Below are 56405 nucleotides of genomic sequence, written 5' to 3' on the forward strand. Positions count from 1 at the left end.
ATTGCCGCCCTGGTGGGGGTGAACGGTTCCGGCAAGTCCACGCTGTTTAAGGCGGTGATGGGGTTTGTGCGGGCGGCGAGCGGCACTATCTCCATTCTGGGGCTGCCGCCTCACCGGGCGCTGCGTCAGAACCTGGTCGCCTACGTGCCGCAGTCGGAAGAGGTCGACTGGTCGTTTCCGGTGCTCGTCGAGGACGTGGTGATGATGGGCCGCTACGGGCATATGGGGTTTCTGCGTCGTCCCAAAGAATGCGATAAGCAGATCGTCACCGACGCCCTGAAGCGTGTAGATATGCTCGAGCTGCGCCATCGGCAGATTGGCGAGCTGTCCGGCGGGCAGAAGAAGCGCGTGTTTCTGGCCCGTGCGATTGCCCAGCAGGGCGAGGTGATCCTGCTCGACGAGCCGTTTACCGGCGTGGACGTCAAAACCGAAGCCAGGATCATCAGCCTGCTGCGGGAGCTGCGCGACGAGGGCAAAACGATGCTGGTCTCGACCCATAACCTGGGCTCGGTCACGGAATTCTGCGATTACACGGTGATGGTCAAAGGCACCGTGCTGGCGAGCGGCCCGACGGAAACCACCTTTACCGCCGAGAATCTCGAGCGCGCCTTTAGCGGCGTGCTGCGCCACGTGGTGCTCAGCGGCTCGGAAGATCGCATTATTACCGACGACGAACGCCCCTTCGTCACGCACCGTCAGGAGGCCAAATGAACGTGCTTCTCGAACCCTTCGGCTACGAGTACATGCTCAACGCGATGTGGGTCTCGGCGATGGTGGGCGGGCTATGCGCGTTTCTCTCCTGCTATCTGATGCTCAAAGGCTGGTCGCTGATCGGCGATGCACTGTCGCACTCCATCGTGCCGGGCGTAGCGGGGGCCTACATGCTCGGGCTGCCGTTCTCGCTGGGGGCGTTCCTGTCGGGCGGGCTGGCGGCGGGCAGCATGCTGTTTCTCAACCAGCGCAGCCGCCTGAAGGAGGACGCCATTATCGGGCTGATCTTCTCCTCGTTTTTCGGGCTGGGGCTGTTTATGGTCTCGCTCAACCCGACCTCGGTGAACATTCAGACCATCGTCCTCGGCAATATTCTGGCTATCGCCCCGGAAGATATCGTCCAGCTGGCGATTATCGGCGTGGTGTCGATAGTTATCCTGCTGTTCAAATGGAAAGATCTGATGGTGACCTTTTTTGATGAGAACCACGCCCGCGCCATCGGCCTGCGTCCTGAACGCCTGAAAATTCTCTTCTTCACGCTGCTGGCGGTCTCTACCGTGGCGGCGCTGCAAACCGTCGGCGCATTTCTGGTGATCTGTCTGGTGGTCACGCCCGGCGCGACCGCGTGGCTGCTGACCGACCGCTTCCCGCGCCTGCTGATGATTGCCGTCGCCATTGGCAGCATCACCAGCTTCCTCGGCGCGTGGGCCAGCTATTACCTGGACGGCGCCACCGGCGGCATTATCGTCGTGGCCCAGACACTGCTGTTCCTGCTGGCGTTCGTCTTTGCGCCGAAGCACGGACTGCTTGCCAGCCGACGTCGGGCGCGGGAGGCACACCCATGTTGACGCTGCTTCTCGAACCGTTCCAGTTTGCGTTTATGAACAACGCGCTGCTGATTTCACTCCTGGTGGCCGTGCCCTGCGCGCTGCTGTCGGTTTTTCTGGTGCTGAAAGGCTGGGCGCTAATGGGCGACGCCATGAGCCACGCGGTGTTTCCCGGCGTCGTGCTGGCCTGGATGATGGGCCTGCCGCTGGCGCTGGGCGCGTTCGTGGCCGGTCTTTTCTGCGCGGTCGCCACCGGATATCTGAAGGATAACAGTCGCATCAAACAGGATACGGTCATGGGGATCGTCTTTTCCGGCATGTTCGGCGCCGGGCTGATCCTCTATATCGCCGTCAAACCTGAGGTGCATCTCGACCACATTCTGTTCGGCGATATGTTGGGTATTAACGGGATGGACATTCTGCAAAGCGGTCTCGTCGCGGGGCTGATTGCGCTGGTGATTGGCCTGAAGTGGCGCGATTTTCTGCTGTTCTGCTTTGACTATCAGCAGGCGCAGGCGAGTGGCCTGCGCACCCGCTGGCTGCACTACGGCTTACTGTGCATGGTTTCGCTGACCATCGTTGCGACGCTGAAAGCGGTGGGGATCATTCTGTCGATTTCCCTGCTGATTGCGCCCGGCGCCGTGGCGGTGTTGATTACCCGACGCTTTCACATGGCGCTGCTGGTGGCGGTCGCCGTTTCAGCGCTGGTGTCGGTAAGCGGCGTTTATGCCTCGTTTTATCTCGACAGCGCGCCTGCGCCGACCATTGTGGTCCTGTTCGCGATGGTGTTTATCGTGACGTTTGTGGTGACCAGCGTGAAGGCTCGTCGCCAGGAGCGTGTGACAGCAGGGTGATGACCTGTTCACCGTGCTGCTGCCAGTGCAGGCGGAAGGCGGTGCCTTCTTCAAAGCCTGCCAGTTGACGGGTCAACGCCAGCGTGAGCGTCTTATCGTCGAGAATGGTAACGCGGGCGCTGTCAAAACCCATCCAGGCTTGTACCTGCGGAAAGAGGGCCTTAAACAGGCTCTCTTTGGCGCTGAAGACCAGCGTCAGGGCGAGGGCGAACGGGTATCCCTGGCGGGAAAGCACAGGTTCTTCCTGCGTATCAATAATGCCGTCTTTGATTTCCCTGGCTTCGTTTTCGAAGAGGATCGTTTCACAATCGATGCCGATAAGCGCCGGGTATTGCGTGACGACGGCTATCGCCTGCGTGCCGCTGTGGGTGATGCTGCCGGAAATACCTTGCGGCCAGAGCGGTTCCCCGCTGGGGCCGATGGCGGGCATGGTGTGGTCAGGTAAGGCGTGCGCGGCGGCGATGCGGCCTGCCAGGTGGTCGGCCTTGCGTTTGCGTCCGGCGTCAGCAAGCTGCGCGTGATGGGGGAGCCAGAGGAGATCGGCGTCGGTAAAGGTGGCGGGGTCGAAAGTGATGCGGTGGAGGGTGTGGCCGGCGAGAGAAAATGTGCTGTGGGTGGTGTGCATGGTTTTCCCTTCAGTATTGTGCGGCCTGATGCCCTCACCCCGGCCCTCTCCCATGGGGAGAGGGGGAAGTCACTGCCTTTATCAGAACCTCGTATTCACGCTCATATACCAGGTACGGCCCGGTTCATTATACGTATACGCGCCCGCACCGTACATATACGCGCCGGTGGTGGTATTACCCGTGGTCTGGGCGTTACCCGCACGCCACTGGCGCTTGTCGAAGACGTTGTCCACGCCGCCGGTCAGGCTGACGTTTTTGGTCACGTCCCAGGTCGCGCTCAGGCCAACGATGCTGTACGGGCTGACTTCGTCTTTCTCAGACCCGGTCACCGGCTGACCTTTGTAGTTGTACTTCTTCGGCTGCTGCTTGCCATACCAGGTGAAGGTCGACTGCAATGAGACATCCTGACGTACCTGCCAGCTCAGGGTAGAGTTCAGCGTATACTCCGGGATGATCGACAGACGATCGCCGGTCTCCTTGTTCTTGCTTTGCAGCATGTAGGTGATGTTGTTGGTCCAGTTGATGGTATCGCTGACCGGCACGTTCAGGGAGCCTTCCAGACCTTCTACTACCGCCTTCGGCACGTTTTCCCACTGGTAGATATCGGTGGTGACTTTGCCGGTGGACGTCTGGCCAATCGGCGCGTAGCCCGCTTCAATCTTGTTGCGGTAGTCGTTGCGGAACCAGGTCACGCCCGCCAGCCAGCCGTCGCGTTTCCACTCCAGGCCAATCTCTTTGTTGATGCTGGTTTCCGCTTTCAGATCGTCGTTACCCATCATGTAGCAGCCCACGCCGTCGGAACTGGCGTAGCAGCCCTGGCCTTTACTGTACAGCAGGTAGTTCGGGTTGGTCTGATACAGGCTTGGCGCTTTATAGGCGCGCGCGATGCCCATCTTCAGGGTGAAGTCATCCCCCAGACCCTGCGACAGGTTCAGGGACGGGCTCCAGTTGTTACCCACAATGGTGTGGTGGTCGAAGCGCAGGGCAGGGGTCAGCATGGTGCTGTCGGTCAGCTCCATGTTGTTTTCGGCGAACAGGGAGAAGATCTCCGCTGAGGTGTACGGGCTACGGTCTTCGCTCATGCCCGGGATAGTGCCCCCCTGTTGGGTTTGCGTGAAGGAGGTCGAGTCCTTCATGCGCTGCTGGTTCCATTCGGTGCCGAGCGTCAGGTTCTGGTTCACAATGAAATCAATCGGCAGGTTGATTTCGCTGTGCAGCATCACGTCGGCCAGGTCGGTATCGGTGAATTTATTGCTGTTGAACAGGCCTTCCAGACCGCCCGCCAGGCCTTCGCCCAGACGCGAGTTGCGGGTGTGCTCGTACTGCGCCCAGTTGCTGGTGGTAATGCCGTTATCCCAGCCGCCGTTCCAGGTCACCGCGAAGTTCTGACGATAGATACGGTTAGTCTCTTTACCGTAGTTCTTCTTCACCAGCCCGCTTGAGCTGTTGTCGTTGTTGGTATTCTGGGTATCGCCCGCGTAAAGGTTGTTCTGGCGGCTGTATCCCGCCTCAAACTCCAGGGACTGCATAGGCGCAAAGTCCCAGCGCACCACGCCGTTGATGTCTTTATTCTCGACCCCTTCACGGCCTGCCGGCAGCGTGTCGGCATATGCGCCGGTACGGTCAGACTGATGGCCCTGGTTAATGTCCCAGGCGTCGGCCTGGGTTTTATCCAGGTTACCGTACATGCGGAAGCTGAAATCCCCGCCCAGCGGGCCGCTCAGGCTGAAGTTAGTGCGTTTGGTGGAACCTTCGTCTTTATGCTCTGGCGCATTCAGGTAGGTGTTCCAGGAGCCGTGCCACTGGTCGTCAAATTTTTTGGTGATGATGTTCACCACGCCGCCCGCCGCACCGTTACCGTAGCGGGCAGCAGCCGGGCCACGGATCACTTCGATGCGCTCGATCATCTCCGGCGGGACCCAGCCGGTATCGCCGCGGGTATCACGCTCGCCGCGCCAGCCCAGACGGATGGAGTTGCGGCTGGTGACCGGCTTGCCGTCGATCAGGATCAGGGTGTTTTCCGGGCCCATGCCGCGAATGTCAATCTGACGGTTATTCCCGCGCTGGCCGCTGGTGGAGTTGCCGGTCAGGTTAACGCCCGGCATGGTGCGGATGATTTCCGCCACGTCGCGCGCGGGCGGGTTTTTGCGGATCTCGTCGGCGGTGATGGTCGACACGCCCGGCGCCTGCAAATTCTGCTCGGCGGCGGTGATCACCATGGTGTCTTCATGCTGCGCGGAGGCGGTGTTGTCGTCTGCCATGACGGGCAGCGCGACACCATAAATCCCTAAATTGACCAGCAAGGCCAGAGAGTGAATCTTCTTATTCATTGTACGTCCCGCTTTTATGGTTATTTAATGAGCGCGCTTCCCACAGCGCGGGCATTACGCTATTGCAAATGCAAATAGTTATCAATAATATTATCAATAAAATTTGCTCTGAAACAAAAAAGACTGTTAAACATGGGGTTATAAGGGTGACGGCGTTAACAACCGGAAGTGAAGCGTGGTGGCAGGCGAAAAACGGGCCGGAACGGGAACGTCATCAGGAAAACTATCGCGTGACATTCTGGTGGCGGGACCCGGCGGGAACGCAGAAAACGTCGACGGTTAAACGCGTCTGGCTCTACGTCACCGGTGTGACCGATCACCATCAAAATGCCCGTCCGCAGTCCCTTGAACGTATCCCGGATACCGACGTCTGGCAGTGGCAGGGCGAGTTCAGCCCGGAATGGCGCGGCAGCTACTGTTTTATCCCCTCCGACAATGAAAACGATTTTGCCAGCGCAGTGTTTGAAGGCGATCAGCCGGACCGCATGGCGCTGCGCGAAGGCTGGCGCAAACTATTGCCGCACGCGGTGTCCGACCCGCTGAATGCCCAGAGCTGGCGCGGCGGGCGCGGGCACGCCGTCTCGGCGCTGGAGATGCCGGAGGCGCCCGTACAGCCCGGCTGGAACCATCCCGATACCCCTTACAAAAAGCCTGTCTGCATTGAGTGGCACAGCGCGCGTCTGAAGAACCGTCGCCGCGTGTGGATTTTTACCACCGGGGATGAAAGCCCCGAGCGCCCGCTGGCGGTGCTGCTCGACGGGCAGTTCTGGGCCGAAAGCATGCCCGTCTGGCCTGCGCTGGCGTCGCTCACCCATGAAGGCAAACTGCCGCCTGCGGTCTATGTCTTAATCGACGTGATTGACACCGCACACCGCAGCCGCGAGCTGCCGTGTAACCCTGATTTCTGGCTGGCGGTGCAGGACGAACTTCTCCCGCAGGTGAAAAGCATGGCCCCGTTCAGCGACCGCGCCGACCATACCGTGGTGGCGGGTCAGAGCTTCGGCGGGCTCTCTTCCCTCTATGCGGGCCTCAACTGGCCGCAGCGTTTTGGCTGCATCCTCAGCCAGTCCGGATCCTACTGGTGGCCGCACCGCGGCGCGCAGCAGGACGGGCTGCTCATCGAACAACTCAAAGCGGGTGACAAAACCGCTCGCGGGCTGCGCATCGTCCTTGAGGCCGGGCGCAACGAGCCGCTTATTTTGCGCGCAAACCAGGCGATCCTCGCCGAACTATACACTCAGCAACCGGTTTTCTGGCGTCAGGTTGACGGCGGACACGATGCGCTTTGCTGGCGCGGTGGGCTGACGCAGGGGCTGATGACCCTCTGGCAGCCGCTTATTCAATAACGGAGTCTGTATGGAATTCAGCAATCCTTTCGATAATCCGCAGGGACAGTTCGCCATTTTGCAAAATGACCAGGGGCAGTACAGCCTGTGGCCGCAGCAGTGCGAGTTGCCCGCGGGCTGGCGCGTGGTCTGCGAACCGCAATCTCAGGAGGCGTGCCAGCAGTGGCTGGCGGAACAGTGGCAGACGCTTGAGCCGTCATGTTTTGCGGGGGAGCGCGCATGAACCGTCTCCCTCTTGTCGCCGCCCAGCCGGGGATCTGGATGGCAGAGCAGCTTTCCTCCCTGCCAAACGCCTGGAGCGTCGCGCACTACACCGAGCTGAAAGGCGCTATCGATGCGCCATTGCTGGCAAAAGCCATCGCTGAAGGCATGATGCAGGCCGACACCCTGCGGATGCGTTTTGCCGAAGATAACGGTGAGGTGTGGCAGTGGATCGATGAGGCCATGCTCCTGCCGGAGCCGTCCATCGTGCGCGTTGACTCCCACGACGCCGCCGTGGCGCTGATGGAGGCCGATCTCAACCAGAACCTGCGCGTCGACAGCGGTCAGCCGCTGGCGTTTCACCAGCTGATCCAGGTGGGAGAAAGCCACTGGTACTGGTATCAGCGGTATCATCATCTGGTGGTAGATGGCTTCAGCTTCCCGGCTATTACCCGTCAGATCGCCGCCACTTACGCTGCGTGGCAGAAAGGTGAATCCACGCCGGCCTCGCCGTTCACCCCGTTCGCCGAGGTGGTGGAGGAGTATCAGCGCTATCGCGACAGCGAGGCGTATCAGCGCGACGGTGCTTTCTGGGCCGAACAACGCAAACAGCTTCCTTCTCCGGTCTCGCTCTCTTCCGCGCCGCTGCCGGGACGCGCCGCCACCACCGATATCCTGCGCCTGAAAATTGCGATGGACGGCCGTGCGTTCAGCCAGCTTGCACAGATGGCAGGCCAGGCGCAGCGTACCGATCTGGCCCTTGCGCTGGTGGCGCTGTGGCTGGGCCGCCTGACCGGACGGCTGGACTACGCCGCCGGGTTTATCTTTATGCGCCGTATGGGCTCCGCCGCGCTGACCGCGACCGGACCGGTGCTCAACGTCCTGCCGCTGGCGGTGAATATTCGCCCGCAGGAGAGCCTGCCGGAACTGGCGCTGCGCCTGGCGAATCAGCTGAAAAAGATGCGCCGCCATCAGCGTTACGACGCCGAGCAGATCGTGCGCGACAGCGGACGTGCCGCAGGCGATGAAGCCCTGTTTGGTCCGGTGCTGAACGTCAAGGTGTTCGATTATCAGCTGAATATCGACGGCGTGGAGGCCATTACCCACACGCTGGCAACCGGCCCGGTGAACGATCTGGAGCTGGCGCTGTTCCCGGACGAGCAGGGCGGACTGAGCATTGAGATCCTCGCCAACGGGCAGCGTTACGACGAGGCGACGCTGAAGGGGCACGCGGCGCGCCTGAACGCAATGCTGACGCAGTTTGCCGCCAATCCGGACCTGCGCTGTGGCGACGTGGAAACCGTATCAGAGCAGGAATACGCCCGGCTGGCGCGCATCAACGATACCGGGCTGGCGCTGCCGTCCACCACGCTGGCGGATCTTGTGGCGGAGCAGGCGAGCAAAACGCCGGACGCCCCCGCGCTGGCGGATGCCCATACTGAACTGAACTACCGCCAGATGCGCGAGCAGGTGGTCGCGCTGGCAAACCTGCTGCGCGCGCGCGGCGTGAAGCCGGGCGACAGCGTGGCGGTGGCGCTCCCGCGCTCGGTGTTCCTGACCCTGGCGCTGCACGGGATTGTTGAAGCTGGCGCCGCCTGGCTGCCGCTGGATACCGGTTACCCGGATGACCGTCTGCGGATGATGCTGGAGGACGCGAAGCCGTCGCTGCTTATTACCACCGACGAGCAGCTTCCGCGCTTTAACGATCTGCCGATCGCCACCTTTAGTTACAACACACTATTACCGGCCACCGATGCTGAACCTCTGCGCCTGGCGAAGCCGGGGCAGACCGCGTACATCATCTTTACCTCCGGTTCGACGGGGCGTCCAAAAGGGGTGATGGTCGGCCATACCGCCATCGTTAACCGCCTGAAGTGGATGCAGGATCATTATCCACTGGCGGCGCATGACGTGGTGGCGCAGAAAACGCCGTGCAGCTTTGACGTGTCGGTGTGGGAGTTCTGGTGGCCGTTTATCGCCGGGGCGAAGCTGGTGATGGCCGAGCCGGACGCGCACCGCGATCCGCAGGCAATGCAGAGTTTCTTCGCAGAATATGGCGTAACCACCACCCACTTCGTGCCGTCGATGCTGGCGGCGTTCGTCGCCTCGCTGACGCCGGAAAACGTCGACTGTTGCAGGACGCTGAAGCAGGTGTTCTGTAGCGGCGAGGCGTTGCCGACTGCGCTGTGTCGCGAGTGGGAACAGCTCAGCCATGCGCCGCTGCACAACCTCTATGGCCCGACCGAAGCGGCGGTGGATGTCAGCTGGTATCCGGCGTACGGCCCCGAGCTGGCGGCGGTGGAAGGCAACAGCGTGCCGATCGGCTTCCCGGTGTGGAATACGGGGCTGCGCATTCTGGACGCGATGATGCGCCCGGTGCCGTTCGGCGTGGCGGGGGATCTCTATCTCACCGGCATCCAGCTGGCGCAGGGGTATTTGGGACGCCCCGACCTTACCGCCAGCCGCTTTATCGCCGATCCGTTTGCCCCCGGCGAGCGAATGTACCGCACCGGGGACGTTGCCCGCTGGCTGGACAACGGTGCGGTGGAATATCTAGGCCGCAGCGACGATCAGCTGAAAATCCGCGGCCAGCGCATTGAGCTGGGCGAAATCGACCGGGCGATGCTCGCGCTGCCGGATGTGGCCCAGGCGGTGGCGCACGCCTGCGTGTTCAACCAGGCGGCTGCCACGGGCGGCGATGCCCGCCAGCTGGTGGGATACGTTGTCTCTGAATCCGGCTTAACGCTGGATCGCGACGCGCTGCTTACATCACTCAAAGCCCAGCTGCCGCCGCATATGGTGCCGGTGGTGCTGCTGCAAATCAGCGCGCTGCCGTTAAGCGCCAACGGCAAGCTGGATCGCAAGGCGCTGCCGCTGCCGGAGCTGACCAGCAAAACTTCCGGTCGCGCGCCCGAGACGCAAACTGAAGTCACCGTGGCGCAGGCGTTTTCTGCCCTGCTGGGCTGCGCGGTGAACGATATCGAGGCCGATTTCTTTGCCCTCGGCGGCCACTCGCTGCTGGCGATGCGCCTTGCGGCTCAGCTCAGCCGTGCGTTCAGCCGCAAGGTCACGCCGGGGCAGATTATGGTCGCCTCGACGGTGAGCAAGCTTAGCGCCCTGCTGGACTCGCAGATGAGCGACGAGCAGGCGCAGCGTCTGGGGTATGAAACCGTTCTCCCGCTGCGTGAAAGCAACGGCCCCACGCTGTTCTGCTTCCATCCGGCGTCCGGCTTTGCCTGGCAGTTTAGCGTCCTGGCGCGCTACCTCAGCCCGCGCTGGTCAATCGTCGGCATTCAGTCTCCCCGGCCTGACGGGCCGATGCAGCAGTGTACGGATCTCGATGCGGTGATCGAGCATCATCTGAACACGTTGCGTAAGCAACAGCCGCAGGGGCCGTATTATCTGTTCGGCTATTCCCTCGGCGGCACGCTGGCGCAGGGCATTGCGGCGCGTCTGCGCGAGCAGGGTGAAAACGTAGCGTTCCTCGGCCTGCTGGATACCTGGCCGCCGGAAACCCAGAACTGGGCGGAGAAAGAGGCCAACGGCCTCGATCCGGAGGTGCTGGCGGAAATTGAGCGCGAACGTCAGGCGTTTATTGCCGCCCAGCAGGGGCAGGGCTCCAGCGAGTTGTTTAACGCCATTGAAGGCAACTATGCGGACGCGGTGCGGCTGCTCACCACGGCACATAGCGCGCGGTTTGACGGTAAAGCGACGCTGTTTGTCGCCGAGCGAACGCGAACCCTGGATCCGCAGGCCGCGTGGGCGCCGTGGGTGGATGAGCTGGAGGTGTACAGCCAGGACTGCGCCCACGTGGATATTATTTCACCGCAGGCGTTTGAAAAGATTGGGCCGGTACTGAAGGAAATTTTTGGATAGTGCAAATGCCCGGTGGCGCTGCGCTTACCGGGCCTACGGGAGCTGAATGTAGGCCGGGTAAGGCGTAGCCGCCACCCGGCAATTACCGCCGACCCAACGGCACCACCAACGGCGTACCCGCCACCGGATCGTCAATAATCATGCAGCGCATTCCGTAGATCCGCGCGATCAGATCCGGCGTCACAATCTCTTTCGGCGCGCCCTGCGCCACAATCTCGCCGTCGCGCAGCGCAATCAAATGCGTCGCGTAGCGGCACGCCTGGTTTAAGTCGTGCAGCACTGCCGCCAGGGTGTACCCCTGCGTACGATTCAGTTCGCTCAGCAGCTCCAGCAGGTCAATCTGATGGCTGATATCCAGCCAGGTCGTCGGCTCGTCCAGCAGCATGATGGAGGTCTCCTGCGCCAGCACCATCGCGATCCACGCGCGCTGGCGCTGTCCGCCGGAGAGGGTATCGACGCTTTGCTGGGCCAGATCGGTGATGCCCGTCGCCTGCATCGCTCGGTTCACCGCCTCGTCGTCCTCCTTGCGCCAGCGGGTAAACAGCGGCTGGTGCGGGTAGCGCCCGCGGGAGACCAGCTCCTGCACGGTAATATCCCCCGGCGTGGTGGCGTTTTGCGCCAGCAGCCCAATACGGCGTGCCACCTCTTTGCTGGCGAAGCGCTGGATCTGCTCCCCGTCGAGGAACACGCTGCCCTCAACCGGCGACATCAGGCGGCTCAGCGTGCGCAGCAATGTCGATTTGCCGCAGCCGTTTGGCCCGATAATGGCGGTGAAGTGGCCGTCCGGAATGGCAACGGATAAGTCCCGGGCAATGATTTTTTTACCGTAGCCGAGGGTCAAGTTTTCGCCGCGCAAGCGGGGTGTTGAATCTGTCATTTCTTGCGTGACTCCTGAACGAGCAAGACGATGAGGTAAATCCCGCCGAGGCTGACGGTCACCACGCCCACCGGCAGTTGATAAGGCGTAAACAGCCGCTGAGCGCAGAGATCGGCGGCCAGCAGTAATACTGCGCCGCACAGCGCTGCCTGGGTTAATCCCCAGCGCGCGGTGCCGCTAAGTCGCCGCGCGATATGCGGCGCGACAAGGGCAATAAACGAGATCGGCCCGGCGATGGCGGTAGACGCTGCGGTCAGCAAGACCGCCACCAGCATCAGCATCAGGCGCGAGCGCTCTACGCTCACGCCCAGCGCGCAGGCGCTGTCGTCGCCCATCTCCAGCAGGCGCATGCGCCTGACCAGCAGCAACGCGCCAATAAACATCAGGATAATCAGCGGCGCGGCGGGCCAGGTTTTTCCCCACGTCAGACCGTTGAGGGAACCGGCGTACCACAGCCCGGCGGAGAGTGCGGTTTCCAGCGACGCCTGTAGCAGAAGCCAGGTGTTAAACGCCATCAGCATCGCGCGGATGCCGATCCCGATGATGATCAGGCGGAAGGTGTCGATGCCGTTGCGCCAGGCCAGGGCCCAGATAAGCAGGGAGGTGAGAATGCCGCCCGCCATCGCCGTAAAGGTAATGGCCGTGAGATGCTGCCCGAACAGCACCATCGCCACCAGCACGCCGCTCCACGCGCCGGTATTCAGGCCCATCACGTCCGGGCTGCCGAGGGGGTTACGCATCAGCGACTGGAATATCGCGCCGCTGACGCCAAGCGCCGCGCCAACCAGGATCGCCATCGCCACGCGCGGCAGTCGCCATTCGGTGACCACCATGGTGATGTTACGCGGCGCGCTGCCGGTGAGAGCATGAAAGACCTGCGCGAAATCAAGCGTTACGGCACCGCTTTGCAGGCTCCAGACCGCCAGCAGCAGACTGGCGACGACCAGCAGGGCGACGCTGGTGAGTAATCGACGGGACGGGGCCATCATGCGCCACCCCCGCGTCTGCGTCGTACCAGGAAGATCAGCACCGGCGCGCCGATAAAGGCGCTGACCACCGAGACGCGCAATTCACCCGGCACCAGCAGGCGGCCCAGTACGTCGGCAAACAGCAGCAGGGCAGGGGTCGCCAGCAGCGTGACCGGCAGTGACCAGCGGTGATCCGCCCCCACCAGCCAGCGCGCCATGTGCGGCATCATCAGGCCGATGAAGGCAATCGGCCCGACGACGGCGGTCGCGCTGCCGCACAGCACGGTGATGACAAGCAGGCCCGTCAGCTGCGTGCGCGCCACGCGGTTGCCGAGGGCGGTCGCGGTGTCGCTGCCGAGGCTCAGGCTGTTGAGCGCCCGGCTTAAACACAGCGCCACGACGGCAGCGATAAACACCGGGAATGCCACCACTTTCAGGGTATCAAGGGTACGGATATCCAGCGAACCGGCCTGCCAGAAGCGCAGCTGGTCATACACGTCCGGGTTGAGCAGGGCGATGCCGTTGGACAAGCCTTCCAGCACCGCCGCGAGCGCCACGCCCGCCAGTGTCAGACGTACCGGGCTGAGCTGTCCGCCGCCCTGGCTGCCGGTAAAGGCCACCACCAGCGAGGCGGCCAGCGCGCCGCAGAAGGCCATCACCAGCTGTTCAGACGGAGAGGTGAAACCAAACAGCGCCGCGCCGAGCACAATGGCGAAACTGGCACCAGAGTTCACGCCGAGAATGCCAGGGTCCGCCAGCGGGTTGCGGGTGAGGGTTTGCATCAGGGCACCGGCAAGCCCGAGTGCGCCACCGGCCAGCAGGCCGGCAAGGGTGCGGGGCAGCCGGGCGTCGAGCACGATAATGCAGTCGGCGCTCTGGCAGGTACCGGAGAGTGCATCGACAATAACGGACGCGGGCAGCGGCTTCGCGCCAACCAGCAAACTGAGTGCAATCGCAAGGATCAACAGCAGCAATAAAACGGGCACGGCTACGGCGCGCACCGCGGAAGAGGAAAACGACATAGCAACGTCCATGATGTGATAATGATAGTAATTATCGTTATCTATCTTATTTGGCTATGTTAGCATGTGCGCCCATGGAAATGGTAGACCGATACCTCAAGGCCTTGTCATGAATCAAAAATCCTGGCTGCTCAACCTCAGCCTGCTGAAAACGCACCCGGCGTTTCGAGCGGTTTTTATCGCCCGCTTTATCTCCATTTTATCCCTCGGCCTGCTCGGGGTCGCCGTGCCGGTACAGATCCAGACCATGACCCACTCCAGCTGGCTGGTGGGGTTATCCGTCACCTTAACCAGCGGGGCGATGTTTATCGGCCTGATGGTGGGCGGCGTGCTGGCGGACCGCTACGAGCGTAAAAAACTGATCCTGCTGGCGCGCGGCACCTGCGGGGTGGGCTTTGTCGGGCTGTGTCTGAACGCAATGCTGCCGGAGCCGTCGCTGATGGCGATTTATGCCCTGGGCCTGTGGGACGGCTTTTTTGCCTCGTTAGGCGTGACGGCGCTGCTGGCGGCCACGCCCGCGCTGGTCGGGCGCGAAAACCTGATGCAGGCGGGGGCGATCACCATGCTCACCGTGCGCCTCGGTTCGGTGATTTCGCCGATGGTCGGCGGCCTGCTGCTGGCGACCGGCAACGTGGCGTGGAACTACGGCCTTGCCGCGGCGGGAACCTTTATCACCACCCTGACGCTGCTGCGTCTGCCGCTCCTGCCACCGCCGCCGCAGCCGCGCGAGCATCCGCTGAAGTCCCTGATGGCCGCGATTCGTTTTCTGTTCAGCAACCCGCTGATTGGCGGCATTGCGCTGCTCGGCGGCCTGCTGACGATGGCGAGCGCCGTGCGCGTGCTGTACCCGGCGCTGGCGGGCGAGTGGCAGATGAGCGCCTCAGAGATTGGCGTGCTGTACGCCGCCATTCCGCTCGGCGCCGCGTGCGGGGCGCTGACCAGCGGAAACCTGGCGCAGAGCGCGAGACCGGGGTTAATCATGCTGGTGGCGACGCTGGCCTCGTTTATCGCGATTGGTTTCTTCAGCCTGATGCCGGTGTGGGCGCTGGGGGTGATGTGTCTGGTGATTTTTGGCTGGCTGAGCGCGGTCAGCTCTCTTTTACAGTACACCCTGATCCAGACCCAGACGCCGGAAGGGATGCTCGGGCGCATTAACGGCCTGTGGACGGCGCAGAACGTCACGGGCGATGCGATTGGCGCAGCGATCCTCGGCGGGCTGGGGGCGATAATGACCCCGGTGGCGTCGGCGAGCAGCAGCGGGTTTGTGTTAGCCGTGGTTGGCGTAATTTTATTGGCGGTTTTGGTGGAGTTGCGTCGGTTCAGGCAGAACCTGTAGGTCGGGTAAGGCGTAGCCGCCACCCGACAAAAAGCCCGGTGGCGCTGCGCTTACCGGGCCTACGGGAAACGTGCCTCTTATTTAAAAATTGAATTCAAACGCTGCAACACCAACATCGCGCTGTAATAATCCAGGCGGAACGTCTCCGTTCCCAGCGCCCAGACACGCTTGTTCTTGACCGACGGCAGATGCGCCAGCAGCGGATTGGCGTAAATCGCGTCCACGTCTTTCTGGTCGCCGGCAAACACGAACAGCCCTTCGCCGTTCAGCCCCGTCGCCAGGTTTTCCCCGCCCAGCTGAATAATGTCGTGACGCTTGCCCTGGCTTTTCGAGGTGTGCAATCCATCAGGTAACGCCGCCAGCGTGAAGCCCAGCTGGTGCAGCAGCTTGCCCTGAGCCGAGTCTGTCGTCCACAGGTTCGCCGTGTGCGCCGCGGCGGTGTAGACGATGGCGTTCACCGGCTGCGGCGGCAGTTTCATCTGCTGCTTCACCTGGGCGAGCTGTTTATCGAAGGCAGCGATGCGATCTGCGGCCTGTGTTTCCTGCCCGGTGATCGTCCCCAGCTGGGTCAGCAGTTCCTGCCAGCTTTTGTCGTCGTAGTTAATGATAAGCGTCGGGGCGATGGCGGAAAGCTGATCGTAGAGTGCCAGCGCGGAATCCCCGCCGGTGGCGCTGATCAAAATCAGGTCCGGCATCTGGGCCGCGACGGCTTCGGCGCTCGGCTCGCCGATGTACAGCCGGGCAACCTTACGCTGTTTCGCGATATCGCCCCACTGACGTAAAAAGCCCTGTGCATCCGCCACGCGGTTGTTTGGCGTGGTGGCTCCGCTGGCAATAACCGGGGCGTCAATGGCCAGCAGGGAGCCGGTTAGGGTCACGCTGGTGGAGACAATGCGCGTCGGTTTGCTCTCAAGCGTATGTACGCCGCGGCTGTCTGTGACCTGACGCGGCCAGTCGGCGGCCGTCGCTGAGGTTAGTCCTAAAACAAAAAGTCCTGTTAAAAGAAAGGCATTACGGCAAACGGCAGGGAGTTTCACAGAGCGGCATCCTGTTTTTGTTGAAGTTAATGCTTCTCATTTTCATGATTGCGGGGAAGGGATGCAAGCGTTAGTCGCACAAGTTGTTTGCTCTGCGGTTGACACCAGGGCGATGTGGGATTAGGTTAGCCGACGAAAATATAAATGATAATCATTATTACTGCTTTTATCATTTTAGGAGGATGATATGGATACGTCATTGGCTGAGGACCTTCAGCACACCGCGACCACGCTGCAATCAGACAGCTTTTTCTTTATGTCGCCCTATCGCAGTTTTACCACGTCAGGCTGTTTTGCCCGTTTTTCTGAACCCGCCGTCGGCGGTGACGATCCGGCGGGCCCCTTTCAGCAGAAATTAGCTCAGGCTTTCCAGAATGCGAAAAACAGCGGCATTGCCCATCCGGTGATGGTAGGGGCGATCCCCTTCGATACCCGCAAACCGTCATCGCTGTTTATTCCGCAACGCTGGCAAACCTTCTCCCGCCCGGCGCGTCAGCAGTCCGCACGCTACGCCTCCGGCGCGCAGACGCTGAACGTGCAACAACGCACCGAGATCCCGCCGCAGCCGGTTTTCGAGGAGATGGTCGCTCGCGCCGCGTCGCTCACCGCCACGCCGCAGGTGAATAAGGTGGTACTGTCGCGCCTGATTGATATCGCCACCGACAAACAGATTGATAGCAGCGCGCTGATGGAGCGTCTTATCGCCCAGAACCCGGCGAGCTTTAACTTCCACGTACCGCTGGAAGACGGCGGCGTGCTGCTGGGCGCCAGCCCGGAACTGCTGCTGCGTAAAGAGGGCGCGCACTTTAGCTCGCTGCCGCTGGCGGGCTCTGCGCGCCGTCAGCCGGACGATGTGCTGGATCGCGAAGCGGGCACTAAGCTGCTGGCCTCCGAAAAAGACCGTCACGAGCACGACCTGGTAACGCAGGCGATGAAAACCATTCTGGAACCGCGCAGCCATCATCTGACCATGCCGGCTTCCCCGCAGCTCATCACCACCCCGACGCTGTGGCATCTGGCGACGCCGGTAGAAGGTGACGCGCGTGAAAACGAGAACGCCCTGACGCTGGCCTGCCTGCTGCACCCGACGCCAGCGCTGAGCGGCTTCCCGCATCAGGCGGCAAAAGAGCTGATTGCCGAGCTGGAGCCGTTCGATCGTGAGCTGTTCGGCGGCATCGTCGGCTGGTGCGACAGCGAAGGTAACGGCGAGTGGGTGGTAACTATCCGCTGCGCGCGGCTGCATCAAAATACCGTTCGCCTGTTTGCCGGCGCGGGCATTGTGCCTGCTTCCTCCCCGGTGGGCGAGTGGCGCGAGACGGGCGTGAAGCTCTCCACCATGCTCAACGTGTTTGGTTTGCACTAAGGAATACTCATGACCATCCCTTTTACCCGCTGGCCTGAGGATTTTGCCCGCCGCTACCGTGAAAAAGGCTACTGGCAGGATCTGCCGCTGACCCACATCCTGACGGACCATGCGGACAACGATGCGGTCGCGATAATTGACGGCGATCGCCGCATCACCTACCGCGCGTTTAATCAGGCGGTGACGAATCTGGCGTCTGTCCTTCAGGCGCAGGGGCTGCATCGCGGCGAGACAGCGCTGGTGCAGCTCGGCAACGTGGCCGAGTTCTACATCACCTTCTTCGCGCTGCTGCAAATCGGCGTCGCACCGGTCAACGCGCTCTTTAGCCATCAGCGCAGCGAACTCAACGCCTACGCGGAGCAGATCAAACCCGCCGTGCTGATTGCCGACCGCGACCACACGCTGTTCGCGGGTGATGATTTTCTCAATACCTTTGTGGATGCGCATCGCTCGGTACGCGTTGTGCTGCTACGCGGCGATAAGGGCGAACACGCGCTGGAGGCGGCGATTGCACGCCCGGCGGACAATTTCATCCCGAACCCGACGCCCGCCGACGAAGTGGCGTTCTTCCAGCTCTCCGGCGGCAGCACCGGCACGCCGAAGCTGATCCCGCGTACGCACAACGACTACGACTACAGCATCCGTCGCAGCAACGAAATCTGCGGTATCACTGCGCGCACCCGCTATCTGAACGCGCTTCCTGCGGCGCATAACTACGCCATGAGCTCGCCGGGATCGTTAGGCGTTTTCACGGCGGGCGGCTGCGTGGTGCTGGCTAACGATCCGAGCGCCACGCTCTGCTTCCCGCTGATTGAGCAGCATCAGATAAACGTCACCTCACTGGTGCCGCCCGCGGTCAGCCTGTGGTTGCAGGCGATTGCCGACGGCGCGGGGAACGCCCAGCTGAAATCCCTCGAACTGCTCCAGGTAGGCGGCGCACGTCTCTCCGCCACGCTTGCGGCACGTATTCCGGCGGAAATTGGCTGCCAGCTTCAGCAGGTGTTTGGCATGGCGGAAGGGCTGGTGAACTACACCGCCCTCGACGATGCGCCGGAGCGCATCATCAATACCCAGGGCCGCCCGATGTGCCCGGACGATGAAGTGTGGGTGGCGGACGAGGACGGCAACCCGCTGCCGCGCGGGGAAGTCGGGCGTCTGATGACGCGCGGCCCTTACACCTTCCGCGGCTATTTCAATAGCCCGGAACACAACGCCAGCGCCTTTGATGCCAACGGTTTCTACTGCTCGGGCGATCTGATCGCCATCGATGAGCAGGGTTACATCACCGTGCAGGGGCGCGAGAAAGATCAGATCAACCGCGGTGGCGAGAAGATCGCCGCCGAAGAGATCGAAAACCTGCTGCTGCGCCACGACGCGGTGATCCACGCCGCGCTGGTGAGCATGGAGGACAGCCTGCTGGGCGAAAAAAGCTGCGCGTACCTGGTGGTGAAACAGCCCCTGCGCGCGGTGGAGGTGCGCCGCTTCCTGCGCGAGCAGGGCGTCGCCGAATTTAAGCTGCCGGACCGCGTGGAGAGCGTGGATGCGCTTCCGCTCACGCCGGTCGGCAAAGTTGATAAGAAACAGTTGCGCCTGTGGCTTGCTGAACGCGCCCGGGGCTGAGGAACAGATAATGGCCATTCCAAAATTAACCGCATACGCGCTGCCAACCGCCGCCGAACTGCCGACCAGTAAAGTGAACTGGGCGTTTGAACCGGAGCGCGCCGCGCTGCTGATCCACGATATGCAGGAGTATTTCCTGAACTTCTGGGGCGAAAATAGCGACATGATGCAGCAGGTAGTGGCGAACATCGCTAAACTGCGCGCGTACTGCAAAGAGCACAATATTCCGGTGTACTACACCGCGCAGCCGAAAGATCAGAGCGATGAAGACCGCGCCCTGCTGAACGATATGTGGGGGCCGGGCCTGACTCGCTCGCCGGAGCAGCAGCGCATCGTCGCTGAGCTGACCCCGGACGAAGCGGACACCGTGCTGGTGAAGTGGCGCTACAGCGCGTTTCACCGCTCGCCGCTGGAGCAGATGCTTAAAGAGACCGGGCGCAACCAGCTTTTGATCACCGGCGTGTACGCCCACATCGGCTGCATGACCACCGCCACCGACGCCTTTATGCGCGACATCAAACCGTTCTTTATCGCCGACGCGCTGGCGGATTTCACCCGCGACGAGCACCTGATGTCGCTGAAATACGTGGCAGGACGTTCGGGCCGCGTGGTGATGACCGACGAACTGCTGCCGTCCGTTCCGACAACGAAAGCCGCGCTGCGTGAGCTGATCCTGCCGCTGCTGGACGAGTCCGACGAGCCGATGGATGACGAAAACCTGATCGACTACGGTCTGGATTCAGTGCGCATGATGGCGCTGGCCGCCCGCTGGCGCAAAGTGCACGGCGACATTGATTTCGTGATGCTGGCAAAAAATCCGACCCTCGATGCCTGGTGGGCGCTGCTCTCCCGCGAGGTGAAGTGATGGTTTTTGATTTCACCGGTAAAACGGTCTGGGTGACGGGCGCGGGTAAGGGCATTGGTTATGCGACCGCGCTGGCATTTGTGGAGGCCGGGGCGCAGGTGACCGGGTTCGATCTGGCTTTCCCTCACGGCGAATATCCGTTTGCCACCGAAACGCTGGACGTGGCGGATGCGGCGCAGGCGAGTGACGTCTGCGGGCGTTTGCTCAGCAGCCTTGAGCGGCTCGATGTGCTGGTTAACGCGGCGGGCATTCTGCGTATGGGCGCGACGGATCAGCTCTCGCAGGAGGACTGGCAGCAGACCTTTGCGGTCAACGTCGGCGGCGCGTTCAACCTGTTCCAGCAGACGATGGGCCAGTTCCGTCATCAGCAGGGGGGGGCGATTGTGACGGTGGCCTCTGACGCGGCGCACACGCCGCGCATCGGCATGAGCGCCTACGGCGCGTCGAAAGCGGCGCTGAAAAGCCTGGCGCTGACCGTCGGGCTGGAGCTGGCGGGCAGCGGCGTACGCTGTAACCTGGTGTCGCCGGGTTCAACGGATACCGACATGCAGCGCACCCTGTGGACCAGCGATGATGCGGAACAGCGGCGCATTCGCGGTTTTGGCGAGCAGTTCAAGCTCGGCATTCCGCTCGGTAAAATTGCCCGTCCACAGGAGATTGCTGCGACCGTGCTGTTCCTGGCATCCGATGCCGCCAGCCATATCACCTTGCAGGATATCGTGGTGGACGGCGGCTCCACGCTGGGGGCGTAATGATCTGGAAACGTCATTTAACGCTCGAGGAGCTGAACGCCACCAGCCTGAATACGATGGTGGGGCACCTTGGCATCGTCTATACCCGCCTCGGGGACGATACGCTGGAAGCGGAGATGCCGGTGGATGCCCGCACCCACCAGCCGTTTGGCCTGCTGCATGGCGGCGCCTCGGCGGCGCTGGCGGAAACGCTGGGCTCAATGGCCGGTTTTCTGATGACCCGTGACGGGCAGAACGTGGTGGGCACGGAACTGAATGCCACGCACCACCGCGCGGTCTCTCACGGTAAGGTACGCGGCGTGTGTCAGCCGCTGCATCTGGGCCGTTCCAGCCAGAGCTGGGAGATCGTGGTGTTCGACGAGCAGGGGCGGCGGTGCTGTACCTGTCGGTTGAGTACGATGGTGTTGGGGTAAGTCATTCAGCTGAAAGTGATCGGCTTAACACTGTGGTGTAAATCTCTGGTTTGACCACGCATTATTGCGTTTCAAAGTTGTTAAATTTTATCCGTTGTTCTAGAAACAAAATGTAACATCTCACTGTTTCACAACAACGGACAACAACTATGAACAACTCAGGGAAATACCTTACGTGGGCGGTGCTCTCCGTGGTGGGAGCCTTTGCCCTGGGCTATATCGCCCTCAACCGGGGGGAGCAGATCAACGCGCTGTGGATCGTCGTCGCCTCCGTCTGCATTTATCTGATCGCATACCGTTTTTATGGCCGCTATATCGCGAAGACGGTACTGGGCGTAGACGGCACGCGCATGACGCCGGCCGTGCGTCATAACGACGGGCTGGACTACGTGCCGACCGATAAAAAAGTGCTGTTCGGTCACCATTTCGCGGCGATTGCCGGGGCAGGCCCGCTGGTGGGGCCGGTACTGGCCGCGCAGATGGGCTACCTGCCAGGGATGATCTGGATCCTCGCGGGGGTGGTGCTGGCGGGCGCGGTGCAGGACTTCATGGTGCTGTTCGTCTCCACCCGCCGCGACGGTCGTTCACTGGGTGAGCTGGTGAAAGAGGAGATGGGCGCAACCGCCGGGGTGATTGCGCTGGTGGCGACCTTTATGATCATGGTGATCATCCTCGCGGTGCTGGCGATGATCGTGGTGAAAGCCTTGACCCACAGCCCGTGGGGAACCTATACCGTCGCCTTCACCATTCCGCTGGCGCTGTTTATGGGGATCTATATCCGCTATCTGCGTCCGGGGCGCATTGGTGAAGTTTCAGTTATTGGCCTGGTGTTCCTGGTGTTTGCCATTATCTCCGGCGGCTGGGTAGCGGAAAGCCCGACCTGGGCGCCGTTCTTCGACTTCACCGGCGTGCAACTGACCTGGATGCTGGTGGGCTACGGCTTCGTGGCGGCGGTGCTGCCGGTATGGCTGCTTCTGGCCCCGCGTGACTACCTCTCTACCTTCCTGAAAATCGGCACCATCGTCGGGCTGGCGATCGGCATTCTGATTATGCGTCCGACCCTGACCATGCCTGCGCTGACCAAATTTATTGACGGCACCGGCCCGGTCTGGACCGGCAACCTGTTCCCGTTCCTGTTTATCACCATCGCCTGCGGCGCGGTGTCGGGCTTCCACGCGCTGATCGCCTCCGGAACCACGCCGAAGATGCTGGCGAATGAAAATCAGGCCTGCCTGATTGGCTACGGCGGCATGCTGATGGAATCCTTCGTGGCGATTATGGCGCTGGTTTCGGCCTGTATTATTGACCCGGGCGTTTACTTTGCGATGAACAGCCCAATGGCGGTACTGGCCCCGGCCGGCACCGTTGACGTGGTTGCCTCTGCCGCGCAGGTGGTCAGCGGCTGGGGCTTTGCGATTACCCCTGAAACGTTGACGCATATCGCTAATGAGGTCGGCGAGCAGTCGATTATCTCTCGTGCAGGCGGGGCACCAACGCTGGCGGTGGGCATGGCCTACATTCTGCACGGCGCGCTGGGCGGGCTGATGGATGTCTCGTTCTGGTATCACTTCGCCATTCTGTTCGAGGCGCTGTTTATTCTGACGGCGGTGGATGCCGGTACGCGTGCGGCGCGCTTTATGTTGCAGGATCTGCTGGGGGTGATCTCCCCGAACCTGAAGCGTACCGATTCACTCCCGGCTAACCTGCTGGCGACGGCGCTGTGCGTGCTGGCGTGGGGCTACTTCCTGCATCAGGGCGTGGTCGATCCGCTCGGCGGGATTAACACCCTGTGGCCGCTGTTCGGTATCGCCAACCAGATGCTGGCGGGCATGGCCCTGATGCTCTGTGCCGTAGTCCTGTTCAAGATGAAGCGCCAGCGTTACGCATGGGTGGCGCTGGTGCCAACGGCGTGGCTGCTGATCTGTACCCTGACCGCGGGCTGGCAGAAAGCCTTCAGCCCGGACAATAAGGTGGGCTTCCTGGCGATCGCCAACAAGTTCCAGGCGATGATCGACAGCGGTAAGATCCCGGCACAGTACACCGAATCTCAACTGTCGCAGCTGGTGTTTAACAACCGTCTGGACGCCGGGCTGACCATCTTCTTTATGGTGGTGGTTGTGGTGCTGGCGTTGTATTCTCTGAAAACCGCGCTGGCGGCGTTGAAAGTCGACAAACCGACGGCGAAAGAGACGCCGTATGAGCCAATGCCTGAGAACCTGGACGAGATTGTCACCCAGGCGAAAGGGGCGCATTAACCCGTGTGCCGGGTGGCGGCTTCGCCTTACCCGGCCTACATTTCCTGTGAGATCAGAACTATGTTCGACACCCTTTCCAAAGCAGGTAAATACCTGGGCCAGGCCGCTAAAATGATGATTGGCGTGCCGGATTACGACAACTACGTCGAGCATATGCGCGTCAACCACCCGGACCAGACGCCCATGACCTACGAAGAATTTTTCCGCGACCGTCAGGACGCCCGCTACGGCGGCAAGGGCGGGGCGAAGTGCTGTTAACCCTCTTTTGGTAAATAGAGGCTGATCTGCTCCTGTTTACAGCCGTAAATTGCCGCCAGCTTTTCGCGGGTGCGCTTTTGCGGTCGGGAGTCCAGCGCTTCCAGCTGTGACACGGCGGACTGGCTGATGCCAAGCTTCTCCGCCACCTCCTGCTGGGACATGCCGCGTAAAATGCGCCAGGCGGCCTGTAGGCTGACGTTTTGCCAGGTCATGATGCTGCATACTTCTCCGGGCAATTCCACGTCATCCAGACTATCGTGTTCGACTTCAATATCCTCCAGATCGTCGTCGGTTTCGTCGTCAATTTCTGACATTTGTAAGAGCATACGAAAATATTCGTGATAGGGAATAACGGCGTACTGCGTTTTCCCGTTATCGTCCTTGATTAGCTGAACAGCCATAGGTGGCACTCTCCTCATGCAGGTAAGTCGTTGAAGTTCTGCGCTTGACGGCCAAAACATAACAATGGTTATCAGGATTGTCCCGAAGCGTATAGACGATGCGGTAATCGCCTACGCGAAGCCGGAAATGATCTTCGGTCGCCGATATTTTTTTGATATCTGGCCGGGGAGCCGAGCGGTCATCCAGCTCAGTAAGCTTTACCTCAATGCGACGCTGATACCGCTCGTCAATTCTGGAAAATGCCTTTTTTGCACCATTGGACCAGACAATCTTCATCCGTACCTCCACTGTACGCCCACACAAAATATAAGGAAATAATAAGACTATTAGATAAATTCCGAATTTCTAATGGGGTACTGTAGAGCGGAGAAAAAACGGGTGAAAGCGGCAAAACGCGAATCGTCGAGGCGCATCGAACAGGCCTCTGCCGGATGACAGAGGCTTGCAGAAAAAGATGCGATCAGGCGTTCAAACCGCCGTCCACGTCCAGACCGGTGCCGGAAATTTGCCCCGCAGCCCCAGCCCACGACAGGCGCCAGTAACCAGCGCCTTTTTACCTGTTAAATCGATCTGCATGATGACCTCGTTGCAAGAGTGGAGAGAATCATCATTAGGTATAGCCCGTCGGCGCGATTAACGGCTGAAGGATTCCACCTTCTCAAACGCGGCGCGCAGCACCTCAGGCGTTAACGTCACCGGCAGATAGTGAATCGACTCCACCGGGCGCAGGGTGTGGGCAATGACCTTATCCAGCTCGTCGCGGTTGTGAATATCGACGTCCAGCTCGCGAAGCGTGGTCGGCAGATTGAAGCGCTGGTACGCCGCCACCAGCTGCGCCAGCACGTCGTCCTGACCGAGCAGGGCGCTCTGCACCAGAATGCCGTAGGCCACCTTGGTGCCGTGCAGGTATTTTTCCGTCTGCGGCAGCACGGTTAAGCCGTTGTGCACCGCGTGCGCCGCCGCCACGCGGGTATAGCGCTCACCCAGACCGCCGACCATTCCGCCTCCGGCAATAATCGCATCCACCACGTCCCGGAACGCCTGCGTCTGTTCGCCGCGCTGCTGATCCGCAAGCGCTTCTTCGCTGCGTTCCAGCAGCACGTCACGGATCGCCAGCGCACCGTTCAGGCCAAGACGCACGGTCAGCGGCAGACTCTCAGGTTGAGGGGCGAGCACCGCCGCTTCGTACCACTTCGCCAGCGTATCGCCGATGCCCGCCAGCAGGTATTCCGCCGGGGCGTTAAGGATGATCTGCGGCTCCACCAGCACCAGAAAGTTGGCGTCGTCAAAAATCTCAAACTGTAGCGCCTGACCGGCATCGTTGTACCAGACGGAGAGCGGGGTCCACGCCGCGCAGGTGGCGGCGATAGTGGGAATGCCTACGAACGGCACGCCCAGACGACGCGCCACGGCCTTGACGGTATCCATTACCGCACCGCCGCCCACGCCAATCACCACGCTGGTTTCACTACCCGACTCGTTCACCAGATGGGTGACGTCACGCTCGCTGCAATGGCCCTTAAACAGCAGATGTTTTGCCCCCGTCGCGTTAAAACTCTGCGGCAGATAAGGGCGTGCGCCCTCGATTGCCCGCTCGCCGTAGATCCACACCGCGCGGGAAAGCTGTTCCGGAGTAAAGAAATCATCCAGGTGGGCAAGGCTTCCCGGATGAGAGAAGTAGTTCGCCGGGCCGGGCACGACGCGGATATCGGTGTTGCTCATGAAGTTGTCCTTTTTTAGCAAGCGCTAACCCGATGTTATGTCTGGACATCCGGATGGCTAATAATATTTTGCTTTAACTTATGCCTTTTACGTCGTTGTCAGTCAACAAGAGCTGTGAAAAATTCGCTAAATCAGAAGAGTAATGAAGGATTTACGCGGATGGTTTCCAGTCGCCTTGAGATGCGCGGTATCAGCCTGGCCTTTTCCGGCTTTCAGGCCCTGTCGCGCGTGGATTTCACCCTGAACGGCGGGTCGGTGCATGCGCTGACCGGCGCCAACGGCGCGGGGAAATCGACGCTGATGGCGGTGCTGTGCGGGACGCACGATCGTTATGAAGGCGAAATCTGCATTAACAACCAGCCGGTAAGTATCCGCGAGCCGCTGGACGCCAAACGGCTGGGTATCCACCTTGTGCAGCAGGAGGTGGATGTGGCGCTCATCCCCGGGTTAAGCATTGCCGAAAACATCATGCTTGACCAGCTGGCGCATCCGGGGCATCGCTACAGCTGGCGCGACATCCGCCAGCAGGCGCGGCAGGCGCTGGCGCAGCTGGATGTTTCGCTCGACGTACGCCGCTCCATCGACAGTTGCACGCTGGCTGAAAAACAGCAGATTTTGCTGGCGCGGGCGCTGTCGCACCACTGCCGTTTTCTCATCCTTGATGAGCCCACCGCGCCGCTGGACGCGCACGAGAGTGAGCGTCTGTTTGCGGTAGTAAGACGTCTGCAACAGCAGGGTATCGGCGTGGTGTTTATCTCTCACCGCATTCACGAGCTGAAGGCCATCTGCGACACCCTGACGGTGCTGCGCGACGGCAGGCTGATTGAGTCCGGCCCGATGGCGGATCTGAGCGGCGAAGCGATTGTTGAGAAGATGCTCGGCCATGAGCTGAGCGATATCTATCCGCCCCCGCGCCCGCCGCACGGTGAGGAAACGCTGCTGCGGGTGGAAGGGCTGCACGACGATGCGCTGCTGAAAGATATCTCCCTGCACCTGCGCAAAGGTGAAATCCTCGGCATTGCCGGGCTGGCGGGGGCGGGGAAAACGGAACTCTGCAAGGCGCTGTTTGGCGCCAGCAAAAGCCGCGTCGCGCGCGGCGAGCTGAACCATCAGGCCTGGAAACCGCGCGATCCGGCAGACTCGGTACTGCGCGGTCTGGCGCTGGTGCCGGAGGAGCGGCGCAAAGAGGGCATTTTTATCGACGAGCCGGTGAGCATGAACCTTGCCGTGTGCGCCGATAACAGCTTCTCGCGCTGGAGCCTGTTTGGTCATCGTCAGGCGTGGCGCTGGGCAGAAGAGGTGATTGCCCGCGTCGGTGTGCGCACGCGCGGGCCGGGGCAGGTGCTGCGTCGGCTTTCCGGCGGTAACCAGCAGAAGGTCGCCATCGGCAAATGGCTTCGCAATGACGCCAGCGTGCTGATATTCGACGAGCCGACCAAAGGCGTGGACGTGAAGGCCAAAACCGATCTGTTTCAGCTGATCGACGGCCTGGCGCGCGAGGGCAAAGGTGTCATTTACGCCTCGGGCGAGTTCGCCGAGCTGGTCGGGCTGTGCGACCGCATCTGCGTGCTGTGGGACGGGCGCATCGTGGCGGAAATCGCCGGGGCCGAGGCCCGGGAAGAGACACTACTTTATTATTCAACCGGAGGAACGGCGTCGTGAGCAAGGCCCTTTCAGTGAACGCGGCGGCGTCTGGCCGTCAGCAGATTTTCGATTTTCTCTACAGGTGGGGCATGCTGTTGACCGTCGTCGCGCTGGTGGCGGTGTTTGGCCTGGCGTCGGACAGCTTCCTCGATCCGAACAACATCATCAACATTCTGCGCTCGATTGCCATCGTGACGGTGATTGCCATCGGCGTCTCGATTTCGCTGACCGTCGGCGGGTTCGATCTCTCGGTGGGGTCAACCGCGTCGCTGGCGAACGCGCTGGTGATTTCGCTTTTCGTCTGGCACGGCTTCGGCACCACCGAGTCGATTCTGCTGACCCTTGCGCTCTGCACGCTGGTCGGTCTGTTTAACGCCTTTCTGATCGTCATCCTGCGCATTCCGGACATGCTCGCGACCCTTGCCAGCCTGTTTGTCATCCAGGGCGTGGCGATGACCTACAGCTACGGCGGGTCGATTACCGAGAACATGGTGCTGCCGAGCGGCGACATGGCGGAAGGGACCATTCCGGCGGCGTTCAGCCTGCTGGGGCAGGTGCCGACCATTGTGATCGTCATGCTGGTGGTGACGATTCTGGCGCAGCTTGGCCTGTCGCTGACCACCCACGGACGCCGGATGTACGCCATTGGCGGCAACCCGGAAGCCGCGCGTCTCTCCGGTATTCGTACCACGCGCTACAAGGTGGCGGCCTACGTGATCGCCTCGCTGCTGGCGGGACTGGGCGGAATTTTGCTGGCTTCGCGTATCGGTTCATCGCAGGTGAATGCGGGTGGCGGCTACCTGATGGATGCGGTGGCGGCGGCGTGGATCGGGTTCTCGCTGGCCGGGTCCGGCAAGCCGAACGCGCTGGGCACGCTGGTGGGGGCGGTGATCCTCGGCGTGCTGTCGAACGGGCTGGTGATGCTCTCCGTGCCGTATTACGCCATGGACATTATAAAAGGGCTGGTGCTCGCGATGGCACTGGCGATTACTTACATACAAAAACGCTGACAACACAACGGGATAATAAATGAAAAAGATTGCGCTCTCTTTGGTAGCTCTTGGATTACTCACTTCTTTGCCGGGCCTGGCGGCTACCCCCGCGCCGGTTCCGGCCGCCATTGCCAGCCATGACGGCCCCATTAGCATTGCGGTGATCCGCAACCTGGGCTCGGACGACAACACCACGCAGTTTGTTGCCGGGGCGATTCAGGAAGGGAAAAAGCTCGGCTTTAAGGTCAGCACGTTTTTAAGTAACGGGGACGACGCCAGATTCCAGGATTTCGTGAACCAGGCCATCAGCCAGAAATACGACGGGATTATTCTCTCTCAGGGGCGCGATCCGTACTCCACCGCGCTGGTAAAGAAGGCGGTGGATGCCGGGATTAAAGTTTCGGTGTTTGATACCGCCGTGAACGGCGAGATCCCGGGCGTAACCGTTACCCAGCAGGACGATGCCTCCCTGACCAACCTCTCTTTTGGTCAACTGGCGAAAGATTTCAACGGCAAGGCCAATATCGTCAAGCTGTGGGTCGCGGGCTTCCCGCCGATGGAGCGCCGTCAGGCGGCGTATAAAGAACTGCAAAAGCAGTATCCGGAGATTAAAGAGCTGGAGTCCATCGGCGCGGTCTCCTCTGACGTGCAGGGCGACACCGCCAACAAGGTGGGGGCGATCCTCGCGAAATACCCGAAAGGTAAAATCGACGCCATCTGGGGGACCTGGGATGCCTTCAGTCAGGGCGCGTATAAGGCGCTGAAAGAGAACGGCCGCACCGAGATCAAGCTCTACAGCATCGACATCTCCAACCAGGATCTCCAGCTGATGCGCGAGCCGGGTAGCCCGTGGAAGGTGAGCGTGGCGGTAGATCCGAAGCTGATTGGCGCGACCAACGTACGTCTGATCGCCAATAAGATTGCCGGAGAAGCGACGCCTGCCACCTACGATTTCAAGGCGGCGGCTATTCCGCAGGCGCTGCTGACCGCCCAGCCGGGCGCGGTGAACGTGGCGTCTCTGGGGAAAATCATTCCAGGCTGGGGCCAGACGGAAGATTTTATCGCGCCGTGGTTTGCGACGCTGGAAGCCAGGTCAAAATAATGCCCGGTGGCGCTTCGCTTACCGGGCCTACGGTGTTGTAGGCCGGATAAGGCGCAGCCGCCATCCGGCGAAAGGACTTATACATGTCTGCATTACCTCAACCCGAATACAGCCGCAATATGCGGCTGATTGGCCATAGCGACCAGGGCGGTCGTCCGGACGGAGTACAGCTGATGGTGCACCGTGGTTTCGCCTATATCGGTCATATGGTGTCGCAGGGCTTTTCCATTGTCGACGTGCGCGATCCGAAAAAACCAAAAGCCGCAGGTTACGTGCCCGCGCCGCCGGGTACCTGGAACGTACACCTCCAGGCGCACGACGATTTGCTGCTGGTGATTAACGCCCGGGATCTTTTTGCCGATGCGCGTTTTGCCGATGAGAAGGTCTACTACACCCGCCAGGTGGGGGAGACCGTCAGCGACGTGCAGGATAAAGTCTGGAGCGCCGGGCTTCGCGTCTTTGATATCTCCACGCCGGACGCGCCGCGCGAAATCGGCTTTCTGTCGCTGAGTGGCATCGGCATTCACCGCATCTGGTACGTCGGCGGCCGCTGGGCCTACGTTTCAGCGCTGATCGACGGCTTTACCGACTACATCTTTCTGACCATCGATCTTGCGGACCCGCGTAAGCCTGAAGTCGCGGGGCGCTGGTGGCTGCCCGGGATGAACCAGGCCGAAGGTGAGAAGCCGGACTGGCCGGAAGGAAAACGCTACGCGCTGCACCATGCGATTATTGCCGGCGACACCGCGTATGGCAGCTGGCGTGACGGCGGCCTGACGCTGCTGGACGTGAAGGACCGCACCCGGCCTAAGCTCATTAGCCACCGTAACTGGAGCCCGCCGTTTGGCGGTGGGACGCACACCGCGCTGCCGCTGCCGGACCGCGACCTGCTGGTGGTGCTGGACGAGGCGGTGCTGGATAACCAGCAGGACGGCGAAAAGCTGATCTGGCTGTTTGATATCCGCGAGCCGTCGAATCCGGTAAGTATTGCCACCTTCCCGCAGCCGGATGAAACTGACTACGTGGCGAAAGGGGCGCATTTCGGCCCGCACAACCTGCACGAGAACCGGCCGGGAAGCTTCGTCAGCTCAACGCTGATCTTCGCGACGTACCAGAACGCGGGCGTGCGCGCGTATGACATTTCCAATCCGTATCGCCCGGTAGAAACGGGAGCGCTGGTGCCCGCGGCGCCGGAGAGGATGATGGATACGCGGCCCAACCGCCCGCAGGTGATCCAGTCGTGCGACGTGTTTGTGGATGCGCAGGGGATTATTTACAGCACGGACTATAACGGCGGGATGTCGGTGATTGAGTATCTGGGGTGAGTTTTTGCCGGGTGGCAGCTTCGCCTTACCCGGCCTACATTTTGCACCCGTAGGCCCGGTAAGCGCAGTGCCACCGGGCAAACGTTCTCAACTGTACTGCCGCACTCGCGCCACCAGCTCTTCCGCGCTGTCGATGCGGTCGGCAATGACAATCAGCGCTTTACCGAGGGATATTGCATGGCGGAGGCATTCGTGGCGCATGGCTTCATCCTGGATGGTATCGATATCCGCCACGTGTGAAAGCCCGACGCTGCGGCGAATCAGCTCGGTGCCGCAGAACCCGATGGCGTCATGCCAGACCTTTTTCAGGAACGCGGAGGCATAGCCCGGCGCGCTGAGTGCGGCGTCGCGGGCTTTCTCGTTTGCCAGCGCCTGGAAGCGCTCCGCGAAGGTGTTCCACAGTTCCTGAATATCGTTCAGGCGCTGCTCGCGCGCGGCGGCGGCATCGCGAATGCCGAGGTGCCCAGGCAGGCCGCAGAAGTTCAGCAGCAGGTTGCCGATGGCGGTGCCAACGTCAAAGCCAATCGGCCCAAAATAGCCGAACTCAGCGTCGATGGCCTTCAGGCTGCCGTCGGCCACAAAAATCGAACCGCTGTGAATGTCTCCGTGCAGCAGGGCTTCGGCGTGCGAGAAAAAGCGGTGCTTGAGGGAGGCCACGGCGATTTTAAGCTGGGCGTCGTCGCGCAGGGCGGCAACATCGTTTTCCAGCTCGGCCGGGTAGCTGTTGCGCGCGTGGATCTGGTACGGATCGTTAAAGAACAGATCTTCGGTGATCTCGCACATCTCCGGGTTGATGAATTTCGCTACCTGCGCTTTTTTATCGTGCGGATGCAGATAAAAATCGCTGGTGTGGAACAGGGTGTGAGCCAGATATTCCCCCAGCTGACGCGCCGCCTGGGGGTAGTAAATGTTGTTAATCAGCTCGCCGCGCCAGATGCGATGGCTGGAGAGATCTTCCATCACCATCACCGCCAGTTCCGGGTCAAAGTGGTGGATTTTCACCGTGTGCTGCGGGCTGTGCTGGTAATGCTCGACCAGGGTTTGCGCTTCAAGACGGGCACGATCCAGCGTCAGCGGCCAGGATTCGCCGACGCAGCGTACATAGGGCAGCGCCTGCTTAACGACGATGCGGCTCACGCCCGCGCGGTCGAAAATTTTAAAGACCAGGTTGAGGTTGCCGTCGCCGATTTCCTGCGCCTCTACCAGCGATGAAGGATCGTCAAGTCCGCCAAACTGCCTGGCATACTCCACGGCGTCCTGAGCGGTAAAGGTACGGTATTGCGACATGGCCTGCTCCTCAGTTTTGCTAATTAAGACATGTAGACGTCTATACATCTGGAATTCATCCTGACACAATGTGCTACAACAACGCAACAGGGAATTAACGACATGCAGACATTACAGACGACCAGCCTGCGGGTGGCGGATAATCAGCTCTTTATTCTCGACCAGCAGGCGCTTCCACAGGAGAAACGCTGGCTGGATGCCTCGACGGTCGAGGCGCTGGTCGGGCACATCCACGCCCTGCGGGTGCGCGGCGCGCCGCTGATTGGTCTCTCTGCAAGCCTGTTGTTGGCGCTGTTAGCGGAAAGCGGCAAAAGCCGCGACGAGCTGGCGGTGGCGCTGGAAACCCTGCGCGCCTCCCGCCCGACGGCGGTGAACCTGATGAATAACCTCGATCGCATGAAGATTGCGCTGTGGCAGGAAGATTATATTCCGGCGCTGGTGGCTGAAGCGCTGCGGCTGATTGACGAAGACAAACGGCTCTGTGACGCTATTGCCAGTGCGGGCAGCGCGCTGGTGAAGCGCGGCAGCCGTCTGCTGACCCACTGCAACACCGGCGGGCTGGCGACGGCGGGCGTCGGTACCGCGCTGGGGGTGATTGCTCGCGCGCATCAGGAAGGCAAGGTAAGCAACGTCTGGGTGGATGAAACCCGTCCGCTATTGCAGGGCGGCAGGCTGACCGCGTGGGAACTCGGCGAGCTGGGCGTACCGTATCAGCTGATTACCGACTCCATGGCCGCCAGCCTGATGGCAAAAGGGCAGGTGGACGCCGTGTGGGTGGGTGCAGACCGCATTGCCGCCAACGGCGACGTGGCGAACAAAATCGGCACCTATTCCCTGGCGGTGCTGGCGAAGTTTCACGGCATTCCGTTCTACGTCGCTGCCCCGCAAACGACCCTCGACCCGGACTGCCTGAACGGTGACGCAATCCCGATTGAGCAGCGGGCGGCCAGCGAAGTGACGGGCGTGGCGGGGAGCTTTGGCGCGGTGCAGTGGGCGCCGCAAGAGGCGCAGGTCTATAACCCGGCGTTTGACGTTACCCCCGCCTCGCTGATTAGCGGCTGGGTGCTGGATACAGGCGTGGTCACACCGGACGAGGTAGCGAAAGGGAAATTTGCCTGAGTCCGGCTATCCTTTAAGGGCGTTCCCTGAGAGGACAACATCGTGACGCTCGATCCTGACACAGACTTAAAACTGGAGCGCGTGGTGGATGCACCGCGCGACCTCGGCGATTGCGCGTCATCCGACGAAGGAGATCCGCGAGCAACATGAGCAGATGGGCTTCCATGAAGGGTAGGGTGTTGTGCTGGATCAGCTGGTGGGGTATGTGAAGACTCTTCAACCCCCTCTCCCTTGAGGGAGAGGGATGGGGTGAGGGGGAGAATGCGTTGATCATGTTGAAGAAAGGTTTCTCTTTTTAGTATTCCTCATCTGACGAAATACTGGCTCTCCCTTTTCATCAAAGTATCTTTCCGGCCATATCACCTCCGGTGGAAGGTTAAGAGCCTGAGCGATAAGCAGTTCCCCTTTAGGCCATGGTCGGGAAAGCGCATTTGCCAGTGTGGATGAAGATAATCCAGCCTTTCGGGACAACGCAGCCAGGCTTGTTCCGTGTTTCTTTAGTGCGGCGATGATATCGGCAGGATGCCAGTTCTGATGACGCATTGTGTCCTCCTTACGTGTGTTTGTTACGCGCTTAATTATCCTGTTTTGGGATAAAAACACAACGGGAGGATATTCGATTTCAGGATATTTGTATGGAATCGGAACAATGGCCTCAGTTTACTCGGATGAATACCAACGTGTTATCAATGCATTGAAGAAAGCCCGTAAAGAGAAGGGGATTACTCAGGCGCAGCTTGCGGAAGCGCTGGGAAAACCACAGTCGTTTATTGCTAAAGTTGAAAACGGGGAGCGCAGGTTAGATGTGGTGGAGTTTGTGCATCTGGCGAGGTTGGTTGATGTGAATATATCGTTAATTTTGAATGAAATAATATAGATAAGAAAATAGCAAAGTTAATTATATGGTAAATGATAAAACATCGTGCTCAAGGGGCTAAAATGAATGATAAGTTACAAATTTATGCTGATAATATTAAAAGTACTGGATTTATTTTAGAAAGTAAAGTTTCTGATTTTTTAAATAATCATGGTTGGGGGGTTATTAATAATAAATATTATATAGATGATGTTCAAAGTGTTGCGCGAGAAATAGATATTATTGCTTACAAAGCGACAAAAGTTAGAGATGTATTAGTTTATACAACTCTCATAATTAGTTGTAAGAAAAATGAAGAAAATGTTTGGGCGTTATTAGTGAAAAACATTAAGCCCAATGATCCTAATATTGATTATGAGCCATTGAAAAACTGGAGTAATCACCCAATACTAAACTATGAATTGAATTTTAATAACAAAGAGAAAATCGGCGTGCCGGATGGTATTGTTTATGAAAAAATTTTCAACGTAACAAAAAATGTTTTTGCTTTTCAAGAAATGAGTAAGAAAAGTGGAAGATCAAATAATGATAAAAATATATTCAATTCGATAACGTCATTGATGAAAGCGCAGTCTTATGAGTTAACCTCTTTATCATCAAGAAAAAAAGAACGTAGTGTTTATTTTTTCCATCTAATGTCATTAATTGATAGTGAGATGATACTACTGGATTGTGAAGGAGATGAAATACATCCAAGCGAAACGGAATCGCATACTATCATAAGTAATTATATTATAAATGGTGAATCGACTGCTTCAAAAATAAATTTCATGACACTTAATGGTTTTTTAACTAATGAAATTTATTATCAAAAACTTCACGAATATTATGTAACTTATATCAATAAATGCTTTTCGAATTTTTACAATGATGCTTTTTCTAATATTGATAAACGTAAGATTTTAACAAAAGAGCTATGGCATAAGTATGGGGCAAAGTTATCGCTCGAAGTAATGAGGGGTTTTAAAGTATATGATCGTTTTAGCATAGATGACATCTGGCCTTCTGATGATTCGCTAATAGTTGAGATAACTACTAAGAGTTCGCAGCTTAACGAGCTGTTGGAGGGTAGCGAAAAAATAAAAGAGCAACTTCGAATTTATATTGAAGACGTTTTTAACATGAAAGTGAATAAAAAAATAGCTTTTATAGATGATATTCCATTTTGATTCGTTAAAAGTGCCATTGATTAACGTTAATGGCACTAGAAATGTAAATACCTATGCCAGCCTTGGATACGCATCCGCGATCGCATCACCTGTAAACTGCGCCACCCAACCCTCCGGGTTATCGAAAATACGAATCGCCGTAAAGTTCGGCTCTGAGCCCATATCAAACCAGTGCGGCGTGCCCGCGGGAACGGAAATCAGGTCGTTTTTCTCGCACAGCACCTGATACACCTCATCGCCGATGTGCAGGCAGAACAATCCCGCCCCTTCCACGAAAAAGCGCACTTCGTCTTCACCGTGAGTGTGTTCGTTCAGAAACTTCGCGCGCAGCGCCTCTTTCTGCGGATTGTCGGCGCGCAGGCTGATCACATCCCAGCTCTGGTAACCTTTCTCTGCCACCAGCTTGTCGATCGCATGCTGATAGGCCGCGATCACGGCTTCAGGCGCGGGATCGTGCCCTAAATCGCGATCCGCAGCCCAGCGTTCAAACCGCACGCCTTTGGCGTTGAGCTGTTGGGCAATCTCGGCGGCGTCGGTGCTGTGCCACTGGTGCTGACTGGCGTCTTTATCGGAATAAATGGTCAATGCGCTCATGAAGGGATCTGCTCCGGATTAATCTCGTCAAACTGGTGGATCTGATGATGATGGCTTGCGCCGTCATCTTCACCGCGAATCAGTTGCAGGGTGCGAAAACCCGCCTGTTCAGCCGCGTCCAGCTCCTGATGAATATCCGACAGAAACAGGATCTGCGACGGGGCAATGCCCGTTTGCGCCGCAATATTTTGATAAGACTGCACCTCGCGCTTGGCGCCAATGTGGGTATCAAAATAGCCGCTGAACAGATGAGTAATATCACCTTCGTCGCTGTAGCCAAATAACAGTTTCTGCGCGGCGACAGAGCCAGAGGAATAAACATAGAGATCAATCCCTTGCGCCTTCCATTTTTCCAGCGCGGGCAGTACGTCAGGATAGAGGTGTCCGGTAAAGTCACCGTTGACGTAACCGTCCTGCCAGATGATGCCTTGCAGGGCTTTGAGCGCCGTCGATTTGCGGTCTTCATCCATAAAGGTAAACAGTACGTTGATGAGATCGCTGACGCTGGCATGCGGAGCGCTGATTTCATCGCGCAGGTTGTCCAGAATCGATTTGACCGGCTCGGCGTACTGCTGCGCGGTCACGAAGGCCGCCAGCCGCTCACGCGCGTAGGGGAACAAAACATCATGGACAAAACGGATATCGCTGGTGGTCCCTTCAATATCCGTCACAATCGCGCGAATCATACTCTCTCCCATTGTCGTAAACGCATTTCGCATTCAAATAAGAATTCTAAACCTTCCAGATGACGGCGGGCTTCGGCCACGTCGCGTCCCCAGCAGGTTAAGCCATGGCCGCGCAGAAGAAAACCATAATTAAGCGGGCGTTCCTGCGCGTAATGGGCGATGCGCGAGGCGAGGGCGTCGATGTCCTGGTCGTTATCAAACACCGGGATGGCCACCGTATCCTGGTGCGTGGTCTGCCCGGTAAGGGATTTTTGCATCTCGAAACCGGTGATCTTCAGCTCGGCCTCGTTGACCAGACGCGACAGCACCGTGGCATTGACAGTGTGAACGTGCAGGACGGCGTTAGCCTCGGGAAACAGGCGATAGATGAGGGTATGCAGCCCGGTCTCTGCCGACGGTTTACGGCCAGACGGCGCACGGTTGGTGGCGATTTCAACCTGTAGAAAATCGGCGGTGGTCAGGCTGCCTTTATCTTTTCCGGATTCGCTCAGCCAGCACAGGTGTTCATCCTGACGCACGGACATATTGCCGCCGGTAGCGGGCGCCCAGCCTTTAGCGCCAATCCAGCGGCAGGCCTCGACCAGGTGTGTGAGTTGCAGGTTGTCTGTCATTTCCTTTTACCCTCTCGGTCAGGAATATTTATATCGTTTAGACGTCTAAGCGTCTTGATTGCCAAAGACTAACATCGTGTTATAGTGTCAGCAACATAAGTATTACAGGCAGGCACACTACAATGAGCAATAACCCGTTGATCCCGCAGAGTAAACTTCCAAATCTCGGCACGACGATTTTTACCCGGATGAGCGCTCTGGCGCAGCAGCATAACGCCATTAACCTCTCGCAGGGGTTCCCGGATTTTGACGGCCCGCGCTATTTGCAGGAGCGTCTGGCGTACCACGTGGCGCAGGGGGCAAACCAGTACGCGCCGATGACCGGCGTGCAGGCGTTGCGTGAAGCCATTGCGGATAAAACGGCTGAGCTGTATGGCTATAAACCTGATGCGAACAGCGATGTCACGGTAACCGCAGGGGCGACCGAAGCGCTGTATGCGGCGATAACCGCCCTGGTGCGTACGGGCGATGAGGTGATTTGTTTTGACCCAAGCTACGATAGCTACGCCCCGGCGATTGAACTGGCCGGCGGCGTAGTGAAACGCGTGGCGCTCCAGCCGCCGCATTTTCGTCCGGACTGGCAGGCGTTTGCCGCGCTGCTGAGCGATAAAACCCGGCTGGTGATCCTGAATACGCCGCACAACCCATCGGCGACGGTGTGGCAGAAGAGCGATTTTGCCGCCCTGTGGCAGGCCATCGCCGAACGTGAAATCTATGTTCTGAGCGACGAGGTGTATGAGCATATCTGCTTCGCCGAAGAGGGACATGCCAGCGTGCTGGCGCATCCGCAGCTTCGTGAGCGTGCAATCGCGGTATCGTCATTTGGCAAAACCTACCATATGACCGGCTGGAAGGTCGGGTACTGCGTGGCGCCCGCCGCCATCAGCGCTGAGCTGCGTAAAGTGCACCAGTATCTGACGTTTGCGGTGAACACACCCGCTCAGCTGGCGCTGGCGGATATGCTGCGCAGCGAACCCGGACACTACCGTGAGCTACCGGATTTCTACCGTGCGCGTCGGGATCGGTTTGTGGCTGCGTTGAGCAAAAGCCGTCTGGAGATTTTACCCTGTGAAGGGACCTATTTCCTGCTGGCCGACTACAGCGCGATTTCCGATCTGGACGACGTGAGTTTCTGCCAGTGGCTGACGAAAGAGGTGGGCGTGGCGGCCATTCCGCTGTCGGTGTTCTGCGCCGATCCCTTCCCGCATAAGCTGATCCGACTTTGCTTTGCGAAGCAGGAATCGACGCTGCTGGCAGCGGCAGCGCGGTTAAACGCGCTCTGACTATTTCACCGTCCAGGCTTCAGAAAAACGACGGTCTGCGAAGAGTTCGAGCAGACCGTTGATTTGTTTGAGGCGCAGCACTTCGTCGCTATCCATACCCAACTCCTGGCCAATTTTCTGCTCACTCCAGCCCATAAGCACCAGCTCGCGCACGATTTCTGACATGGCGTTGATCTGGTGGCGTCCGCGCGCGCGGTTGTGGCGAATGGTCGCAGCCATGCGGTCGAACTTTTCCTGCCGCGCTTTACGCAGGCAGGTGACAGGAAGGTAACCCTTAAGCTGGCGCTTCAGGGTCGCCCGGTTACTGCCGATATCATGGCGGTGAAAACCATCGACAATTTCGTAGTGCTGTGGCGCATTTTCCGTCACCACGATAGGCTGTGTGAATCCATCCAGCTCCAGTGACTTGCTGAGCAGCCGCTTTTCCGGTGGCGCGACGTTATTTGGGTTGTAATCGTTAGCGCTGATGTTTGTCTTTTTTATCCACAATACGCAATCGACGGGCTGATCGCGAAAAGGGCTGATTTCATGTAATGCCTGACGAAACGCATTAATAGCGGCTATTCGCTCTTCCTCAGAAAGTGCCTGAAGGTACGTTTCCATTTCGGTGATTATTCGTTGTTGCATAAAATCCCCCATTCCTTGCGTTTTGCTTTCACTCTGTCGCTGTAGCGCTGATAGTGTTTGGGCTTATTTGGGCTAAACGAAAGTGCCCGGCACCAATAGTCATTGTTGAGTAAAACCTTACAAATGCGTCGCCAGGAGGGGATATCTTTTGCACCAATGTCACCCTCCTGCGTATCGGGAATATCGTTCATGCCTCGCTTTTGATACCAGTGGAGATAAACCGCGATTTTATTGCGGTAATGTTCCGCCGTATTTTGCGGCATGCTGTCGAGTAGCAGCATGGCGTATTCGCGCCAGCCAAGATGGTCTGGTTTCAGGATCTTCCGGTGGCCATAAAAATGGTTATCGTGCCCGGCATAAATACCGCCGCTGCGCACCCCGCAGGCACGCTCACACATCGCCGCCCAGCGTTCGGGTTCAATGACATGATAGAGCCACAAGCCCTGACGCTGTTCCGGGCCAAACGGTTCGCAGATGCGCATATAACGCGGCGGCACCCCCGCCTTGTACATCAGGTCGTATAACGGGTTATAGCAACATTTCGATTTCGCGAACCACGTCCAGATGTCGGCGGTTTTCCAGTCGTACAGAGGGTAGATATACCAGGTGTGCCCGCCCGGTGCGACGGTCGTCCAGGGTTTATCGTCAGAAAAGCGCTGCTTACGTGCCGACGCGATAGCCAGAAAGCGGTTGTAGGATTCATCGGCGCGGATCCCCACCATGACGGCGGCAGGACGTTTTTGCGCATACCATTCGGCAAACTCTCGCACGAAGACTTCAAACGTCATTCCCTGCTGATAAAAATCGAAATAGTGATAATCGGTAATGGCATCTTCCGGTGGCTGGCGAACCCAGTTTGTCCCGGGTTCCCAGCACTGCCATTCAGGTTGAAACTGTGACAGGGCGTTCTGGGTCGTGAGCGGAAGCGCTACCCACCAGAACTGATGGATAACATCCCGATACAGCGTTCTCATCGTGTCAACATGCTGAATGGTTGAGGAGAATTGCGCTTCCCAGTCCAGAAAGATGACATCTATTTTTCGCTTTAATTGCCGTGCTTGCTGGGCAACGAGATGCAGCATCACGGTAGAATCTTTTCCACCGGAAAAGGAAACGCATACCCTGGAGAAATTGTTTAGCGTCCAGTCTATGCGTTCCGCTGAAGCGTCTAAAACATTTTCCTGTAAAGGGATTTTATAGATAGACATGGTTAATCGCATCCTGCGTGTTAAATGTCTGGAAAAAATTAAGACGATATTATGAAATCATTTTTCATTATTTTCACGGGATCATTTTTTCAGTTTGCGATTTTTATATTCATCATATAAATGATTTTACGCAGACGGATCGGAAAGACAGAGTTTATGCATTTTCTCAATGAACGTTGAAAAAACGCTGCTGTTCAGCGATGAACGGCTGTAAAGCATATAGACATGTATTTCGGGCAATTCAAATGGGGCGGCGATCCGTTTTATTTTTAACGTCTCTTTATAGGCTTCATAGATTGATACGGGTATAAAGCCTAACAGATCAGATGAACTGACCATGGAGATAAGCGAAATGATGGAGTCCGTGCGAAAAGCAATATCTCTTTCCGGGAAAAGGTCATTGGCGCGATTCTGGAACTCTTTAACGCCCGGGTGCGCACTCTGGTAAAAGGTGAATTTTTCCCGGTATAACGCTTCAAGACTGACCGTATCGGCGAGTCTTGGATGGTTTTCTCGGCAGATTAACGCTATTGGCACCGTGGCAAAGTGAGAACACACCACAGAGCGATTCTTAATTGGGGCAATAGTAAAGATCAGGTCGGCTTTACGGTAGGCGAGCAGGTCCTCTGCGGATTCCGGAGAGATAAGCATATCTCGTTGTTCTATCTCGTAATTTTCCTCTGACATTAGCAGCTTCATTGGTTCGAGCATATAGCCGGGCGACATCATTTGAGAGCAATAGATAACGAACTTTTTCTTGATGTCCGAGTGATGCATCATGTTGATCGTCTGCTCAATTTGGTTGAGATTCTGTTCAAGATGATGATGCAGGTTGGTGCCCACCGTGGTCGGCGTAATTCCCTTACCTGAGCGGATGAACAGGGGGTCATTGAGCTGGCCACGCAGACGTTGCAGCGACTGGCTCACGGCGGATGGCGTGATATAAAGTGTCTCGGCAGCCTTACTGATACTGAGATGTTGGTAAATGCATTCGAAGATGACTAACAGATTGAGATCGAATTTTTTTAGGTCGTAGAGGTTGGCCATGTTTCGTCCTGAGTGTGCTGTGTTTGCTGTCGTTATCACATCATGGAGTACGACAGAGGGAAGTTACCTTTAACAATCCGTGGGGGTAACTCGCTTAATTTAAAAATTAAGTGATCTTAATATATCACGGCTTTGGATTATTGAAACACAACTTCAAGATTTATTAAGATAATTTTATCTTTAAAGTGTGATTGAATTATTTGAATGACAACTGGCATTTATATATAGCGCGAAATTTATAATGAAATTAAATTTATAACGTTTCTGAGACCTGTTCGATTCTGCCTATCACAACCATAGGCAGGACTATCCCTCTTATGCATTGCTCAATGCGCGCACGGATGCTGTAATCAAACCGCTGTTACGGCCTTGATACAAGGTATGTAGAGCGCAACGCAACGCCAGCTTCGGCTGGCACTGAATGTACCTGCGGGGAATTCAGGTATCAGGGCCGCCCGTTGAGGCGGCCTTTTTACTTTCAGGCTTTCCTGTAAAAGGTTCACCTTGCTGTCTTGTTGTTGTTGTAAGGTTTGGCTGATTGATTTGATAAAGCATACGCATTAGCCCCGATGAACAAAGTTGGTTACCTTACATCTCAACGAAAACACGGAGGAAGTACAGATGTCCTTGATTAACACCAAAATTAAACCTTTCAAAAACCAGGCGTTCAAAAACGGTGAGTTCATCGAAGTAACTGAGAAAGATACCGAAGGCCGCTGGAGCGTGTTCTTCTTCTATCCGGCTGACTTCACCTTCGTTTGCCCGACCGAACTGGGCGACGTGGCAGACCACTACGAAGAACTGCAAAAGCTGGGCGTAGACGTTTACTCTGTTTCTACCGATACCCACTTCACCCACAAAGCGTGGCACAGCAGCTCTGAAACTATCGCGAAAATCAAATACGCGATGATCGGCGACCCGACTGGCGCCCTGACCCGTAACTTCGACAACATGCGTGAAGATGAAGGCCTGGCAGACCGCGCGACCTTCGTTGTTGACCCGCAGGGCATTATCCAGGCTATCGAAGTTACCGCTGAAGGTATCGGCCGTGATGCATCTGACCTGCTGCGCAAAGTGAAAGCGGCTCAGTACGTTGCTTCTCACCCAGGCGAAGTGTGCCCGGCGAAATGGAAAGAAGGCGAAGCGACGCTGGCTCCATCTCTGGACCTGGTCGGCAAGATCTAAGTCTGTAAAGCCTGGCGGCGCTACGCTTGCACAGGCCTACAGTATCGTAGGCCGGGTAAACGAAGTGCCACCCGGCAATCAATGGGCGCTCCCCGCGCCCATTTCATTCCAGCACCATGATGCAAGTTGCATTCAGGCAGCCCGTATAAGGCGGCTTGCATGATGACGTTTTAAGAGAGGGAAGAATAATGCTCGACGCTAACATGAAAACCCAGCTCAAGGCCTATCTTGAGAAACTGACCAAACCTGTTGAGCTGATTGCCACGCTGGACGACAGCGCGAAATCGGCAGAAATCAAAGCGCTGCTGACAGAGATTGCTGAGCTGTCGACGAAAGTGACCTTCAAAGAAGACAACACGCTGGCAGTCCGTAAGCCTTCTTTCCTGATCGCCAACCCAGGGTCTGACCAGGGGCCGCGTTTCGCGGGCTCTCCGCTGGGGCACGAATTTACGTCCCTGGTGCTGGCGCTGCTGTGGACCGGTGGTCATCCGTCAAAAGAAGCGCAGGCGCTGCTGGAGCAGATCCGCGATATCGACGGTGATTTTGAGTTTGAAACCTATTACTCACTCTCCTGCCACAACTGTCCGGACGTGGTGCAGGCGCTGAACCTGATGTCAGTCCTCAACCCACGCATTAAGCACACGGCGATTGACGGCGGTACGTTCCAGAACGAAATCACCGAGCGCAACGTGATGGGCGTTCCGGCGGTTTACCTGAATGGTCAGGAGTTCGGCCAGGGGCGTATGACCTTGACCGAAATCGTCGCCAAAGTGGATACCGGCGCAGAAAAACGTGCGGCGGAAGAGTTGAACCAACGCGATGCGTACGACGTACTGATTGTTGGCTCCGGCCCGGCGGGCGCGGCGGCAGCGGTCTACTCCGCACGTAAAGGGATCCGTACCGGTCTGATGGGCGAGCGTTTCGGTGGTCAGGTTCTGGATACCGTTGACATTGAAAACTACATTTCCGTGCCGAAAACCGAAGGCCAGAAACTGGCCGGGGCGCTGAAAGCGCACGTCAGCGACTACGACGTGGATGTCATTGACAGCCAGAGCGCCAGCAAACTGGTTCCGGCGGCGGTCGAGGGTGGTTTGCACCAGATTGAAACAGCGTCCGGCGCGGTGCTGAAGGCGCGCAGCGTGATCATTGCCACCGGCGCGAAATGGCGCAACATGAACGTCCCGGGCGAAGATCAGTATCGCACCAAAGGCGTGACCTATTGCCCGCACTGTGACGGCCCGCTGTTCAAAGGTAAACGCGTCGCGGTGATCGGCGGCGGTAACTCCGGCGTGGAAGCGGCTATCGATCTGGCGGGAATTGTTGAACACGTTACCCTGCTGGAGTTCGCCCCGGAGATGAAAGCGGACCAGGTGTTGCAGGATAAGGTGCGTAGCCTGAATAACGTCGATATTGTGCTCAATGCCCAGACGACAGAAGTGAAAGGCGACGGCAGCAAAGTGACCGGTCTGGAATACCGTGACCGCGTGAGTGGCGATATCCACAGCGTGGCGCTGGCAGGGATCTTTGTTCAGATTGGCCTGCTGCCAAACACCACCTGGCTGGAAGGCGCGATTGAGCGCAACCGCATGGGCGAGATCATCATTGATGCGAAATGCGAAACCAGCGTGAAGGGCGTATTTGCGGCGGGCGACTGCACCACCGTGCCGTACAAACAGATCATCATCGCCACTGGCGAAGGTGCGAAAGCGTCGCTGAGCTCGTTTGATTATCTGATCCGCACCAAAACCGCATAATAAAAGAAAGCAAGACGACACCTGCAATGCCAGAGGCCACCAAAAGGTGGCCTCTTTTTTTATCTCACGACCATCACCGGAATGTGGGTGTGGCGGATCACGCTGGAGGCGTTCGACCCCAGCAGGTGAGTGGTGATGGAAGGGTTACGTGAACCAATCACTACCACGTCGGCATTTAATTCCCCCGCCAGCTCATTAACGGCGTCGCGCACGCTACCGAACCGGACGTGGGTTTTGATGCGGGAAGGATCGATGCTGAAGTGCCCGACCATGGTTTGCAGGCGTGTCTCGGCTTCATGCTGTAAATGCTCTTCAAAACGACGCACATCAGCAGCGAAACGATGCAGGCTCAGGCTGGCAGAGCCCGGTAAAACATGCAGAAGATGAATAACTCCGTCCTGCTGCGCGAGAAATTCCGCGTGACGTACAGCCTTATCACTCAGTTCCATTTCGAAAACATCAACCGGCATAATGATTGTTTGATACATAACCGTTTCTCCTTGTTTATAAACGCTGAAATCATTCAACCACAAAATATAAAAGGTTTCTGTAATCCCGACAGCACTTTTTTATCTCGCCAGGATAAATCTCAAAACAGCCGGATTCCGGGGCAGATCCCGAGAGGTAGCTACCCTTTTATAAGCTTACCCACACCCTTTCGGAGGTTGCATGAAAGCTCTCACCTATCACGGTCCACATCATGTTCGGGTCGATAATGTCCCCGATCCGGGCATCGAACAGCCTGACGATATCATCCTGCGCGTAACGGCCACGGCGATCTGTGGTTCTGATTTGCATCTTTATCGCGGAAAAATTCCCAAGGTCCAGCACGGCGATATCTTTGGTCATGAATTTATGGGCGAGGTGGTGGAGTGCGGGAGCGAAGTGAAAAACGTGCAGAAAGGTGACCGGGTGGTGATCCCGTTTGTGATTGCCTGCGGTGACTGCTTCTTTTGCCAGATGCAACAGTACGCGGCCTGCGAAAACACGAACCGCGGGCAGGGCGCGGCGCTGAACAAAAAGCAAATTCCCGCGCCTGCCGCGCTGTTTGGCTACAGCCATCTTTACGGCGGCGTGCCGGGCGGACAGGCGGAGTATGTGCGCGTCCCGAAAGGCAACGTGGGGCCGTTTAAAGTGCCCCAGCTGCTGTCTGACGACAAAGCGCTTTTCCTGTCAGATATTCTGCCTACCGCCTGGCAGGCGGCAAAAAATGCGCAGATCCAGAAAGGCTCCAGCGTCGCCGTATTCGGGGCCGGGCCGGTGGGGTTACTGACCATTGCCTGCGCGCGGCTTCTCGGCGCAGAGCAGATTTTCGTGGTTGACCATCATCCCTATCGACTGCGGTTTGCCCAGGAGCGCTACGGCGCGATCCCGATTAACTTTGATGACGATAACGACGCGGCGGAGAAAATCATTGAGCAAACGGCCGGACAGCGCGGAGTGGATGCGGTGATTGATGCCGTCGGGTTTGAGGCCAAAGGCAGCACCACGGAAACGATCCTCAGTAACCTGAAAATTGAAGGCAGCAGCGGCAAAGCCCTGCGCCAGTGCATTGCTGCGGTGCGACGCGGCGGCGTGGTCAGCGTGCCGGGCGTGTACGCCGGTTTTATTCACGGCTTCCTGTTTGGCGATGCCTTCGATAAAGGGCTGAGCTTTAAGATGGGGCAGACCCACGTCCATGCCTGGCTGGGAGAGCTGCTGCCGCTCATCGAAAAAGGGCTGCTTACCCCAGAAGATATTGTGACCCACTATCTTCCGCTGGCTGATGCGGAACGCGCCTATAAGATCTTCGAAAAACGGGAGGAGGAGTGCCGCAAGGTGATCCTGGTGCCTGGCGCAGACACCCCGGAGGCAGCGCAGCAGAAAGTGAAGGGACTGGTGAATGCCTTCCCCGGCGGCGTTGTGTGAGGTTCCTCACTCACCAGTGGCGCTCAAGATACAGCACCGCCACGACGAGGATCGCCAGGATGATGAGAAAAACCAGTGTGATAACAAGTATCTCACCCATGACCGTCCCCACGGCACTACAACAGACTAAGCGTGGATTAAGCGGTTTTTGTCCGGTATAGCACAATAGGGTGAATTTGCGGAAAGAGGATGCGGGTGCATCCTCTGTGCAAAGCGGGGTCGCTTGTTCAGAAGGGATTAACGCAGGTAATCGCCAGCGGCTTCGGGCTGGTAGAGCAGCTCAAGCACTTCCAGGTGAGCTGAGGCACCGCCCGGGAGTTCCCAGTGGATGGTATCGCCCGTGCGCAGTCCAAGCAGCGCCGCGCCCACGGGTGCCAGCACCGACAGTTGCGTGCTGCTGTCGGTCATCTGCGCCGGATAGACCAGCGTACGGGTGAGCTCCTCTCCGGTGGTCAGGTTGCGGAACTTCACCTGGCTGTTCATGGTGACCACATCATGCGGCATGGTCTCAGGCGTACACATCTGCGCCCGGTCGAGCTCTTCGTTCAGCGCATCGGCTACCGGCAGCGAGGCGAATTCTGGTTTCTCCAACAGTCGGTCAATACGTTCTGCGTCGAGTTCATTGATGATAATCGTAGGTCTGGACATTTTTACTCCATGTCGTTAATGCTGCGTGTAACGCAGAAACCAATCCAAAAGAAAACCCTCGCCGTCTGGCAGCGAGGGTTTAACTTATCTGATGATACTGTCTGAAACCGTAAGTTTGAAGTGATGAAGGTCACAATCATGCGCCATATGAATTTTTGGCAATAAACCCGGCGTCCCGATTCACGCTGAACGGAAATTTCGTTACGCTGGAAAGACTGAACCCGGGCAATGCGCGTTGCAGCCCCAGCGTAGAGAGAGCGATATGTACTTTTACCAACCGTCTCAGGGGCACGGCCTGCCGCACGACCCGCTGAACGCCATTATCGGTCCACGTCCGATTGGCTGGATCTCATCCTGTGACAAGGCCGGTCAACTGAACCTTGCCCCGTACAGCTTCTTTAACTGCTTTAACTATCGCCCACCGATCATTGGTTTTTCCAGCAACGGCTGGAAGGATAGCGTGCGGAATATTACCGAAACGGGGGAGTTTGTCTGGAACCTCGCAACGCGCGATCTGGCCGAGGCGATGAATGAAACCTCCGCCACGCTCCCTCATGGCGAGGATGAATTTACCTTTGCCGGCCTGACGCCCGTAGCCAGCCAGCTTGTGAGCTCGCCGCGCGTGGCGGAAAGCCCGGTGAATTTCGAGTGTCGATTGTCACAGTGCATTCAGCTTACCGGCGCGGATGGGACACCGATTGATACCTGGCTGGTGCTCGGCGAAGTCGTGGGTGTCCATATCGCCGAGAGTTTGCTGGAAGAGGGGATATACCAGACCGCGAAAGCGCAGCCCATTCTGCGTGCGGGTGGACCGACGGCCTACTACGCCATCAGTGACAGCCATCGCTTCGATCTGGTACGCCCGGATGCGCGCAGGGGGTGATATGCGCGCAACCCTGTTGCCCGCCGATCAGCAGTTTTTTGCCGATCTGTTGAGCGGCCTGGTGCTCAACCCACAGCAGCTGGGGCGAGTCTGGTTTGCTCAACGTGGCGCGTCTGACGCTGTCGGAAGCGTGAGCCGCGACTGGCCACGGCTTGATGTCGTTCTTCGCGGGGAATATGGCAACAGACTGGTTACCGGGCAGCAGACCCTCTGCCAGGGGGAAATGCTGTTTCTTCCCGCCCAGGCCGCCAGCGTCCCGGTGTTTGAACGACCGGTCATGCTGCTGAGCATTCTTTTTGCGCCGTCGTGGCTGGGGCTGGTGTTTCATGATACCCGTCACGGGCGATCCGTGCCTGCGCAGCGACACGTTGAGCTTCCTCATCCTGAACGAGGCGAATGTGCTGCGATGCTGATGGCCCTGACGCACCTGAGCGCTTCCCCGCAGGATCAGGCCATTATTCAACCGCTGGTGCTGAGCCTGCTGCACTGGTGCCGGAAAGTGGTGTCGTCGCTGCCTGAACCGGGACTGTCGCGCGGGGATTTCCTCTATCAGAGCATTTGTAACTGGGTGCAGGAAAACTATGCTGAATCCCTGTCGCGGGACAGCGTCGCCGCGCTTTTTAATATTTCGGCCAACCATCTGTCACGCCTGTTCTCCCAACAGGGGACGATGAGTTTTGTGGATTACGTTCGTTGGGTGCGTATGGCGAAGGCGAGAACCATCCTGCAAAAATACCACCTGCCGGTGGGGGAAGTGGCGAAGCGCTGCGGCTATGCCGATAGCGACTATTTTAGCCGTCTGTTCCGGCGCCAGTTTGGCCTGACGCCGGGGGAGTATCGCGCACGCTTTCAGTGACAGTCAGAACGTGATTTCAGCGTTCAGCAGATCCAGGATACTTTGCGGCGTCGTTGCTGCAAACAGCGACTCGCGAAACGTTTTATTGACCAGCTTCCGCGCCAGCTGGGAAAAGACCTTCACGTGATTAATCCCTTCCTGAGCGCCGAGCGTCAGCATGATCACCAGCTCGACGTCGCCCAAATCCGACTCCCAGTCAATCGCCTTGTCCAGGCGTGCAATGCTGATGCTGGAGTGGCGTATCCATTGCGATTTGGTGTGAGGGATCGCCACGCCAAACCCGACGGCGGTGGTGACAATCTCTTCGCGCTGCCAGAGATCTTCTTCAAGTTCGAGCGGGTTTTCGGTCCTGCCATGAATCGCAAGATTTCCGCATAAGAACTGAAGCACCTGCTCTTTTGAGGTCAGCGGCTTGACCACGATAGTCTCCAGGGCCAGCAAGGGACGCGGCGGCGCTTCCGGTGTGAAATCCGCCAGCAGGGCTTCAATTTCCTCTGCGCTGCGGCTGTCGCAGGCCTTTTCCGCCAGCGCCCGGCAGGTTGCCATGTCCAGCTGACGCAGCTGGGTTTTTACCGCAGGGATGCGCGGCCCGCTCATGCTGAACTCATCTAAGCCCAGACCAAGCAGAAGAGGGAGGTAGCGCTGCTCTCCGCCAAGTTCCCCGCAAATGCCGACCCATTTCCCGTGACGATGCGCTGCGGCGACAATCTGGCGAACCATGCGTAAAAAAGACGGTGTGATGGGGTTATACAGCCCCGAAACGCGCGGGTTGTTGCGATCGACAGCGTAGAGATACTGAGTCATATCGTTCGAGCCGATACTGAAGAAATCCACCTCTTCGCAGAAGTGATCGATGATAAAGCAGACTGAAGGCACTTCAACCATGATCCCCAGCGGCAGGTGTGCGGTGTGACGTAACCCCTGTGAGGCCAGGGCGTCACGAACGTTTTGCAGCTCCTGTTTGATCCATAAAATCTGATCGAGACTGTGCACCATCGGGATCATCAACAGCGCATTGCCGCTCGCGCCTGCGCGTAAGATCGCGCGCAGTTGGGTGCGGAAGAGATCGGCAAATTCGGGATAAATACGAACGGCACGATAGCCGAGGAACGGGTTTTCTTCCTGGGGAATGTTCAGGTAAGGGAGCTGCTTATCGCCGCCGATGTCCATTGTGCGAAAGATGACCGGCTTGCCCTGCGCGGAGAGCAGCACCTGCTGATAGGCTTCGAATTGCTCCTGCTCGTCCGGCGCAGTGTCTCTGTCCATATACAGCATTTCAGTGCGAAACAGCCCGATACCCTGCGCGCCGCAGGTAAACGCCCCGGGCGCTTCCAGCGCGCTGCCGATGTTGGCGGCAATCTCTACCGGTACGTTGTCGCGGGTGAGTGCTGGAAGACCCGCATCTTTGATCTGCTGCTGGTGGCGTCGGTCGGCAAGGCGCTGCGCCACGCTATAGTAATCATTCACCGCGTCGTTGGGTTCAACGACCAGCACGCTACAGATGCCGTCCAGAATGACCTCTTTTCCCATCAACGGCGCCAGCGAGGCGACCGTTAAACCACTCAGCACAGGCACGGAGGCCGCGCGTGCCAGGATCAGCGTATGCGACGTCCGGCCTGTTTTTTCAAGCACCATGCCTTTCAGATACTGCGTGTCGAGGCTGAGAAACTGGCTGGGCGTCAGATCTTCCGCCACCAGAATAGTGGGGGCGCTGAGGGTGAATGCGGAGGTTTGCTGTAACTCCGGCCAGGTAATGTTAAGAAGCTGCTCGCTGATGTCGCGAATATCGCTGACGCGTTCACGCAGGTAGTCGCTGGCGGAGAGCGACAGCTTGTCGCAGATCAGCTCCATATTACGAATGATCGCCTCCGCAAGGCTTAGCCGCTCCTCGGCGATCAGTCGGCGTATGGTGCCGCCAAACTCCTCATCCTGGATCAGCGAAAGATGCGCGCTGAGAATGGTTTTACTCTCGCCGTCCAGCCCGCGCAGACGGTGGTTGAGCTGTTCAGCCAGCGTCGCCAGGCTGTGTTCCAGGCGGGTAATATCTTCCGGCGAGGCGGGGATCTGACAATAACGTTTGAGGTTATCGCTCTGCCAGCCTCGCAGAGTGCCAGCCCCGATGCCACTGGCGAGCGTAATGCCGTGCTGAAGGTGGGGAGCAAGCCTTACAAGCGAACGGGGCAGGGGATGCGCAACGTGCGGCGCGTCGCCGGAGGGAATACTGTCGCTGTCGATAAACGCGCCGGTGAGATACGCCTCCAGCACGCGTCGGGTCTGCTCCTCGTCGCTGCCGTTAATTTCCAGCACGCAGCTGTCATTAAACAGCGTACCGGTACTGATCAGCGCCAGCGAGCTTTTGGCATCCGCGTGAGTGTTAAGCCGTCTGTTGATAAAACGGATGTCGCTGCGCCATGCGCTGCACTGCTCTTTTAACGCCCAGGCCGGACGCGCATGCAGGCCGTTGGGCAGTGGGCAGAAAAATTCAATTGAAAGCATACTTCCTCCTGGCCGCGTGAGATCAGCATCTGAAGTCCGTCAGATGATCCACGGTCTCACGGTTCATGCATGCCACAAGCGCGACAAGCAGTTGTTGGGTGTGATGAATGTCTTTTTCGTCGGCAATGGATGCCGCGCAGTGCCCGTGTCGGGTCGGGGGACCAAGCACAAGAGTCGGCACGCCAGTGCCGGAGAGATGGATCGCCCCGCCGTCCGTTCCGCCGTTGCTGAACATGTCTTTTTGCAGCGGGATCTCCTGCGAGCGCGCGATCGTCTCAGCCAGCGCAATCAGTTTGGCTGGGGCGATGAGCGTTTTGTCGTACAGCACCAGCATCGGGCCCGCACCGATCTGGCGATGGTTGGCGCTGCCATAATCGAAATTTTTTGACCAGCAGGCGGTATCCAGCACCAGCGCGATATCAGGATGAATGGCGCGCGTGGCGGTCTGGCCGCCGCGCAGGCCGACCTCTTCACTTGAGCTGGCCACCAGCCAAAGCTCGCACTCGAGCGGCGTCTGGTGCAGCTCGCGCAGCAGCGCGATCAGCAGGTAACAGCCGAGACGATCGTCGAAGGCTTTACCCATCACCCGATTGTGGGGAAGGGTCTGAAAGGGTGTATCGAACGTCACGCGGTCGCCTGCGTCGATACCGGCGGCGAACACCTCCTCCGCCGACGTCGCGCCAATGTCGACACGCAAATTGTCAACGTTTTCTCCTTTCAGATCCCCATCCAGCAGTCCCGGTATTTTTTCCCCGTTACGCGTGGTGATGCGCACCGGCTGAAGGGTACGGGCCATCATGCGCACGTTGCCGATGGGCAGGACATCAATGGCCCCTTCGCGCGAGACGCTACGCACCATAAAACCGACTTCATCCATATGGGCGCAGACCATCACCTTCGGGCCCCGGCTCTGGTTGACGCGGATAAGCACGGAACCCAGCCCATCAAACTGAACCTCTTTATGGTATTTTTGCGCCTCACTGAGCAGGATGTCGCGCACCTCTTGCTCTGAGGCCGCAATGGCGTCTGCTTCGCTCAGGGCGCGCAGTAAATCTCTGTCCACTCTTGTTCTCCCGTCAGCAATAGCCGTTTGTCGAGGGTATAAAGCACCTCGGCGCCCGTTTCCGTCACCAGCACCACATCTTCAATTCGTACCCCGCCCTGGTGTTCAAGGTAGATCCCCGGTTCAACGGTCAGCACCATGCCGGGCTGCAACGGGGTGCGGTCGGTAGGGGAAAAACGTGGATTTTCATGGACATCAATACCAATGGCATGACCGGTGTTATGCCCGAACTGCGGGCCGTAACCTGCACGTTCAATCACGGAACGTGCGGCGCTATCGATCTGATGACAGGAAACGCCGGGGCGGATGGCATCAATGGCCGCCTGTTGTGCCGCCAGAACGATCTGGTACACCGCATAGAGAGGGTGCTCCTCCGGCGGCGTGTTTTGCCCGGCGACAAGAAAGGTCCTTGTCATATCCGAGCAATACCCCTGGTGTCGGGCGCCGAAATCAAGGGTGATCATCTCGCCAGGCATAATCACTTTGTCAGAGGCTTTGCCGTGGGGCAGCGCACCGCGCGGCCCGCTGGCGACAATGGTGTCGAAAGAGGGCTTGTCCGCACCCTCCTGCTTCATAAACCACTCCAGCTCGGCAGCGACTTCACGCTCGCGCATACCGGGCTGAATGAAACGCCGGATGTGCTGTGCGGCGCGGTCGGCAATGCCGCATGCTGCACGGATACGGTCGATTTCGTCAGAGGTTTTTATCTGCCGCAGCGCGTCGAGCGAGGTGCTGCAAAGGGTGGTATTCAGCGTATCGCGCCACAGCACGCCTGTTTGCCAGCTCACGTATTCACCCTCAAAGCCAAGACGGGCGAGATTGTCCTTCGCAATAATCTGGTTCACCGCCTGCGCAAACGGGTTCTCCGTGTTAAGCAGGTGCATTTCATAGCCCGCCGCTCGTGAAGCGATATCGCTGTAGTAACGGAAATCCACCAGGATATGTGCCGCGGTTTGTGACACCAGCACATATCCCGAACCGGTTGAAATGCCCAGGTGCGGCTGTTTATTCTGGCGCGAAGAGATGAGCACGCCGTCCAGTTTTTCCGCAGCCAGCCAGGCACGAAGCCTTCTCAGTAATTCCATGGTTCACCCCGTTACAGCGTGTCGATAGCGAGTTTTCCGCGCTTGTGCAGACTGTTACGAATAATCACGACCAACAGCGCGGTGATCGCCGCCCCGACCACAATACTGAGCATGTACGCCCCCAGATTGGTGACCAGCGGCCACGCCCAGATCGCCGATTCAGGGAACCACTGCACGGCACCGAGCGCGGTGGCGGTCATTGCACCCGCGATCGCACCCGCCATATACGCTGGCAGCGTCGCAAGCGGATTTTCCAGCAGGAACGGGATGGCCCCTTCACTGATGCCCATAAAGGCGAGGAACATGGCCGTTTTGCCTTGCGGATAAAGCTGCGGACTGAACAGGCGTTTGCCGGTCAGACGATGGTCAATCAGCGTAGCCAGCCCCAGACCAATGGGCGGAATAACAATCGCCACGGCGCGGGAGGTGATGGGCAGGACATGATCGGTTGTCAGCCCCAGGCCAACAAATCCCGCCGCTTTGTTAATGGGGCCGCCAAGATCAATCGCCGTGGCCGCCGCCATCCCGATGGCGTACATCATGGAGCCCGCCTGACCCGCCGCCAGCAGTACGGTCCGCATACCTGCATTCAGCCAGCCGCCAATCGGCGTGATGATGTAATACATCGCCAGCATCACAAACAGCGCCGAGAGGATTGGGATCAGAAAGGTGCTTTTAAAGGCCAGCAGATACTGCGGTACGTTAATACGGCTATTCAGCCATTTGACCAGATAGCCTGCGGCTATGGCGATAATCAGCGCGCCAATAAACGTGGAGGGCACGGGTTTGGTGGCAAGCCAGGTCAGTTTTTCCGCATCAAAGTTCAGCACCAGCGTCGGCTGCGTGGCGACAAGGCCACCGATAAACCCGGCCGGGAAGGCCAGCTTTCCGCCGATAGAGTTGGCGACAAAGGCGGCAAACATCGGGATGGCGAAGCTGAACAGCAGCCCGCCGAACGATTCGGTCAGATAGCCAAATTTCAATACCGAGAGATTGAAACCGGTGAATTTGCCTGAGTTAAGCGCGTCGAGAATACCGGTGTCAGGCGGGATCTCCAGCCAGACGTAGGCGATGAGCTGTGAAATGGCGAGGATAACCCCGCCCATGATAAGCGTTGGCACCATGCGGGATATCCCCGACATAATGTGCTGTGGAAGCTCTTTCCAGAAAGACGCACTGGCGGCAACCGGTGCGGATTTGATGGCAAGTGTGTCACCCTCGTGACTGTCCGGGCGAACCGCGCTGCGTTTTTTAATAGCCATGACGAAAACCCCTGGGTGTGAGGATTATTATTGTTCTGCTGCAATCATCTCTTCGATCTCTTTCAGGGTGCCTGCCGCGTTTTTAATGGCGTCCTGAAGCGTAATCTCATACACGTCGCGCGTTTCGAAGCGCTCATTGTCTTCCGGGGTGATCGCGATGGCGTGGATAATAATGTCAGCGTCGGCAATATCCTGTGGGGTCAGGCGATTCTGGATCCCGTCCGCGCCCTGGGTTTCAATTTTTACCTCATAACCGGCTTCCGTCGCTGCGTCTTCCAGCGCCTGGGCTGCCATGAAGGTATGTGCCAGGCCCATCGGGCAGGCGCACAGTGCAATCAGTTTTTTAGCCATGTGAAATTCCTCCTGTAGATAACGCCATGATTATGGCGGGGAGGTTTCAGTGATGTTTACCGGATTAATAATGCTTTAGCTGGAAAAATGATGCGTGTGAGCGGAAGTGTGAGGTTAATCGTCATATCACGGAAATCAATGAAAAGCCGGGCAAAAAGGTGCCCGGCGCAGCATCAGTAACCGGCTTTATCAATGACAAACTGTTTGCCGCAGTTGCCCGGATGCGGCTGTGGCGCAAAGGAGCCGGCAGAGAGCGGGTTGTTGATGGTGCTGGCGTTCAGCGAGATCTGCATCTCGGTCAGATAAGCCGGATTGCCGTGGCAGGTAAGCTTGAACGCTTTTACGCTCTGTTTCCCCCAGCTTTTGGCCACGGCTGCATCGAAGTCGCTGCGGCGGACGGTTTTGCCATAATTTTCCGCCAGAAATTTTCCTGCCGCGCTGTGCTTCACTTCCTGGTTCATGCGCACCATGGTGCCGAAGTAAGCGTCGGGATCAAAACCAAAGCAGACGCCGTGTTTCGCGTATTCATAACGTTCAAGGCAGGAGTTGCCGCCCGCGCCGGGCATCACGCTGTTCAGCTTCGCCGCGCCGGTTAGCGATAGTCCGGTCTCTGCGGCGTCACATTTGCGGCTGGCTTTTGCTTCCGGCATATTCGGAACCGGACGAGTGGCACAGCCGAAGCGCATCCAGCGGCGTTCATCCACTCCGCGAGCGGCAATAGATTTCGGCAGCGCGGGCCATAAGCCGTGGACGGTCAGAAAATCGGTTTTGTTGCTGCTCTCTTTTTGCAGGCGACACTCTTCCGGTTCGTCACGGTTACGTTCGACCATGCTCTGGCAAAATCCGGTTTGCCAGGAAAGGGCCAGAACGTAGCGATCGAAATCGCCGTACTGGGTTGGCTTAAGCGGATCTGCCTGAATTGAGAAGACACAGAGTGCAAGCGCTACTGCGCCAGACGGGATAACGATATCCTTCCTGAACATTTGCTTTCCTGATTGGTTGGGCGCGATTAATTTCTGGGGGTTATTAAAGCACAAAAAGCGCCCGCAGGCGCTTTTTGGAAATCAGGAATTTCGCTTAGGCAGCGCCGGGAACCAGTACTTCGGTGGCGATAATAACGATAATCAGGCCAACCAGCACCGGCACTGACGTGCGTTTTACCACTTCAAACGGAGAGATTTTCGCCATCCCCGCAACCGCAACCACCACGCCCGATACCGGAGAAATGGTACGACCCAGGTTGGAAGCCTGAAGCATTGGAATGGACAGGTAAGCCGGGTTGATGCCGGAGGAGTGCGCCAGCTTAGGGATCATCTCAACAAAGGCGTAGAACGGCGCGTTACCGGAGCCGGTTGTCATCGCCGCCAGCATGGTCAGCACCACCAGCACCAGCATCAGGATAATGCTGGCCGAGCCGAACGAGGTGGCGATAGAGATCAGGCTCTGAATAAAGCCGATGGTGCTCAGCCCCTGGGCAAACACCCCCGCGGCAACCAGCAGCATCACCACGCCCGCGAAGGCATCCGCCATACCGCGGAAGGCAACTTCCAGACCCGTGAACACTTTCTGGGTGTTAAAACCACGAACGAATTCCAGGATGGCCGCCAGCAGCATACAGATCACCAGGATAGTGATGATGTGCAGCTGCGGGCCCCATTTGCCGTCGAAAATAAGCACGCCAA

General features: G+C 58.2%; 54 protein-coding genes and 1 pseudogene (2 of these 55 cut by a window edge). 28 read left to right on the forward strand and 27 right to left on the reverse strand.

Features of this window, described 5'->3' with window-relative positions; genetic code table 11:
* The 3 genes in view from sitB to ACOTY5_RS01755 are tightly spaced (each overlapping or abutting the next) and all read left to right on the forward strand, a layout consistent with a single transcriptional unit that may run on beyond the window.
* Positions 1–711, forward strand: the 3' portion of a protein-coding gene (gene sitB, locus ACOTY5_RS01745) for an iron/manganese ABC transporter ATP-binding protein SitB (RefSeq protein WP_017382524.1). Its footprint begins 96 nt before the window's first position; only the last 711 of its 807 coding nucleotides appear in the window; the start codon falls outside the window, past its left edge; its stop codon occupies positions 709–711.
* Positions 708–1559 (forward strand): iron/manganese ABC transporter permease subunit SitC, encoded by an 852-nt coding sequence (gene sitC, locus ACOTY5_RS01750; protein WP_015571185.1) that lies wholly within the window; start codon positions 708–710, stop codon positions 1557–1559. The genes sitB and sitC overlap by 4 nt, the downstream gene beginning before the upstream one ends.
* Complete coding sequence (locus ACOTY5_RS01755; protein ID WP_017382522.1) at positions 1553–2392, forward strand: metal ABC transporter permease; 840 nt, start codon at positions 1553–1555, stop codon at positions 2390–2392. The genes sitC and ACOTY5_RS01755 overlap by 7 nt, the downstream gene beginning before the upstream one ends.
* On the opposite strand, the gene entD is transcribed toward ACOTY5_RS01755, so the two are convergent.
* Positions 2328–3017, reverse strand: coding sequence for an enterobactin synthase subunit EntD (gene entD, locus ACOTY5_RS01760; RefSeq protein ID WP_045142675.1), 690 nt, complete (start codon positions 3015–3017; stop codon positions 2328–2330). The two genes, ACOTY5_RS01755 and entD, sit on opposite strands and share 65 nt — an antisense overlap.
* Before the next feature lie 81 nt (positions 3018–3098).
* A complete protein-coding gene (locus ACOTY5_RS01765) occupies positions 3099–5348 on the reverse strand; it encodes a TonB-dependent siderophore receptor (RefSeq protein ID WP_015571183.1) in 2250 nt (749 codons plus the stop codon).
* 146 nt (positions 5349–5494) lie between these two features.
* Here ACOTY5_RS01765 and fes point away from each other — a divergent pair, with 146 nt between their 5' ends.
* Genes fes through entF form a run of 3 tightly spaced genes read left to right on the forward strand, consistent with a single transcriptional unit; the run spans position 5495 to position 10771 of the window.
* Positions 5495–6694 (forward strand): enterochelin esterase, encoded by a 1200-nt coding sequence (gene fes / locus ACOTY5_RS01770; RefSeq protein WP_045142676.1) that lies wholly within the window; start codon positions 5495–5497, stop codon positions 6692–6694.
* A gap of 10 nt (positions 6695–6704) precedes the next feature.
* Positions 6705–6917 carry an MbtH family protein gene (locus ACOTY5_RS01775; protein WP_015571182.1) on the forward strand — a complete coding sequence of 71 codons (213 nt, stop codon included), beginning with the start codon at positions 6705–6707 and terminating at the stop codon, positions 6915–6917.
* Positions 6914–10771 (forward strand): enterobactin non-ribosomal peptide synthetase EntF, encoded by a 3858-nt coding sequence (gene entF, locus ACOTY5_RS01780; RefSeq protein ID WP_045142677.1) that lies wholly within the window; start codon positions 6914–6916, stop codon positions 10769–10771. Before ACOTY5_RS01775 ends, entF begins: the two co-directional genes overlap by 4 nt.
* 82 nt (positions 10772–10853) lie before the next feature.
* Here the strand turns inward: entF and fepC are convergent, their stop codons facing one another.
* The 3 genes from fepC to fepD are packed head-to-tail and all read right to left on the reverse strand — an operon-like array spanning position 10854 to position 13638.
* Entirely contained in the window at positions 10854–11648 is a 795-nt protein-coding gene (gene fepC, locus ACOTY5_RS01785; RefSeq protein WP_045142678.1) for an iron-enterobactin ABC transporter ATP-binding protein, read from the reverse strand.
* Positions 11645–12634, reverse strand: coding sequence for an iron-enterobactin ABC transporter permease (gene fepG / locus ACOTY5_RS01790; RefSeq protein ID WP_026080545.1), 990 nt, complete (start codon positions 12632–12634; stop codon positions 11645–11647). Before fepG ends, fepC begins: the two co-directional genes overlap by 4 nt.
* Positions 12634–13638 (reverse strand): Fe(3+)-siderophore ABC transporter permease, encoded by a 1005-nt coding sequence (gene fepD, locus ACOTY5_RS01795; RefSeq protein ID WP_045142679.1) that lies wholly within the window; start codon positions 13636–13638, stop codon positions 12634–12636. Before fepD ends, fepG begins: the two co-directional genes overlap by 1 nt.
* Positions 13639–13747: 109 nt before the next feature.
* On the opposite strand from fepD, the gene entS reads away from it, so the two are divergent.
* The gene (entS, locus tag ACOTY5_RS01800) at positions 13748–14974 is read left to right on the forward strand and encodes an enterobactin transporter EntS (protein WP_045142680.1); all 1227 of its coding nucleotides are present in this window, start codon (positions 13748–13750) and stop codon (positions 14972–14974) included.
* Between the two features lie 77 nt (positions 14975–15051).
* Here entS and fepB read toward each other — a convergent pair whose 3' ends face one another.
* The gene (fepB, locus tag ACOTY5_RS01805) at positions 15052–16011 is read right to left on the reverse strand and encodes a Fe2+-enterobactin ABC transporter substrate-binding protein (RefSeq protein ID WP_045142681.1); all 960 of its coding nucleotides are present in this window, start codon (positions 16009–16011) and stop codon (positions 15052–15054) included.
* A 187-nt stretch (positions 16012–16198) separates the two neighbouring features.
* Between fepB and entC the strand changes: the two genes are divergently transcribed.
* The 7 genes from entC (at position 16199) to ACOTY5_RS01840 (ending at position 23537) form a co-directional block, all read left to right on the forward strand.
* Positions 16199–17374 carry an isochorismate synthase EntC gene (gene entC, locus ACOTY5_RS01810; protein WP_017382512.1) on the forward strand — a complete coding sequence of 392 codons (1176 nt, stop codon included), beginning with the start codon at positions 16199–16201 and terminating at the stop codon, positions 17372–17374.
* A gap of 9 nt (positions 17375–17383) precedes the next feature.
* Entirely contained in the window at positions 17384–18994 is a 1611-nt protein-coding gene (gene entE / locus ACOTY5_RS01815; protein ID WP_045142682.1) for a (2,3-dihydroxybenzoyl)adenylate synthase EntE, read from the forward strand.
* A 10-nt stretch (positions 18995–19004) separates the two neighbouring features.
* Positions 19005–19859, forward strand: a complete 855-nt coding sequence (locus ACOTY5_RS01820) for an isochorismatase (protein ID WP_015571175.1) — start codon at positions 19005–19007, stop codon at positions 19857–19859.
* Positions 19859–20611: a 2,3-dihydro-2,3-dihydroxybenzoate dehydrogenase EntA gene (gene entA / locus ACOTY5_RS01825; RefSeq protein ID WP_017694337.1), complete on the forward strand. Its 753-nt coding sequence runs from the start codon at positions 19859–19861 to the stop codon at positions 20609–20611. Before ACOTY5_RS01820 ends, entA begins: the two co-directional genes overlap by 1 nt.
* Positions 20611–21024 carry a proofreading thioesterase EntH gene (entH, locus tag ACOTY5_RS01830; RefSeq protein WP_015571173.1) on the forward strand — a complete coding sequence of 138 codons (414 nt, stop codon included), beginning with the start codon at positions 20611–20613 and terminating at the stop codon, positions 21022–21024. Before entA ends, entH begins: the two co-directional genes overlap by 1 nt.
* A gap of 149 nt (positions 21025–21173) precedes the next feature.
* Positions 21174–23279: a pyruvate/proton symporter CstA gene (gene cstA / locus ACOTY5_RS01835; protein WP_015571172.1), complete on the forward strand. Its 2106-nt coding sequence runs from the start codon at positions 21174–21176 to the stop codon at positions 23277–23279.
* 60 nt (positions 23280–23339) lie between these two features.
* Positions 23340–23537: a YbdD/YjiX family protein gene (locus tag ACOTY5_RS01840; RefSeq protein ID WP_006809671.1), complete on the forward strand. Its 198-nt coding sequence runs from the start codon at positions 23340–23342 to the stop codon at positions 23535–23537.
* Here ACOTY5_RS01840 and ACOTY5_RS01845 read toward each other — a convergent pair.
* The 3 genes from ACOTY5_RS01845 to ACOTY5_RS01855 all read right to left on the reverse strand — a co-directional run bounded on the left by ACOTY5_RS01845 (position 23534) and on the right by ACOTY5_RS01855 (position 25661).
* Positions 23534–23938 carry a helix-turn-helix domain-containing protein gene (locus ACOTY5_RS01845; RefSeq protein ID WP_032670385.1) on the reverse strand — a complete coding sequence of 135 codons (405 nt, stop codon included), beginning with the start codon at positions 23936–23938 and terminating at the stop codon, positions 23534–23536. The two genes, ACOTY5_RS01840 and ACOTY5_RS01845, sit on opposite strands and share 4 nt — an antisense overlap.
* Entirely contained in the window at positions 23910–24215 is a 306-nt protein-coding gene (locus tag ACOTY5_RS01850; RefSeq protein WP_045142683.1) for a type II toxin-antitoxin system RelE family toxin, read from the reverse strand. Before ACOTY5_RS01850 ends, ACOTY5_RS01845 begins: the two co-directional genes overlap by 29 nt.
* Positions 24216–24572: 357 nt before the next feature.
* Positions 24573–25661 (reverse strand): oxidoreductase, encoded by a 1089-nt coding sequence (locus tag ACOTY5_RS01855; RefSeq protein ID WP_045910663.1) that lies wholly within the window; start codon positions 25659–25661, stop codon positions 24573–24575.
* Positions 25662–25820: 159 nt separating this feature from the next.
* Here ACOTY5_RS01855 and ACOTY5_RS01860 point away from each other — a divergent pair, with 159 nt between their 5' ends.
* From ACOTY5_RS01860 to ACOTY5_RS01875, 4 genes are all read left to right on the forward strand, one after another.
* Positions 25821–27323: a sugar ABC transporter ATP-binding protein gene (locus tag ACOTY5_RS01860; RefSeq protein ID WP_015571168.1), complete on the forward strand. Its 1503-nt coding sequence runs from the start codon at positions 25821–25823 to the stop codon at positions 27321–27323.
* Positions 27320–28315: an ABC transporter permease gene (locus ACOTY5_RS01865; protein ID WP_032103096.1), complete on the forward strand. Its 996-nt coding sequence runs from the start codon at positions 27320–27322 to the stop codon at positions 28313–28315. The genes ACOTY5_RS01860 and ACOTY5_RS01865 overlap by 4 nt, the downstream gene beginning before the upstream one ends.
* A 19-nt stretch (positions 28316–28334) precedes the next feature.
* Positions 28335–29399, forward strand: a complete 1065-nt coding sequence (locus ACOTY5_RS01870; RefSeq protein WP_421631824.1) for a sugar ABC transporter substrate-binding protein — start codon at positions 28335–28337, stop codon at positions 29397–29399.
* Positions 29400–29482: 83 nt separating this feature from the next.
* Positions 29483–30724 carry an LVIVD repeat-containing protein gene (locus tag ACOTY5_RS01875; protein ID WP_045142685.1) on the forward strand — a complete coding sequence of 414 codons (1242 nt, stop codon included), beginning with the start codon at positions 29483–29485 and terminating at the stop codon, positions 30722–30724.
* An 87-nt stretch (positions 30725–30811) separates the two neighbouring features.
* Here the strand turns inward: ACOTY5_RS01875 and mtnK are convergent, their stop codons facing one another.
* Positions 30812–32011: an S-methyl-5-thioribose kinase gene (mtnK, locus tag ACOTY5_RS01880; protein ID WP_032103099.1), complete on the reverse strand. Its 1200-nt coding sequence runs from the start codon at positions 32009–32011 to the stop codon at positions 30812–30814.
* Between the two features lie 102 nt (positions 32012–32113).
* Between mtnK and mtnA the strand changes: the two genes are divergently transcribed.
* Together mtnA and ACOTY5_RS01890 are read left to right on the forward strand one after the other, a co-directional pair.
* Positions 32114–33130, forward strand: a complete 1017-nt coding sequence (gene mtnA, locus ACOTY5_RS01885; RefSeq protein ID WP_045142686.1) for an S-methyl-5-thioribose-1-phosphate isomerase — start codon at positions 32114–32116, stop codon at positions 33128–33130.
* 103 nt (positions 33131–33233) lie between these two features.
* Positions 33234–33305: pseudogene (locus ACOTY5_RS01890) on the forward strand (polyketide cyclase); the annotation flags it as partial.
* Between the two features lie 95 nt (positions 33306–33400).
* Here ACOTY5_RS01890 and ACOTY5_RS01895 read toward each other — a convergent pair.
* A complete protein-coding gene (locus ACOTY5_RS01895) occupies positions 33401–33673 on the reverse strand; it encodes a helix-turn-helix domain-containing protein (RefSeq protein ID WP_045339325.1) in 273 nt (90 codons plus the stop codon).
* Positions 33674–33779: 106 nt separating this feature from the next.
* Between ACOTY5_RS01895 and ACOTY5_RS01900 the strand changes: the two genes are divergently transcribed.
* Both ACOTY5_RS01900 and ACOTY5_RS01905 read left to right on the forward strand, forming a co-directional pair.
* Complete coding sequence (locus ACOTY5_RS01900) at positions 33780–34007, forward strand: helix-turn-helix domain-containing protein (protein ID WP_045142687.1); 228 nt, start codon at positions 33780–33782, stop codon at positions 34005–34007.
* 62 nt (positions 34008–34069) lie between these two features.
* Positions 34070–35176 carry a hypothetical protein gene (locus ACOTY5_RS01905; RefSeq protein ID WP_259429760.1) on the forward strand — a complete coding sequence of 369 codons (1107 nt, stop codon included), beginning with the start codon at positions 34070–34072 and terminating at the stop codon, positions 35174–35176.
* Between the two features lie 51 nt (positions 35177–35227).
* Here the strand turns inward: ACOTY5_RS01905 and ACOTY5_RS01910 are convergent, their stop codons facing one another.
* The 3 genes from ACOTY5_RS01910 to ACOTY5_RS01920 are packed head-to-tail and all read right to left on the reverse strand — an operon-like array spanning position 35228 to position 37067.
* Positions 35228–35770, reverse strand: coding sequence for a 1,2-dihydroxy-3-keto-5-methylthiopentene dioxygenase (locus tag ACOTY5_RS01910; RefSeq protein WP_023315605.1), 543 nt, complete (start codon positions 35768–35770; stop codon positions 35228–35230).
* Positions 35767–36456: an acireductone synthase gene (gene mtnC / locus ACOTY5_RS01915; protein ID WP_006809660.1), complete on the reverse strand. Its 690-nt coding sequence runs from the start codon at positions 36454–36456 to the stop codon at positions 35767–35769. The genes ACOTY5_RS01910 and mtnC overlap by 4 nt, the downstream gene beginning before the upstream one ends.
* Positions 36453–37067: a methylthioribulose 1-phosphate dehydratase gene (locus ACOTY5_RS01920; RefSeq protein ID WP_017382494.1), complete on the reverse strand. Its 615-nt coding sequence runs from the start codon at positions 37065–37067 to the stop codon at positions 36453–36455. Before ACOTY5_RS01920 ends, mtnC begins: the two co-directional genes overlap by 4 nt.
* Positions 37068–37189: 122 nt before the next feature.
* Here ACOTY5_RS01920 and ACOTY5_RS01925 point away from each other — a divergent pair, with 122 nt between their 5' ends.
* Complete coding sequence (locus ACOTY5_RS01925) at positions 37190–38350, forward strand: pyridoxal phosphate-dependent aminotransferase (protein WP_017694327.1); 1161 nt, start codon at positions 37190–37192, stop codon at positions 38348–38350.
* On the opposite strand, the gene ACOTY5_RS01930 is transcribed toward ACOTY5_RS01925, so the two are convergent.
* From ACOTY5_RS01930 to citR, 3 genes are all read right to left on the reverse strand, one after another.
* Entirely contained in the window at positions 38351–38977 is a 627-nt protein-coding gene (locus tag ACOTY5_RS01930) for an IbrB-like domain-containing protein (protein WP_023303279.1), read from the reverse strand. It abuts the gene before it with no gap.
* A complete protein-coding gene (locus tag ACOTY5_RS01935; RefSeq protein ID WP_017382491.1) occupies positions 38962–40185 on the reverse strand; it encodes a phosphoadenosine phosphosulfate reductase in 1224 nt (407 codons plus the stop codon). The genes ACOTY5_RS01930 and ACOTY5_RS01935 overlap by 16 nt, the downstream gene beginning before the upstream one ends.
* A gap of 126 nt (positions 40186–40311) precedes the next feature.
* Positions 40312–41232, reverse strand: a complete 921-nt coding sequence (citR, locus tag ACOTY5_RS01940; RefSeq protein WP_032652946.1) for a DNA-binding transcriptional repressor CitR — start codon at positions 41230–41232, stop codon at positions 40312–40314.
* A gap of 621 nt (positions 41233–41853) precedes the next feature.
* Between citR and ahpC the strand changes: the two genes are divergently transcribed.
* Both ahpC and ahpF read left to right on the forward strand, forming a co-directional pair.
* Positions 41854–42417, forward strand: coding sequence for an alkyl hydroperoxide reductase subunit C (gene ahpC, locus ACOTY5_RS01945; protein WP_014882974.1), 564 nt, complete (start codon positions 41854–41856; stop codon positions 42415–42417).
* A 188-nt stretch (positions 42418–42605) separates the two neighbouring features.
* Entirely contained in the window at positions 42606–44171 is a 1566-nt protein-coding gene (ahpF, locus tag ACOTY5_RS01950; protein WP_045142408.1) for an alkyl hydroperoxide reductase subunit F, read from the forward strand.
* A gap of 59 nt (positions 44172–44230) precedes the next feature.
* Here the strand turns inward: ahpF and uspG are convergent, their stop codons facing one another.
* Complete coding sequence (gene uspG / locus ACOTY5_RS01955; protein WP_006809652.1) at positions 44231–44659, reverse strand: universal stress protein UspG; 429 nt, start codon at positions 44657–44659, stop codon at positions 44231–44233.
* Between the two features lie 181 nt (positions 44660–44840).
* Between uspG and ACOTY5_RS01960 the strand changes: the two genes are divergently transcribed.
* On the forward strand, positions 44841–46079 hold the full coding sequence (locus ACOTY5_RS01960) for a zinc-dependent alcohol dehydrogenase (protein WP_015571156.1): 1239 nt from the start codon (positions 44841–44843) through the stop codon (positions 46077–46079).
* Positions 46080–46089: 10 nt separating this feature from the next.
* On the opposite strand, the gene yldA is transcribed toward ACOTY5_RS01960, so the two are convergent.
* Together yldA and rnk are read right to left on the reverse strand one after the other, a co-directional pair.
* The gene (yldA, locus tag ACOTY5_RS01965) at positions 46090–46179 is read right to left on the reverse strand and encodes a small membrane protein YldA (RefSeq protein WP_015571155.1); all 90 of its coding nucleotides are present in this window, start codon (positions 46177–46179) and stop codon (positions 46090–46092) included.
* Positions 46180–46316: 137 nt separating this feature from the next.
* Entirely contained in the window at positions 46317–46727 is a 411-nt protein-coding gene (rnk, locus tag ACOTY5_RS01970) for a nucleoside diphosphate kinase regulator (RefSeq protein ID WP_006809650.1), read from the reverse strand.
* A gap of 262 nt (positions 46728–46989) precedes the next feature.
* Here rnk and ACOTY5_RS01975 point away from each other — a divergent pair, with 262 nt between their 5' ends.
* Both ACOTY5_RS01975 and ACOTY5_RS01980 read left to right on the forward strand, forming a co-directional pair.
* On the forward strand, positions 46990–47610 hold the full coding sequence (locus ACOTY5_RS01975) for a flavin reductase family protein (protein ID WP_003858756.1): 621 nt from the start codon (positions 46990–46992) through the stop codon (positions 47608–47610).
* A gap of 1 nt (position 47611) precedes the next feature.
* The gene (locus ACOTY5_RS01980) at positions 47612–48466 is read left to right on the forward strand and encodes a helix-turn-helix domain-containing protein (RefSeq protein ID WP_026094381.1); all 855 of its coding nucleotides are present in this window, start codon (positions 47612–47614) and stop codon (positions 48464–48466) included.
* Positions 48467–48469: 3 nt separating this feature from the next.
* Here the strand turns inward: ACOTY5_RS01980 and ptsP are convergent, their stop codons facing one another.
* The 7 genes from ptsP to dcuC all read right to left on the reverse strand — a co-directional run.
* Entirely contained in the window at positions 48470–50962 is a 2493-nt protein-coding gene (gene ptsP, locus ACOTY5_RS01985) for a phosphoenolpyruvate--protein phosphotransferase (protein WP_045142407.1), read from the reverse strand.
* A gap of 22 nt (positions 50963–50984) precedes the next feature.
* Positions 50985–52025, reverse strand: coding sequence for an aminopeptidase (ypdE, locus tag ACOTY5_RS01990; RefSeq protein ID WP_045142406.1), 1041 nt, complete (start codon positions 52023–52025; stop codon positions 50985–50987).
* Entirely contained in the window at positions 51998–53110 is a 1113-nt protein-coding gene (ypdF, locus tag ACOTY5_RS01995) for an aminopeptidase (RefSeq protein WP_062933915.1), read from the reverse strand. The genes ypdE and ypdF overlap by 28 nt, the downstream gene beginning before the upstream one ends.
* A gap of 11 nt (positions 53111–53121) precedes the next feature.
* Positions 53122–54372 (reverse strand): PTS fructose transporter subunit IIC, encoded by a 1251-nt coding sequence (locus tag ACOTY5_RS02000; protein WP_017694322.1) that lies wholly within the window; start codon positions 54370–54372, stop codon positions 53122–53124.
* Between the two features lie 27 nt (positions 54373–54399).
* Positions 54400–54723, reverse strand: coding sequence for a PTS fructose transporter subunit IIB (locus ACOTY5_RS02005; protein WP_017382483.1), 324 nt, complete (start codon positions 54721–54723; stop codon positions 54400–54402).
* 173 nt (positions 54724–54896) lie between these two features.
* Positions 54897–55706 carry a ribonuclease I gene (gene rna / locus ACOTY5_RS02010; RefSeq protein ID WP_003858741.1) on the reverse strand — a complete coding sequence of 270 codons (810 nt, stop codon included), beginning with the start codon at positions 55704–55706 and terminating at the stop codon, positions 54897–54899.
* Positions 55707–55800: 94 nt separating this feature from the next.
* Positions 55801–56405, reverse strand: partial view of an anaerobic C4-dicarboxylate transporter DcuC gene (dcuC, locus tag ACOTY5_RS02015; RefSeq protein ID WP_017382481.1) — the end only. It continues 763 nt past the right edge of the window; the window shows 605 of its 1368 coding nt (coding positions 764–1368); the start codon falls outside the window, past its right edge; it ends in the stop codon at positions 55801–55803.

The organism is Enterobacter cloacae complex sp. SHL018 (genome assembly GCF_049237905.1).
Lineage (GTDB): Bacteria > Pseudomonadota > Gammaproteobacteria > Enterobacterales > Enterobacteriaceae > Enterobacter > Enterobacter hormaechei_C.

Coding starts and splice junctions, on each gene's coding strand:
- entE (WP_045142682.1), top strand. CDS start 17,384: ATGACCATCCCTTTTACCCGCTGGCCTGAGGATTTTGCCCGCCGCTAC.
- entS (WP_045142680.1), top strand. CDS start 13,748: ATGAATCAAAAATCCTGGCTGCTCAACCTCAGCCTGCTGAAAACGCAC.
- ACOTY5_RS01960 (WP_015571156.1), top strand. CDS start 44,841: ATGAAAGCTCTCACCTATCACGGTCCACATCATGTTCGGGTCGATAAT.
- ACOTY5_RS01975 (WP_003858756.1), top strand. CDS start 46,990: ATGTACTTTTACCAACCGTCTCAGGGGCACGGCCTGCCGCACGACCCG.
- mtnC (WP_006809660.1), bottom strand. CDS start 36,456: ATGATTCGCGCGATTGTGACGGATATTGAAGGGACCACCAGCGATATC.
- ACOTY5_RS01855 (WP_045910663.1), bottom strand. CDS start 25,661: ATGAGCAACACCGATATCCGCGTCGTGCCCGGCCCGGCGAACTACTTC.
- entH (WP_015571173.1), top strand. CDS start 20,611: ATGATCTGGAAACGTCATTTAACGCTCGAGGAGCTGAACGCCACCAGC.
- ACOTY5_RS01910 (WP_023315605.1), bottom strand. CDS start 35,770: ATGAGCGCATTGACCATTTATTCCGATAAAGACGCCAGTCAGCACCAG.
- cstA (WP_015571172.1), top strand. CDS start 21,174: ATGAACAACTCAGGGAAATACCTTACGTGGGCGGTGCTCTCCGTGGTG.
- ACOTY5_RS02005 (WP_017382483.1), bottom strand. CDS start 54,723: ATGGCTAAAAAACTGATTGCACTGTGCGCCTGCCCGATGGGCCTGGCA.
- ptsP (WP_045142407.1), bottom strand. CDS start 50,962: ATGCTTTCAATTGAATTTTTCTGCCCACTGCCCAACGGCCTGCATGCG.
- ACOTY5_RS01920 (WP_017382494.1), bottom strand. CDS start 37,067: ATGACAGACAACCTGCAACTCACACACCTGGTCGAGGCCTGCCGCTGG.
- ahpF (WP_045142408.1), top strand. CDS start 42,606: ATGCTCGACGCTAACATGAAAACCCAGCTCAAGGCCTATCTTGAGAAA.
- entF (WP_045142677.1), top strand. CDS start 6,914: ATGAACCGTCTCCCTCTTGTCGCCGCCCAGCCGGGGATCTGGATGGCA.
- sitC (WP_015571185.1), top strand. CDS start 708: ATGAACGTGCTTCTCGAACCCTTCGGCTACGAGTACATGCTCAACGCG.
- fepD (WP_045142679.1), bottom strand. CDS start 13,638: ATGTCGTTTTCCTCTTCCGCGGTGCGCGCCGTAGCCGTGCCCGTTTTA.
- ACOTY5_RS01870 (WP_421631824.1), top strand. CDS start 28,335: ATGAAAAAGATTGCGCTCTCTTTGGTAGCTCTTGGATTACTCACTTCT.
- ahpC (WP_014882974.1), top strand. CDS start 41,854: ATGTCCTTGATTAACACCAAAATTAAACCTTTCAAAAACCAGGCGTTC.
- ACOTY5_RS01765 (WP_015571183.1), bottom strand. CDS start 5,348: ATGAATAAGAAGATTCACTCTCTGGCCTTGCTGGTCAATTTAGGGATT.
- mtnK (WP_032103099.1), bottom strand. CDS start 32,011: ATGTCGCAATACCGTACCTTTACCGCTCAGGACGCCGTGGAGTATGCC.
- ACOTY5_RS01935 (WP_017382491.1), bottom strand. CDS start 40,185: ATGTCTATCTATAAAATCCCTTTACAGGAAAATGTTTTAGACGCTTCA.
- ACOTY5_RS01840 (WP_006809671.1), top strand. CDS start 23,340: ATGTTCGACACCCTTTCCAAAGCAGGTAAATACCTGGGCCAGGCCGCT.
- ACOTY5_RS02000 (WP_017694322.1), bottom strand. CDS start 54,372: ATGGCTATTAAAAAACGCAGCGCGGTTCGCCCGGACAGTCACGAGGGT.
- ACOTY5_RS01845 (WP_032670385.1), bottom strand. CDS start 23,938: ATGGCTGTTCAGCTAATCAAGGACGATAACGGGAAAACGCAGTACGCC.
- uspG (WP_006809652.1), bottom strand. CDS start 44,659: ATGTATCAAACAATCATTATGCCGGTTGATGTTTTCGAAATGGAACTG.
- ACOTY5_RS01875 (WP_045142685.1), top strand. CDS start 29,483: ATGTCTGCATTACCTCAACCCGAATACAGCCGCAATATGCGGCTGATT.
- fepG (WP_026080545.1), bottom strand. CDS start 12,634: ATGGCCCCGTCCCGTCGATTACTCACCAGCGTCGCCCTGCTGGTCGTC.
- ACOTY5_RS01860 (WP_015571168.1), top strand. CDS start 25,821: ATGGTTTCCAGTCGCCTTGAGATGCGCGGTATCAGCCTGGCCTTTTCC.
- entC (WP_017382512.1), top strand. CDS start 16,199: ATGGATACGTCATTGGCTGAGGACCTTCAGCACACCGCGACCACGCTG.
- ACOTY5_RS01820 (WP_015571175.1), top strand. CDS start 19,005: ATGGCCATTCCAAAATTAACCGCATACGCGCTGCCAACCGCCGCCGAA.
- yldA (WP_015571155.1), bottom strand. CDS start 46,179: ATGGGTGAGATACTTGTTATCACACTGGTTTTTCTCATCATCCTGGCG.
- mtnA (WP_045142686.1), top strand. CDS start 32,114: ATGCAGACATTACAGACGACCAGCCTGCGGGTGGCGGATAATCAGCTC.
- ACOTY5_RS01925 (WP_017694327.1), top strand. CDS start 37,190: ATGAGCAATAACCCGTTGATCCCGCAGAGTAAACTTCCAAATCTCGGC.
- entD (WP_045142675.1), bottom strand. CDS start 3,017: ATGCACACCACCCACAGCACATTTTCTCTCGCCGGCCACACCCTCCAC.
- fepC (WP_045142678.1), bottom strand. CDS start 11,648: ATGACAGATTCAACACCCCGCTTGCGCGGCGAAAACTTGACCCTCGGC.
- ACOTY5_RS01850 (WP_045142683.1), bottom strand. CDS start 24,215: ATGAAGATTGTCTGGTCCAATGGTGCAAAAAAGGCATTTTCCAGAATT.
- ACOTY5_RS01755 (WP_017382522.1), top strand. CDS start 1,553: ATGTTGACGCTGCTTCTCGAACCGTTCCAGTTTGCGTTTATGAACAAC.
- citR (WP_032652946.1), bottom strand. CDS start 41,232: ATGGCCAACCTCTACGACCTAAAAAAATTCGATCTCAATCTGTTAGTC.
- ACOTY5_RS01905 (WP_259429760.1), top strand. CDS start 34,070: ATGAATGATAAGTTACAAATTTATGCTGATAATATTAAAAGTACTGGA.
- entA (WP_017694337.1), top strand. CDS start 19,859: ATGGTTTTTGATTTCACCGGTAAAACGGTCTGGGTGACGGGCGCGGGT.
- rnk (WP_006809650.1), bottom strand. CDS start 46,727: ATGTCCAGACCTACGATTATCATCAATGAACTCGACGCAGAACGTATT.
- ACOTY5_RS01900 (WP_045142687.1), top strand. CDS start 33,780: ATGGCCTCAGTTTACTCGGATGAATACCAACGTGTTATCAATGCATTG.
- ACOTY5_RS01775 (WP_015571182.1), top strand. CDS start 6,705: ATGGAATTCAGCAATCCTTTCGATAATCCGCAGGGACAGTTCGCCATT.
- ACOTY5_RS01930 (WP_023303279.1), bottom strand. CDS start 38,977: ATGCAACAACGAATAATCACCGAAATGGAAACGTACCTTCAGGCACTT.
- ACOTY5_RS01895 (WP_045339325.1), bottom strand. CDS start 33,673: ATGCGTCATCAGAACTGGCATCCTGCCGATATCATCGCCGCACTAAAG.
- rna (WP_003858741.1), bottom strand. CDS start 55,706: ATGTTCAGGAAGGATATCGTTATCCCGTCTGGCGCAGTAGCGCTTGCA.
- ypdF (WP_062933915.1), bottom strand. CDS start 53,110: ATGGAATTACTGAGAAGGCTTCGTGCCTGGCTGGCTGCGGAAAAACTG.
- ACOTY5_RS01980 (WP_026094381.1), top strand. CDS start 47,612: ATGCGCGCAACCCTGTTGCCCGCCGATCAGCAGTTTTTTGCCGATCTG.